Below are 56,040 nucleotides of genomic sequence, written 5' to 3'. Positions count from 1 at the left end.
GGTGCCATGGAGGGCCCCATGAAGGGGGCCGCCGTCGGCCACGCCAAGCAGCGGGTGCGCAACGGCCGTTACATCGGTCTCACCGAGCCTTCCATCATCGCCGCCGAACCGCCGAACCCCATCGTCAACGAGCTGGTGATCCTGCCGGACATCGAGAAGCGGCTGGAAGCCTTCGTGCGTCTGGGTCACGGCATCATCATCTTCCCGGGCGGGGTCGGCACTGCCGAGGAGCTGCTCTACCTGCTCGGCATCATGATGCACCCGGCCAACGATCGCCAACCCATCCCCATCGTGCTGACCGGCCCGAAAGAGAGCGCCGACTACTTCCGCGCCATCGACGACTTCGTCAAGGCGACCCTGGGGGAAGCCGCCACCAGTCTCTACCGGATCATCATCGGCGATGCGCCCGAGGTGGCCCGCGTGATGAAGGAGGCGATGCCGAAGATCCGCGAATACCGCAAGTCGGTGGGAGATGCCTACTCCTTCAACTGGTCCCTGCGGATCGAGCCCGAGTTCCAGCTGCCGTTCGAGCCGGATCACGCCAGCATGGCCAGCCTGGATCTGCATCGCAACCAGCCACCCCAGCTGCTGGCAGCCAACCTGCGCCGCGCCTTCTCAGGCATCGTCGCAGGCAACGTCAAGGAAGGGGGCATCAGGGCCATCGAGAAGAAGGGTCCCTTCAAGCTGCACGGCGACAAGGAGCTGATGCACCTGATGGACAGATTGCTGGAAAGCTTCGTCAAGCAGCAGCGCATGAAGCTGCCGGGCAGCCAGTACGTTCCCTGCTACGAGATAGTCAAATAGTCGGGACATCACAATGCACCGCACCGGAGGGGCCCATGGGCCCCTCTTTCATTGACTGGTCTTCTACGGGGTTAGCAGGAGACGCCACCATTGTTACAATGGCAATCCCCGACGCCCGGAGTGCCCCATGCCACACCTGCTCATCATCGATGCCCTCAACCTCATCCGCCGACTGCACGCGGTGCAGAGCCAGCAGGGACTGACCCCGGCTCAGGCCCTGCTCGCCACCCGTGCCAACCTCATCAACACCTGCAAGAAGCTCCTGGCGGCCAGCGAGCCGACCCACGCCATCGCGGTCTTTGACGGTGAGGTCCACAGCTGGCGCAAGACGCTCTATCCCCCCTACAAGGAGGGCCGCACCCCCATGCCGGATGAGCTGAGAGAAGGGCTTGCCGACCTGCAGGACGCCTTCTGGGAGTGCGGTGTGGATGCCCTGCTCTCCCAGACCGACGAGGCGGACGATCTCATCGCCACCCTGGCAAGCGGCATTGCCCAGCACGGCGCCAGCGCCACCATCATCTCCACCGACAAGGGGTTCTGCCAGCTCATCTGCCCGCAGATCCGGGTGCGGGATTACTTCAACAAACGCTGGCTGGATGCCGCCTTCGTCCAGCAGCAGTACGGCGTTACACCGACCCAGCTTGTGGACTTCTGGGCCCTGACCGGTATCAGCGGCTCCAACATCAAGGGGGTGCCCGGCATTGGCCCCAAGACCGCCACCCAGTTGCTGCAGCAATACGGGGACCTGGCTGCCATGCTGGAGGCCTGTGAGCGGGAGGAGGCCACCAGACCCCTGCTCAAGCTGCGCCAGCACCGGGAAGAGGCCCTGCTGGCCCAACGCCTGGTCCGGCTGCAGCACGATATCCCGCTCGGGTTCAACCTGCGGGAGATCCGCTACCCTCCCGTCCCTGATGCCGGGGCGTGATCCCCAGCACACCATTTCCCAAGACAGGCCGTACCTGTTGACATAAATGGGTAAAATGTAAAGAAACATGGAGGATGTGGTGCAAAAATGGTATAAAGCCGACGAATCCTCCCCCTCTGTTCCCTAGAAGTGGATACGCCTCATGTCAAAAAGAAAGATTACCGTCATCCCGGGCGACGGCATCGGCCCCAGCATCATCGAATCCGCCATCCAGATCCTGACCCACGCGGGTTGTGACTTCGACTACGAATACGCAGACGCCGGTCTGGTAGCCCTGGAAAAACATGGCGAGCTGCTGCCCCAGGCCACCCTCGATCTGATCGAGAAGAACAAGGTCAGCCTGAAAGGCCCGCTCACCACTCCGGTAGGCGGCGGCTTCACCTCCATCAACGTCTCCCTGCGCAAGAAGTTCAATCTCTACGCCAACGTGCGCCCCGTCCTCTCCTTCAAGGGCACCAAGAGCCGTTACGACAACATCGACATCATCACGGTGCGCGAAAACACCGAAGGCATGTACTCCGGTGCCGGCCAGAAGCGCAGCGATGACAACCAGAGCGCCGAGGCGATGAGCATCATCACCCGGGAAGGGGCCGAGCGCATCGTCACCTTCGCCTTCGAGCTCGCGCGCCAGGAAGGACGCAAGAAGGTCACCATCATCCACAAGGCCAACATCCTCAAGTCCACCTCCGGCCTGTTCCTGGAAGTGGCCCGTCAGGTCGCGGCCCGCTACCCGGACATCCAGAACGAGGAGATGATCGTCGACGCCGCCTGCATGAACCTGGTGATGTACCCGGAGCGCTTCGATGTGATGGTCACCACCAACCTGTTCGGCGACATTCTCTCGGATCTCTGTGCCGGTCTGGTGGGGGGGCTGGGCATGGCGCCAGGCGCCAACATCGGTGAAGGGGCCGCCATCTTCGAAGCGGTACACGGCTCTGCGCCGGACATCGCCGGCAAGAACATCGCCAACCCCACCTCGGTGATCCTCGCCTCCATCCAGATGCTGGAGTATCTCGGCATGCAGGACAAGGCGGAGCGCATTCGCGAGGCCGTGCGGACGACCATCGAGTCCGGCGATCGGGTGACCCGTGACCTGGGGGGCACAGCGTCCACCAGCGAATTCACCCAGGCCATCATCGACCGTCTATAAATAGAATCCAACCATATGATTTTAAAAGGGAGCTTCGGCTCCCTTTGTTTTATGCCAACGCCTCCCTACCTCCCTCGCCAGATGAATACTATGTTGATATGAGGGATAAGGAGATCCACCATGCGTGCTACTTTCATCTTGCTGATTGTCAGCAGCAGTGCCACGGCATTAGACAGGCCAGTCGACAATGCCTGGTTGACGCCGCCTCCCCAGCACGAGGCGCCAGCCAAGCAGACCTGGCAATCCACCCTGGATACCAACGATCTGCTCAAACAGCCCAAGCCGCTCTCCCTGGGGGTGGATATCACCACCGACAGCAACGGTAATCGGCAGATCACCCCCTATCAGAAACTGAACCTCACGGCAGAGAAGAGCGTCAGCCTCTCCTTCGAAAAGCAAAAGCCCAGGATCAAGTTCAACGCTGGCGGCATCAACACCTCGGTCAAGCTTCGCGGGGATGGCGTCAAGATGCAGTTCAACCCCAGTGACAAGACCATTCCCCTGCAAATTGAGCTGAAGATCACCGACGACGAGTCCATGATGCGTCTGGACTACCGCTTCTGATGGCCCAGACACAAAAAAACCGGACGTCACCGTCCGGTTTTTTCATGCCCTGTTCCCGATGCTGCTTCAGGACTTGGGAGACAACTTGGAGACCCAGAACTTGTTGTAGACGTGCACCGTGATCTCTTCGCGATCGTGATAGAGCTGTTTGGCCTGAATGATGAAGCCGCTGTCGATCTCGGCCAGCAGTCCGCGCAACACCTCGATGTTGTGCACCGCCTCGGCGTAGCGCTTCTTCATCGGCAGCTTGAGGTTGAACATGGCTTCCTGACAGTCGTTCTCCCTGAACCAGTCGGCCACCATGTGGGTCACTCGCGCCGGTTTGTCCACCATGTCGCACACCAGCCAGTAGGTATTCTTCTTGCTCGGCCGCCACACGAAACCATCGTCACGGATGTGCTTCACCTGACCTGTGTCCATCAGGGATTGGGCCATCATGCCGTTGTCCACCGCCGTCACCATCATGCCGCGACGCACCAGCTGATAGGTCCAGCCACCCGGGCAGGCACCAAGATCCACGGCCTTCAGGCCGGAGCACAGGCGCAAGTCCCACTCTTCCTTCGGCACGAAGACGTAGAACGCCTCTTCCAGCTTGAGGCTGGAGCGGCTCGGGGCATCGGCCGGGAATCGCAGGCGCGGGATCCCCATGTGGAAGGCAGAGTTGTTGAAGGAGTAGGAGTACCCCAGCATCAGGTGGTCGTTGGCCAGGAAGAAGGCGTGGAACACGGGACGGTTCGGGGTCTCCTTCTTGGTCAGGATCTCGTTGCTGCGCAGCGCCTGGCGAAGCGGCACGGTGAACTTGCGGCAGAAGGCGGAGAGCTCCTTCGCCTCGTTGGTGTCGGCCGTCTCCACCCGCAGATCCCCGCAAATGGCGTAGCCACTCGCCGCCTCCAGGATGGGAGAGACCCGATCGCTTATTTCCAGATCTTTCAGCTCGTGGGTCACCACCAGCATCTGGCGAATGAAGATGAGCTCGCGGAACGGCAGCTTGCGCGCCAGCAGATCGGCCTGCTCCTCGTCATACAACTCGAAGATCACATAGCCGCTGTCGTCCTTGACCCGGGCAAAGCCGTAGCACTGCATGTTGCCGGCACGCTCGGTGATCTCTGCCGCCGCCTCTTTCTCAAAACCCGGGCGGCAATAAAGCAGCAGATTATTCATTCTTTCCTCCAAGACGACAGCCGACCCACATCAGAGCCGCCCATCCCAACATAAAACAGAGGCCACCGGCCGGGGTGATGAGCCCCAGCCCCTTGCTGCCAAGCAGCACCATGGCGTAAATACTGCCGGAGAATCCCAGGATCCCCAGCACAAAGACGGCGCCCGCGAAGGTGATCACCTTGCCGCGCACGCCGCACAACCCCAGCACCAGCAGGGCCAGGGCGTGGAAAAACTGGTATTGCACGGCGGTGTTGAACGCCGCCAGCAACGAAGGGGCGATGCCGGTCGCCGCCAGCCCATGAGCGCCGTAGGCCCCGAGCATGGTGGCCGTCAGGCCGAAGAAACCTGCCAGCACCAGCCAATGTCGTTGGATCTGCATCTTCTCTCCTTGCACGCTTCTTCTCTCGACCCGCTCGAGATGGTCAGGAGCGGCCCACCGCCGCGATAAGACCCTTGATCCGCTCCGCACCCAGGCGCAGGTTCTCCTGCTCACTCATGCCGCTCGCCTTTCTCGGTTTGAAACCATGATCCCCGTCGGTCAGCCAGTGGACCGATACGGCGGGTGAGAAGGGGAAATCGGCCAGCTCGGCGCGGGAACCGAAGGTATCGCGCTCCCCCTGCAGCAGCAGCGTGGGCGTCGTGATCTGCTTGAGCACCTCGCCCCGCCATGCGTCGGGCTTGGCCGGGGGGTGGAAAGGATACCCGAGAACGATCAATCCTGCAGCATTCATCTTGTCGCCCCCCTCGCAAAATAGCTCGGCCGCCATCCTTCCCCCCATGGACTTGCCCGCCAGAAACAGCCGGGGATGGGCAAACTGGCGCACCATCTCGCGCCAGTGAGCCAGCAGCACGGGTTGTCTGTCCGGCGGCCTGCGTTTGCCGTCCTGAGCCCGTTTGGTCATGTAGGGGAAGTTGAAGCGCACCACCTCGATCTCCGGCCCCGCCAGCAGTCGCGACAACTCGGCCAGGAAGCTGTGCTCCATGCCCGCCCCCGCGCCGTGGGCCAGCAGAATGCGAACGGGGGCGTCACTCGCCCCCTCTCTTGTCAGGTCAGTCACCAGGTCAACTCCTCAGGCATCGGCAAGGCGGGCACGCCTGCGGGCCTCTTCCTGCTCGACCAGTTCCAGCATCCAGTCGCGAAAAGCCACTATCTTGCCCTGATCGGACTGCTGCTCCTGACACACCAGATAGAAAGCGTTCTTGCTCACCAGCACCTGCTCGAACGGGCAGATGAGACGCCCCGCCTCGATCTCCGGCTGGGCCAGCACGCTGTGGCCGAGCGCCACCCCCTGACCGTGGATCGCCGCCTGGATCACCATGGTGGAGTGGCTGAAGATGGGCCCCTGATTGACATTGGGCGCGTCGATATCGAGCTGGCGGAACCAGGCCTTCCAGTCGCGCCGGGAGGTGTCGTGCAGCAGGGTGTGACGGGTCAGATCGTCCGGGGTGCGCAGGGGCTTGGGGCCGGTCAGCAGCAGGGGGGAGCAGACCGGGATCAGGTACTCGGTGTGCAGCTTGTCCGAGCGCAGCCCCGGCCAGTTGCCGCGGCCGTAGTAGATGGCCACGTCCACGTCGTCGGTGAGGGAGCCCTCGTCCATGTCCACCGCCTTGATCCGCACATCGATGTCCGGGTGGCGTTCGCTGAACTTGACCAGGCGGGGCACCAGCCACTGGATGGCGAAGCTCGGCTGCAGGGAGACGGTGAGCGCCCCCTTGGCGCTGCGGGCCAGCAGCTTGTCAGTCGCCTCGGAGATGGAGGCAAAGATGTCCTTGATATCGAGGAAGTAGCTCTGCCCCTCCTCGGTCAGTAGCAGGGAGCGATTCTTGCGGCGAAACAGCTTGATGCCGAGATACTCCTCCAGCGCCTTGATCTGGTGGCTGATGGCTGCCTGGGTCACGAACAGCTCTTCTGCTGCGCGGGTAAAGCTCAAGTGACGAGCCGCGGCTTCAAACGCTTTCAGTGCATTGAGCGGAGGTAAACGACGAGACATGGAATCGGCCGACGATGAATTTTTCTAATGGGGCGCATTATAAATTGTCGGTTGCGGGTCGACCAGTGAATAAACATAATTCGCCACGCAATTCGTTGTCATATGGCTCACACCTTCTCTTCCATGTTGGTTTACATGTGGTTTTTGTGAGTGAGTCGACAGTGATTGTGGTGTTGTGTTTCTTCCTCTGCGGGAAGAAGGGCTAAATCAGGTCGATTTAACCCAGTCTGTCATCTGAATGTGTTTGGCGCCTCCGGTTGGATGGCGCCTTTTTTCTTATCCTCCCCTACACCCGGAACTGGCCCACCAGTTGCAGCTGCTTGTCCGCCAGTTGCGACAGCTCGCGCCCGTTGTCAGCGGAGGTCGCCGCTTCCGCCCGAATGGTATGGCTCACATCGCGAATGTTGCTGACGTTGCGATTGATCTCGTCCGCCACTCCGCTCTGCTCCTGCGCGGCCCTCGCGATCTGCTCGTTCATCTGGTGGATGGTGCCGACAGCCTGGATGATCTGCTCCAGCACGCTGACCGACTGCTCCACCTTGGTGAGGGTCAGATCCGCCTGGTGATGACCGGTCAGGATCGCCTTCACCACCGCCTCCGTCCCCGACTGCAACTGGCCGATGAGGTTCTGGATCTCGACGATGGCGTTCTGGGTTCGGCCCGCCAGGTTGCGCACCTCGTCGGCGACCACCGCAAAACCGCGCCCCTGCTCACCGGCTCGGGCCGCCTCGATGGCCGCGTTCAGGGCAAGCAGGTTGGTCTGCTCGGCAATCCCCTGGATCACCACCAGGATGTCGTTGATGTTGTCGCTGTTGGCGGAGAGGTGTTCCACCACTGGTTTGGCGTCGCTTATCACCGTCATCAGTCTGGACATGGCCTCCTGGGTCTGCGCCACCACGGACTTGCCCTCCTGAGCCGCCGTGTCGGCCTCATCGGCCGCCGCCACCGCCGCATTGGCATTGCCGGCGACCTGCAGGGCGGTAGCGCTCAACTCTTCAAACGCGGTCGCCACCAGATCCACCTCCTGATACTGGGACTGCATGCCGGCGCTGGTACGGGCTGCCCCTTGCGCCGCCAGGGCCGCACTGGCCCGAGTGCCCGCAACGGTGTCGATCACCTGGCTGATGGTGGATTGCAGTTTGTCCAGGAAGTTGTTGAACCACTTGGCCAGCTCGCCTATCTCGTCATCCCTGCGCAGATCGATGCGCTGGGTGAGATCCCCCTCCCCGCTGGCGATGTCCTTGAGGCGTGCCACCACGGCACGGATGGGCGCCACGATGCGCTGGGCCATCAGCCAGATGCAGAGCAGGGCGAGCGCCGAAATCCCGCCACCTATCGTGAGCTGGGTGGCCACGATGCGCTGGGCCTGATCCTCAAGCTCCCCTTGCAGTTGCAGGGCCGAGGCGAGCACCACGGCGCGGGGCAGCTCGATATAGGTGCCCCACTTGCGATCCGTACCGCGCATGCTGACCGGCACGAAGGTCTGCAACAGTGCGCCATCCGGGCTCCAGCGCGTCACCACATCTCCCTTGGTCAGCCACCCCTTGAGATCCTGCGCCAGCCCTTGCTGCTCCAGCAGATTGCCAAGGGCGACGGGGAACCCTTCCACGCCGGCCACCCGCCCTTCACTGCTGAGCAGAAGCACCTTGCCCTGCCCCTTGTAGAGGGTCCGGCCCATCTCTTCCACCAGGCTCTGCAGGGTCCCCAGGGAGATGTCGACCCCCACCATGCCAAGCAGGGAGCCCTGGTCCAGCAGCGGCACGGTTACCGAGGTCATCAACACCTGCTGGGTCCCCACCTCGTCCACATAGGGTTCGAGCAGACAGAGCGCCTTGCTGCGGATGCTGCAACTGTACCAGTCGTTCTCAAGGCCGCCGTGTCCGGAGGGCTTGTCGTTGGCCAGTATCGCCTCGTCCATCACCTCCAGGGTCACCTTGCCATCGACCCTGGCCCAATAGCTGGAGAAACGCCCCTTGTCGTTGGCCCCGAGCGCCGTCGACCCCTGATAGTTGTCATCCTCCCCGTCGAGCTGGTTGGGTTCGAATACCGCATAGACACCGAGCAGGTTCGCTGACGACTCCGCCGCATCCTGCAACTGCTGGTTGACGGCATTGCGCAGCGCCTCGGAGTGAACGAAGTTGTCGGCCGCGTTCTTGCGCTGGAACAAGATACCCTCGGCAAGCAGGGTCGCCCTGAAGTAAGCCTCATCGAGGTAGCTGGTCACCCGGGCTGCCTGGGTCGCTCCCATGGCCTGCATCCAGTTTTCTGCCGCGTGCTGCCCCTCCAGGGTGGTGGAGGTGAGCACCTGCTCCTGCATGCGGGCCGCGTTGAAAAGAGAAGAAGCCACCAGCGCGACGGCACTGGCCAGCAGACAGCAACCGGCGATCAGGGTGATCCGTCCCTGAACAGAAAGAGAACCCATGCCACTATTTCCTAACGTCTACAGATGTGAACACTATATCGGTTTTGGATACAAAAACTTAACTAAATCAGCAGAAATCCAGGCTTAATTGATTGATTTCACCCGCTCCGGGCAAACCAACGACCAGACCGAGCAGGCGAATGGGCTTTCCTTGAGCCCGTTGCAGTCCCTCGTGCAGCAGATCGTGGAAGCGGGCCGCCTGATAACTCCCCTTGCGATAAACGGTGGTCTGGTGAAAATCGGCAAACTTCAGCTTGATCCCCTGCCCCATCAGCATCTCCGCAGGGCAGGCCTTGGCAAAACGCTGCTCCAGCTCGGGAATGAGCCGGCTAAGCACCTGCCAGCAGGCGTCCTCGTCCAGCACGTCGCTGGCGAGCGTCGTCTCCACACCGATGCTCTTGCGCACCCGCCTGGCCTGCACCGGCTGATCGTCATGCCCCCAGATGCGGCCGGCCAGCATCTCCCCGAGCTTGCCGAAACGGGCGATCAGCTCCTCGTTGCCGAGCTGGCGGGCATCTTCGCACGAATACAGCCCGAGGGACTCCAGCCGCTCTGCCGTCTTGCGGCCGATGCCGGGCAACTTGCCAAGAGGGAGCTGACGCACGAACTCGTCCACCTCCTGGGGGCGGATGACGAACAGGCCGTCAGGCTTGCGCTGCTCCGAGGCGAGCTTGGCCAGAAACTTGTTCGGCGCCACACCGGCCGAGGCAGTCAACCCAAGCTCGGCGCTGATGGCGGCGCGGATCTCCGCCGCCATCATGGTGGCGCTGCCACCGCAGCGGGGACTCTGGGTCACGTCGAGATAGGCTTCATCGAGGGAGAGCGGCTCCACCTGCTCGGTGTAGCGCAGGAAGATGGCGCGCAACTGGCGCGAAGTTTCTTTGTAGACGGCCATCCGCCCGGGGATCAGCACCAATGGCGGACAAAGCTTTCTGGCCAGGGCGCTCGGCATGGCGGAGCGCACCCCAAAGCGGCGCGCCACGTAGTTGCAGGTGGAGATGACCCCGCGTCGGTCGGCGGCGCCACCAATGGCGAGCGGCACCTCCCTGAGGGCCGGGTTGTCCCGCATCTCCACCGCGGCGAAGAAGCAGTCCATGTCGATGTGAATGATCTTGCGCATGGCCGTGTCTGTTGCTGTGTCGACAGCCTCCCGAACAGATCATAGGGATAGACCCTGGGCATCCGGCGAGGAGACATGTCGAACGCCAAAAATACTGTATGGATAACCAGTTGGACGTTCCATGCTACCCCAAGCCTGTCATTTCTGCCAGTCTGCGCGCGGGCGCGGCGGCATAGACTCTCAAGGCCACATCCACACGAGACTCAAGGAGGAGAAGCATGAGCATCATCCGGGCGGGGCTCTGCCTGCTGCTGTTGCCGCTAGCGACCATGGCCAAGGATCACCCGACAGCCGAATGCAGCTGGCTGTACAAGCGCATCGAGATACTGGAAACCGCCATCAGGCAGGGAGATGAACTGGGCACCAGGGAAGAGCTGGCAAAGCGAAAGAAAGAGTTCAAGGCAAAGGCATGCAGCCAATATGACTACTGACCCCATGCCACATATAAAAACGAGCCGACCCAGGGGTCGGCTCGTTTCGTTGCAAGGCTGCCTTCAGAGCGATATCCACCGTTAGATGATGCGGTTGTCCACCAGCATCTTGCGACGGGCCTCTTCTTTGGCCATCTTCTTCTTGCGGTTGTCACAAGGCTCGGGGCAGTCGCACTCCTTCTCGATCCCGATGGAACCCAGGCCGCCACAGGAGCCGGAGATGGACTTGCGCTGGAAAATGTAGCCGATGGCCATGGCCACCACGACCATCAGAAACACCCCGAAGGTGATCAGAAAGATCTGCATGTAGTTACCCCTTACTTCTTGACCAGATATGGTTTGAAGGCATCCGAATAGGCCTCTTCGAACCCGTCATCCGTCTTGGTGATGGTGAAGATGGCCAGCCCCCGTTCCTTGGCATAGGCCAGGCTCTTCTCCGGCCCCATGACCATGAACACGGTCGCCAACCCGTCTGCAGTCATGCAGGAGGGGTGGATGACGGTCACCGACACCAGGCGGTGCTGGATGGGCTTGCCCGTCAGCGGATCCATGGTGTGGGAGAAGCGCTTGCCGTCCAGCTCGTAATAGTTGCGGTACTCGCCCGAGGTGGCCACCCCGTTGTCACCGGGCAGGATCACCTCCTGTACGGAACCGGCATTGACGGTCGGCTTCTCGATGGCGACACGCCAGGGATGCCCCTTGCCGTTGACGCCGTTGATGCGCAGCTCGCCGCCGATCTCCACCAGATAGTTGCGCGCCCCCTGGGACTCCAGGTACTCGGCCACCTTGTCCACGCCAAACCCCTTGGCAATGGCGGAGAGATCCACGTAGAGGTCCGGGATGTCCTTTTGCAGAGTATCGGCATCGGCAGAGGTTATCACATGCAGATTGCCAAGGCCCGTCTTCTGCCGGGTCTGGGCGATCAGCTCGTCGGACGGCACCTTGGTCGGTCTGGCATCCGGCCCAAAGCCCCACAGATTGACCAGCGGACCGACGGTGACATCCAGCGCCCCACGGCTCTCGCGGCCAATGTGAATGGCCTCGGTCACCACCCGCGCGGTATCGCGGGAAACCACCACAGGAGTATTGCTCTTGTGCTGGTTGAAGCGTGACAGCTCGGAATCCGGGCGATAGGTCGACATCTGATCGTTGACCCGCTCCAGCAAGACGTCGACCTCGGCTTGCAGCCTGGCGGCATCCTGAACGGCGCTATCTGCCACCTTGATGGAGTAGTAGGTACCCATGGTGCTGCCGGTGATGTGGATCTCCGGCTTCGATTGGACCGTTTCCTGACCGCACCCAGTCAAGAAAAAGGCTAGCCCGAAGGCTAGCCAGGTCTTTACAACGCTGTGCATGGATTAACCACCGAAGTCATCCAGCAGGATGTTCTCGTCTTCAACACCGAGGTTCTTCAGCATGTTGATGACGGCGGCGTTCATCACGGGAGGCCCGCACATGTAGAACTCGCAATCCTCAGGCGCCTCGTGGTTCTTGAGGTAGTTCTCGAACAACACGTTGTGGATGAAGCCGGTGTAGCCATCCCAGTTGTCTTCCGGTTGCGGATCGGACAGGGCGACGTGCCACTGGAAGTTGTCGTTCTCGGCCTGCAGCATGTCGAAGTCTTCGACATAGAACATCTCGCGCTTGGAACGGGCACCGTACCAGAAGCTCATCTTGCGCTTGGTCTTCAGACGGCGCAGCTGGTCGAAGATGTGGGAGCGCATCGGCGCCATACCCGCACCACCACCGACGAACACCATTTCGGCGTCGGTGTCCTTGGCAAAGAACTCGCCGAACGGACCGGAGATGGTCACCTTGTCACCAGCCTTCAGGCTGAAGATGTAGGAAGACATCTGGCCGGGAGGGGCAGTCCAGTTGCTGGGCGGCGGAGTCGCGATCCGCACGTTCAGCATGATGATGCCGAACTCTTCCGGATAGTTCGCCATGGAGTAGGCACGGATGATCGGCTCGTTGACCTTGGACTCCAGCTCGAAGATCTTGAAGCGATCCCAGTCGCCACGATACTCCTCGGGAATATCGAAGTTCTTGTACTGCACGTGGTGGGCAGGCGCTTCGATCTGGATATAACCACCGGCACGGAACGGCACGCTCTCGCCATCGGGGATCTGCAGCTTGAGCTCCTTGATGAAGGTGGCCTTGTTGTCATTGGAGATGACGGTACAGTCCCACTTCTTCACGCCGAAGATCTCTTCCGGCAGCTCGATGTCCATGTCGGAACGCACGGTGACCTGGCAGGCCAGACGCTCCCCATGACGGGCTTCGCCCTTGCTGATGTGATCCAGCTCGGTCGGCAGGATGTCGCCGCCGCCGGATTTCACACGCACCTTGCACTGACCACAGGAGCCGCCGCCGCCACAGGCGGAGGAGACGAAGATACCACTGCCGGCGAGCACGCCAAGCAGCTTGCCACCCGCCGGGCTGGTCACAGCCTTGGCCGGGTCGCCGTTGATGCTGATTGTCACGTCACCGGCGGTCACCAGCTTGGACTTGGCGAACAGAATGACTGCCACCAAGGCCAGCAGGATCACGGTGAACATGACCACACCCAGAATAATTTCCATCTATATTTCCTTTCCGATTACAGGGAAATACCAGAGAAGGACATGAAGCCCAGCGCCATCAGACCCGCGGTGATGAAGGTGATGCCGAGGCCGCGCAGGCCTTCCGGAACATCGGAATATTTCATCTTCTCGCGGATCCCTGCCATCGCGACGATAGCCAGCATCCAGCCTGCACCCGAACCCACGCCATAGACCACGGACTCAACGAAGTTGTAGTCACGCTGCACCATGAAGGAGACGCCGCCGAAGATGGCGCAGTTCACGGTGATGAGCGGCAGGAAGATACCGAGGGCGTTGTAGAGGGCCGGGAAGTACTTGTCCAGCGCCATCTCCAGGATCTGCACCAGGGCCGCGATCACCCCGATGAAGGTGATGAAGCTCAGGAAGCTCAGATCCAGACCGGATACCAGGGCACCGTCTTTGAGCACGTAGTTGTAGATCAGGTTGTTGGCCGGGACGGCAACGGTCTGAACCACGATAACGGCAATCCCCAGACCCATGGCGGTCTTGACCTTCTTGGACACCGCCAGGAAGGTACACATCCCCAGGAAGAAGGAGAGCGCCAGGTTCTCGATGAAGATCGAGCGAATCAACAGACTGATATAGTGTTCCATACCTTAATCCTTCGCCTCCACCTGCTTGGGATCCTTGGTGCGCACGCCCCAGATGATCAGACCAATGATGAAGAAAGCACTCGGCGGCAGCAGCAGCAGGCCGTTGGGCACATACCAGCCACCATTGTTCACCAGCGGCAGCAGCTCGATGCCGAACCAGGTGCCGGAACCCAGGATCTCGCGCACGGTGGCCACGGTCAGCAGCACGGCGCCATAACCCAGACCGTTGCCGATACCGTCCAGGAAGGAGGGCAGCGGGGCACTCTTCATGGCGTAGGCTTCGGCACGACCCATCACGATACAGTTGGTGATGATGAGGCCGACGAACACCGACAGTTGCTTGGAGATGTCATAGGCATACGCCTTGAGCACCTGGTCAACCACGATAACCAGCGAGGCAATCACCGCCATCTGGGCGATGATCCGCACGCTGTTCGGGATCTGGTTGCGGATCAGGGAGATGAACAGGTTGGAGAAGGCGGTGACCGCAGTAACGGCCAGCGTCATCACGAACGCCGTCTTCATCTGGCTGGTAACGGCCAGCGCGGAACAGACACCCAGCACCTGCAGTGCGATGGGGTTGTTGCCGAGCACAGGCGTCAACAGCAACTTTTTCATTTCGCTCTTGTCAGCCATTGTTGATTTCTCCTGCACGTACTTTGGCCAGGAAGGGACCGAAGCCCTTGGGGCCCATCCAGAAGTCGAAGGTGTGCTGTACACCATTACCGGTCAGGGTTGCACCAGACAGGCCGTCGACTTCATGCTCGGAACCAGCCGGAGCATGGCCCTTGATCACCCGCAGCGCAGGCTGGCCGTTCTGGTCGAACAGCTTCTTGCCGACGAACAGCTCGCGCCAGGCCGGATTCTCGATCTCGCCACCCAGACCCGGGGTTTCACCGTGGTCATAGTAGGTGATGCCCTTGATGGTCTGGCCATCGGCCGCGACTGCTACGAAGGCGTACATGGTGGACCACAGACCCTGGCCGTAGATCGGCAGGATGATGTTGTCGACCTTGCCTTCGGCATCTTTGGCGAAGAACACCGGGATCAGTTTGGAGATTTGACGCAGGCCGGCCTTGTCGTCGGCCGGGGCCAGACGGATGCTCTTGGCCGGGTCCTTGGCGGCAACCTTGGTGTCGAAGTTGTCGGCATCGCCGTCAACGAACTCACCAGTGGTCAGATCCACCAGACGCGCTTCAATCTTGTCGCCATAGAGCTGGGCCAGGTCACGCTTGGCCACGGCGCTGATGTCGACGCCGGCGACGGACAGGATGTTGCTTTGCTTGTCCAGCGCCTTGTTTTCCAGCTGGGCCGGACGCAGACCCACGGCGGCCACGGAGACCACGATGGAGCAGACCAGACACAGACCGGTCACTACGGCGAGAGTGCCGGTAGTAGAGTCTTTATTAAACGCCACGTGCGATCCTCCGCTTGATGTTCGCCTGTGCCACGAAATGGTCAAACAAGGGGGCAAACAGGTTGGCGAACAGAATGGCCAGCATCATGCCTTCCGGGAATGCAGGGTTCACTACCCGGATCAGCACCACCATCACGCCGATCAGGGCGCCATACCACCACTTGCCCTTGTTGGTGAAGGCAGCGGAAACGGGGTCGGTCGCCATGAAGGCCATGCCGAACGCGAAGCCACCCAACACCAGGTGCCAGTGCCACGGCATGCTGAACATGGGGTTGGTATCGGAACCGATGACGTTGAACAGCAGGGAGGTCGCGACCATGCCGACCATGACGCCGGCGATGATGCGCCAGGAGGCGATGCGCATGTAGACGATCATGGCTGCGCCGATGAGGATCATCAGGGTGGAAACTTCACCGATGGAACCGGGCAGGTTGCCAAGGAAGGCGTCCATCCAGCTGATGGCTTCACCGGTGGCACCGTTGATCAGCGCCATCTGGCCGCCCTGGGCCCACTGGCTCAGTGCGGTTGCGCCGGAGAAGCCGTCAACGGCAACCCAGACCGCATCACCGGAGATTTGACCCGGGTAGGCGAAGAACAGGAAGGCACGACCCGCCAGCGCCGGGTTCAGGAAGTTTTTGCCGGTACCACCGAACACTTCCTTGGCCAGCACCACACCGAAGGTGATACCCAGGGCAGCTTGCCACAGGGGCAGCTCGGGCGGCACGATCAGGGCGAACAGGATGGAGGTCACGAAGAAGCCTTCGTTGATCTCGTGCTTGCGCACCATGGCGAACAACACTTCCCAGAAACCACCGACGATGAAGACGGTGATGTAAATCGGGAAGAAGTGAGCAGCACCAATCAGCATCTTGCTGCCGATGCCGGCGACGGCCGGATCCAGCGAGGCACCGAACAGAGTGGCCAGGGCGTATTGCCAGGAATCGGCACCGGCCGCGCTGCCCATGTGGGCGATGGCGGCGATGGACTGGTTGCCGACGTTGTACATGCCCCAGAACATGGCCGGGAACACAGCCAGCCACACCATGATCATCATGCGCTTCAGATCGATCGCATCACGGACGTGGGCGGCATTGCGGGTCACGGAACCCGGGGTATAAAACAGGGTGTACGCCGCTTCGAACAGGGCATAGTACTTTGCGTACTTGCCACCCGGCTCGAAGTGATGTTCCATATTTTCAAGAAGTTGCTTGAAACTCATCGCTTAACCTTCCAGTTCGATCTTGGTCAGGCACTCACGCAAGACGGGGCCGTACTCTGTCTTGCCGGGGCAGACGAAGGTACAGAGCGCCAAATCTTCCTCATCCAGCTCCAGGCATCCGAGCGCCTGCGCACTGTCGGTGTCACCGGAGATCAGATCCCGCAGCAGCAGGGTCGGCAGGATGTCGAGCGGCATCACACGCTCATAGTTGCCGATAGGCACCATGGAGCGATCACTACCGTTGGTGGTGGTAGTGAAGTTGATGAGTTTGCCCTTCATCAGGTGAGAGAGGGTGGTACGGGTGATGGAGAACTTGTTGGCACTGGGTTTGACCCAGCCCATGAACTCTTTCTCACGGCCTTCGCCCAGCACGCTCACCTGGTTGTGGAAGCGACCCAGGTAGTCATGGACCCCTTCGGCCTTGGCACCGCTCAGCAGGGAACCGGAGATGATGCGGTTTTCGTCCGCACGCAGCTCGTTGTTGGTCAGCTGGCTGAGGCTGGCACCCAGACGGGTACGCAGCAGACGCGGCTTGATGACGTTCGGGCCAGCCAGGGAGATCACCTTGTCGGTGAAGATCTGGCCGGTGGTGAACAGCTTGCCGTAAGCGATCACGTCCTGATAATTGATGTGCCACTGCACCTTGTTGGCACCGACCGGATCCAGGAAGTGGATGTGGGTGCCCGGCAGACCGGCGGGATGCGGACCGACGAACACGGCTTCCTTGACCTGGGCCAAGGAGGAGTGCGGCAGGCTGGCTTCGCCCTTGCAGACGTGGACGGTACCATCGGTCAGGCGGGTCAGCACGGCCAGACCGTCGAGGAAGGCCTGGGCCTGTTCCTTGATGATCAGCTCCGCACTGGCGGCCAGCGGGTTGGTGTCCATGGCGGTGACGAAGATGGCGCGCGGGGTGGAACCCACGGCCGGCACCTTGCTGAACGGGCGGGTACGCAGCGCGGTCCATTGGCCTGATGCGACCAGGATCTCCTGCACCTTGCTGCGCTCGAGCTGTGCCAGCTCGGCGGAGGCAAAATGCTCAAAGGTCACCTGCTCGTCGGACCCATCGATGTCGATGACGACGGACTGGAGAACACGCTTGGCACCACGGTTGATCTCAGAAACCACACCGGTGGCAGGGGCCGTGAATTTAACGCCGGGATTCTTCTTATCTTCGAAGAGCTCCTGACCTTTAATGACGCGATCACCTACTTTGACAAACATAGTAGGACGCATCCCCACGAACTCTTCGCCGAGTGTAGCAACACGGGTGATGGCCGGGCCATCGTAGATTACTTGCTCCGGAGCACCCAGCACGGGGATGTCCAGTCCTCTTTTAATTGTAATCATACTCACTTGCACTACCGTTAAGGGAAGACAGGTTGGTTAGCGCCGAGAAATACATCACGACGAGTTGTTGAATGAGCCCGTCAACATCGCGGAAAGCTGTCGAAGAAATAAACAAATCAGCAACATACAGGATCATTCAAAAGCGCCTGAGTTTACCACCTTAGGCGAGTTAGCCGCCACGCCAAATGGGGAAAATCCCCGCCCTATCACAAAATTAACCTTCACTGAATATTTCGCGCACGTCCTTGCAAACCGTGGTTTTAAAGGACTTTTCGCAAAACTAACCATATAGAGGTATTTTCCAGGCGCAAGGAAAAGGATTAGAAAAAATAATGCTACACCCCTCATCCCTGGCGGCACACCATTCGTGATAGCGCTGTTAATGGCCCGAGGAAGGCGCCATCAGAAGGTCCAACGGCTCACGCAAAGGGGGATTTGCTGACGCAACCCGGCGTCTTTGGCGCCTGCTCCCTGGCCTGCCACTCGGATTCGGTATAGGTATGCAGCGCCAATGCATGAATGGCTCCCGCCAGCTCGTCGGCCAGCACCCCGTTCACCTGACGATGGCGACCCAGCAAACGCTGTCCCTCAAACGCCTGACTCACCACGACTACCTTGAAGTGGCTTTCGGAGCCCGGTGCCACCCTGTGCATGTAGCTCTCATTGATCACTTCCAGGTGGCTCGGGGAGAGCGCGGCGGCCAGCTTGGCCTCTATCTGTTGTTGCATGCTCACGGTAAGGACTCCTCGTTGAATATCCGGCCATTGTAGCCAGGGTTGTGCGCCCGATGCATCAGGTACGAAGGATCCGCTCGCTCTCGCCGCACCGGACTGGTGAATTTCTCCGCCGCCGCTAGAATAGCGCCACTTTCACCGCTGCCGGGCAACACGGGGCAGACGGTCGCCATTCATCAATCACACGTTGGACTCTTGCCTATGCAAACCCTGCTCGACACGGCCCACTGCCGCCTGACCCTGTATCGTTACCCACGGCAGAGCCAGGACCCCCTGCAGGCCTGGGATGCGGCGGACGAGTATCTGATAAGCCACCTTGCCGAATCGCAGCAGGTACCTGACGGCCCCGTCATCATCATGAACGACGGCTTCGGCGCCCTGGCCGGCTATCTGCATGCCCACGCCCCCGTCTGCGTGACCGACTCCCACATCAGCGAGCGGGCCACCCTGGCCAATCTGGCGGAAAACGGGCTGGATCCCCACGCCATAACCCTGCAGGATGCCCTGGCCCCCCTGCCCGATGCCCCCGCCCTGGTGGTGATCAAGGTCTCCAAGTATCAGGCGCTGCTGGAGCAGCAACTGCTTGCCCTGCGCGGGGTCGTGACCCCTGCGACCCGCATCATTGCTGCCGGCAAGGCCAAGGACATCCACACCTCCACCCTCAAGCTGTTCGAAAAGTATCTGGGGGAGACCCGCACCTCGCTCGCCTGGAAGAAGGCACGCCTCATTCATTGCACCCCGGCCGCCGAGCGCCCGTCCCTGACCAGTCCCTTCCCGACCGTCTGGCCGCTGGAAGGCACCGACATGCTCATCCACAACCATGCCAACGTGTTCTCGCGCACCAGCCTGGATATCGGCGCCCGCTTCATGCTGGACAACCTGCCCATCCACAGTGCCCGCAGGGTGATCGATCTGGGATGTGGCAATGGCGTGCTCGGGCTCTCCCTGCTCGCGCGGGACAGCGAGGTGGAGGTGACCTTCATCGACGAATCCCGGATGGCGGTGGCGTCCGCACGGCTCAACGTCGAGCACAACCGGCCCGATGCCCTGCCCCGTGCCCACTTCATGGTCAACAACTGTCTCGATGACGTTCCCGTCGGGGCAGCGGACAGGATCCTCTGCAATCCCCCCTTCCATCAGTTGCAGGCGATCACCGATCACATCGCCTGGCAGATGTTCAGCGATGCCCACCGGGTGTTGCCTCAGGGGGGCGAACTCTGGATAGTAGGCAACCGTCATCTGGACTATCACAACAAACTCAAGCGCCTGTTTGGCAACGCACAAGTCGTTGCGTCGAACAGCAAATTCGTTATTTTGAAAGCCATCAAACGCTAAAGATAAAGCTAAAGGAAACCCATGATGAAAAAGTCACTCTTGCTGCTGGCCGCTCTGGTATTGGGCGGTTGTGCTACTCACTGGCCCGAGAGCGCCCTGCTCAACCCGCAAGTCATCCCCTCCAACCAGCAGTACTACTCCGGCAACCGCATCACCATGGAAGGGGTGGACAAGCGTGAAGCCGCCTATGTCTTCTCCATCAAGAAAAAAGAGAAGGCCCCTGTGCTGGTAAACAGCAGTCAGCCTCTCAACAGCCTGCTGGCTGAAAAACTGGCGGAAGGGCTGCGCAGCCAGGGCCTGGAAGTGGGCAACAGCGGCACCACCAACCTGACGCTGGCCATCTCCACTGCCGCCGTCACCGTGGAAGAGAAGACCTTCACCTATGTCACCAAGTCCCGCGTCAGCCTGCAGGTGATTGCCGACTTCCAGGGCAGCAAGCTGACCAAGCAGTTCAACATGTCCTCCAGCAAGGAGGGCCCGGGCGAGCCGAGCATGGCCGATCTGGAATCCACTCTGAACCAGCAGCTGGGCAGCGTGCTGCAGCAGATCATGGCCGACGAGGCGCTGCGCGGTTATCTCAAGGGCCAGCCGAGCTGAGCGAGGACATATAAATGAAGAAACTCTGGTTACTGGTCACCCTGATCGCCCCCCTGGCTTTTGCCGGTCAAAAAGTCCAGATGGAGACCAACCATGGCACCATCGTCGTGGAGCTGGCCCCCAAACAGGCGCCCCAGACCGTGAAGAACTTCCTGCGCTACGTGGCAGACGGCAGCTATGACGGTAGCCTGTTCCACCGGGTGATCCAGAACTTCGTGGTGCAGGGTGGGGGCTACAACCAGCAGTTCCAGCCCCTGCCGACCTTCGATCCCGTGGTCAACGAGTCCAGAGGCGGCCTGCCCAACAAGCGCGGCACCATCGCCATGGCCCGCACCCAGGCGGTCGACAGCGCCACTCGCCAGTTCTATTTCAATCTGGTGGACAACGACAACCTCAACGCCAATGCCGGCGCCGGTTACACCGTGTTCGGCCAGGTCGTGAAGGGGATGGAGGTGCTGGACAAACTGGCCCAGGTCCAGACCGGCTACAGCTCCATCCTGCGTGCCAACGACGTCCCCACCAGCCCCATCATCCTGAAGAAAATGGTGCTGCTCGCGGACAAATAACGCGGCCCGGATCACATTCCACCGCGTCCCTGAACGGGTCACCGGTCTCTTTTTCTATACTCTGCTCCCCGATGTGTGCCACGCATCGGGGAGCAGAACCAGAAGGAGGAGCCGGTGACCTGTCATGATTACATAACCCAACACGCCGGCCCGCTGGCCCAGGCGGTCCGCCATTTTCTGGCACGCAAGATTCCCTATCAGCAGCTGGAGGACTTGAGCTGGCAACTCCTCTCCCATTGGCAGGCGCTCTGTGTGATCCCCATGGACAAAACCCCCGCCAACGCACAGGAAGGAGTGTTCTGGCATCTGCTTCACAGCCTGCACCTGTGGGATGAGCAGCACCTCCTCTGTGATGATGCGCTGCGTCTGCAACTCATGGCCTGCGCCAATTTTCTCGCCGACGAGGGCCCCTGCCCGCACCACTGCATCGGCTCGCGCCCCTGAAACCTGCCGCCCATCCCTCGGCTTGCCTTGGCTACGCCTGCCGAACCTGACAAAATGACCCCCTTTTCCCAGAGGAGTCAGGCAGTTGAACAATCTCCGCCCGCCCAGCCACACACCGGGCCGCGCCACCCGCTGGCGAGATGCCCTCGCCGTCTATCTGGAAGCGCGGGTGCTCATCCTGTTTGCCATGGGATTCTCCTCCGGCCTGCCTTTGCTGCTGGTCTTTGGCACCCTCTCGTTCTGGCTGCGCGAGGCGGATGTCAGCCTGACCGACATCGGCTACATGAGCTGGGTAGCGCTGGCCTACGGTTTCAAGTGGCTGTGGTCGCCTCTAGTGGATCGGCTGCCCCTGCCCCTGCTGTCACGGCTGCTTGGGCGGCGACGCAGCTGGATGCTGTTCTCCCAGGTGCTGATCGCCCTCTCCCTGGTGGGGATGGCCTATTGCGATCCCAAGACCCAGCTCGCCCAGCTGGCCCTCTTCGCCCTGCTGGTGGCCTTCTCCTCTGCCACCCAGGACATCGTCATCGACGCCTATCGCATCGAATCTGCTCCCGAGCGGCTGCAGGCGGCCATGGCCGCTTCCTATATGACGGGGTATCGACTCGCCATGATCATGGCGGGAGCGGGGGCACTGGCGCTGGCGGCCTGGCTCGGCAGCAACAGCGGCTATGACTATCGCGGCTGGCAGCTCACCTATCTGCTGATGGGAGGGCTGATGTCTCTTGGCATCCTCACCACCCTGATGAGTCACGAGCCGCAGATCGATCTCAAGAGTCAGGACGAGCAGCAGATGGCGCACAAGGCCACCCTGCTGGCACGGGGTTGGTCCCCCACGCTGGCCGGGCTGGGGGCCTGGACCTACGAGGCCATCTGGTGTCCCTTCGCCGACTTCTTCCGCCGCTACGGCTCCTCGGCCCTGCTGATCCTGGGGCTTATCGCCTGCTATCGCATCTCGGACGTGGTGATGGGGGTGATGTCCAACAGCTTCTATGTGGATCTGCAGTTCAGCAAGACGGAAGTGGCCACCATCACCAAGGTCTATGGCGTCATCATGACGCTGGTGGGGGCCGCACTCGGAGGCGTGCTGGTGATGCGCTTTGGTACCCTGCGCATCCTGTTCCTCGGCGCCGTGCTGACCGCCAGCACCAACCTGCTGTTCGCTCTCCTCAACGAAGTGGGCCACAACCTGGAGCTGCTGACCCTGATCATCTCGCTGGACAACCTCAGCGCCGGCATAGCGACGGCTGCGTTTGTGACCTATCTCTCAAGTCTTACCAACGTCGCCTTCTCCGCCACCCAGTACGCCCTGTTCAGCTCCATCATGCTGTTGCTGCCCAAGTTGCTGGCGGGGTTTTCCGGTCGCGTGGTGGAGCAGATCGGCTACAGCCACTTCTTCATCGGCACCAGTCTGCTCGGCATTCCGGTGATGATCCTGATCATCATGGTTGCCAAACGAGGCAGCACCTTGTCACCACAAACGCACAAATAGCAAGCGTTTGCGCATTTTAGGGGGTGATTAGATTCACAAATCCTGACAAAGTTCCCTGGTGCTTGTTTATCCGTTGAATTTATTTGGCTAGAATCCCTCCCGCTCCTTGTGGGCAGGCTACGGAAAACCTCAACTAACGCACAAGAGACCAATAAAATGGCCAAATTTACCAAGACTCTGATCGCTGCCGGTCTGCTGGCTGCCTCCGCCACTCCGGCCTTCGCTGCCGACTACAGCGGCGACATCCACAAGAACGACTACAAGTGGATGCAGTTCAACGTGATGCACACCATCGACCAACGTCCTTTCACTGCAGGTGCTGAAGATTACAACGACACCTACTTCGAAATGGAATTCGGTGGTCGCTCCGGCCTGTTTGACCTGTACGGTTACGTCGACGTCTTCGATATCTTCGACTCCCGTCACAGCGACAAGCACAAGGGTCAGAACCTGTTCATGAAGTTTGCGCCGCGTATGTCTCTGGATGCGCTGACTGGTAAAGATCTCTCCTTCGGTCCGGTGCAAGAGGTTTACATCGCCTCTCTGAACAACATCGGCGACAACCAGATGGAAAACATGATCGGTCTGGGTGCTGATGTACAAGTGCCTTGGTTCGGCAAAGTGGGCATGAACCTGTATGCTCGTCACGCCACCGAAAACCAGTTCTTCACCGAAGAAGAGGGTGAGTGGAACGGTTACTGGTTCGCCATGAACTGGTTCAAGCCTTTCTACACCTTCAGCAACGGCAGCTTCGTCTCCTATCAGGGTTACCTGGACTACGCCTTCGACTTGGACACCCACAACCGTGCTGACCGTACCAGCGACAACCTGGCTACCTTCCACGGTATCTACTGGCACTCCGACCGCTACGCCGTCGGTTACGGCCTGAAGTACTTCATGGATGCCTACGGCACCAAAGACGGTTCCACCGCCTACGACGGTACCCCGTGGAAGAGCTCTGGCTTCAGCCACTACTTCTCCGTGACCTACAAGTTCTAATCGAACTCGTCACACGGATACAAAAAACCGGAGCAGCTGCTCCGGTTTTTTTATGCCCTCATGCTGGCAGTGGGGGGAGAGCCGCGCCCTCCCCGTTCGCCATCAGTCGCGGAAGTTCTGGAACTGCATCGGCTGGCCCAGTTCGGCGCCACGCACCAAGGCCATGGTCTCTTGCAGATCGTCGCGCTTCTTGCCGGTGACCCGCACCTCGTCGCCCTGGATGGCAGCCTGCACCTTGATCTTGGAATCCTTGATGAGCTTCACCAGCTTCTTGGCCACTTCCTTGTCGATCCCCTGCTTGAACTTCACGGTCAGGTGGAAACGCTTGCCGGAGTGGACGCTGTCACCCACATCCATGGAACTGTTCTCGATCTGGCGCTTGAGCAGGGCGCCGCGCAGGATCTCGACCATCTGCTTGAGCTGGAAATCGGCATCGGCTTCCAGCTTCACTTCTTCCTTGTTCAATTCGAAGCTGGCTTCCACACCACGAAAATCGAAACGGGTCGCCAGTTCACGGTTGGCGTTATCAACGGCGTTCAACACCTCGTTCATTTTGACTTCAGAGACAATATCGAATGACGGCATAGCCGGGCTCCTCATGCTGTACTTCAGGTTGTGCTGACAGGTGGGCAAATCTACCAGAAAACGGGCAAATTTGCTGATTTCGATGGGATTGCTCTGCTAGAATCCCCTGCGCACAGGAATGGTGAGACCCGTTAGAACCCGTTCAGGAGCAGTCGCGAGAGGTCCGACACTCGGTGAAGTGCAGCCCAGGCCCCCGTATGGTCATGCATACATGAGGCTCCCTGGCTGCGCATGAACCTTGAGCACGACCCGGCAACCAGCTCATGCACCGGTTCCAGGTATTCACCAAGCGACATCTTCCCTTATCCCGGGTTGGCGGTTGACAGGATGGCAGCCCTTCCCATGATCGAGCCTCTTCATGCCAAGCGGATTACGCGACAACAACCTGAAAACACGCCGTCACCCTGTCTCTCCCGAGTGGACCTTGCTGGGCTGCGGCGCCCTGGGCGGCGTCTTCGCCTCCCTGTTGACCCAAAGCGGCCAAGCAACCCGCCTCCTGCTGCGCGAGCGCCATCGTGCCACCTTGCACCCCGGCGTCGACTTTACCTCCCTTGAGGGGCATACCCAGCTCCTGGCCATCGAACGCGCCTTCATCGACAAGCCGGGCTGCATCAAACGCCTGCTGGTGATGACCAAAGCGGGGCAGGTGATATCGGCCCTCACTCCTCTGGTCGGGCAACTGGCGGCAGGAGTGCCCATCGTGCTGCTGCACAACGGCATGGGGATCGCCGATCAGGTGGTTGCACTCTTCCCCGACAATCCGGTGATCGCCGGCGTCACCAGCCATGGCGCCATGCAGAGCGGCCACTTCGTGTTCCGCCACACCGGCAAGGGGGAGACCTGGTTGGGCCCAATCAACGAAGCGGCCCGTGCCCATGCCCACCTCGCCGACGAGCTGGCCAGCGCCCTGGGTCAGGCCGGTTGGGATGAGCAGATCCTGACACGCCAGTGGCAGAAACTCGCCGTCAACTGTGCCATCAATCCCCTCACCGCGCTCTACAAGCTCAAGAACGGCGAATTGGCCGGTCCGCGTTTTGCCGATGCCCTGCAGCAAATCTGCGTGGAAGTGGCTGACGTCATGCGGGCCGAAGGTCAACCCACCGGCGGCGAAGAGCTGCTGCGCCGCGTCATGATGGTGGTGGAGCTCACCGCCGACAATTACTCTTCCATGTATCAGGACATGGAACAGGGCCGCGAGACCGAGATAGAGGCCATCACCGGCTTCCTGCTGGGCAAGGCCGCCCTTCACGGTATCGCGGTGCCGGTCAATCAGGGCCTCTATCAGGCCGTCAAAGAGAAGCGCTGAGCAGAGCAGCTGGCAAGCAAGGAGTGCAAGATGAACGTACTGGTACTGGTGGCCCCCGGGTCGGAAGAGATAGAGACGGTTGCCATCGTCGATACCCTGGTTCGGGGTGGCATCGATGTGGTGCTGGCCTCCTGCTGCCCCACTGGAGCGCGCCAGATCCGAGCCTCTCGCGGGGTGCAACTGGTGGCGGATTGCCATCTCGACGAGCTGACCACCCGTGACTTCGATGCCATGGTCGTGCCGGGCGGTCTGCCCGGCAGCGAAGTGATCCGCGACACCCCCCTCGCCATCGACCTGCTACGGGAGCAGGCAGACCTCGGCCGCTGGCGCGCCGCCATCTGCGCCGCACCCGCCGTGGTACTGCACCATCACGGCTTGCTGGGGGATGCGAGCATCACCTGCCACCCGGGCTTTCAGGCCCGTCTGCCCGCGACACAATTGAGCACGGCAAGGGTAGTGACCGATGAAGCCCATCGCCTGATCACCAGCCAGGGCCCGGGTACCGCTATCGAGTTCGCTCTCGAGATAGTACGGGTACTGCGCGGTGACGAGGCCGCCCGTACGGTGGCCGGTCCCATGGTGTTGCCCCCCTCGCTATCGCCATAACCACATCGGGCACTCCGATGAAAGCGACAGAGCCCCCTTGCTTGGTCTATGTTGGCTGCTCTTGTGCTAGATAAAACAATCCGGGCTTCCACGGCCTGGCACCGACTGTTAACATGCGCCCCTTATGCCTGTTATGTGCTCTGGGGTGGCCGTCACGCCGCCCTGACCCTGCCCTGTGCGGCCTCTGCCGCCTGACTCCGGTTATGCCGACCGGCCGGTTTACCCGACCATCAACAGCCAGTCCAATCCTGTGATCCCCGCCATTCCCCCTGATTTGCGGGCCTGTGGCCATGGATCCTCAACGAGCGAGAAAATCCCCATGCTGGAACGTGCAAGACAAGAGTGGTTCTCCAACATACGGGGCGATCTGCTGTCAGGCATCGTCGTCGCCCTGGCGCTGATCCCGGAGGCCATCGCCTTCTCCATCATTGCGGGCGTCGACCCCAAGGTCGGCCTCTATGCCTCCTTCTGCATCGCCGTGGTCATCGCCTTCGTCGGCGGTCGTCCCGGCATGATTTCCGCCGCCACCGGCGCCATGGCGCTCCTGATGGTGACCCTGGTCAAGGAACATGGCCTGCAGTATCTGCTGGCGGCCACCCTGCTCACCGGCCTCTTCCAGATAGCGGCGGGCTACCTCAGGCTCGGCAGCCTGATGCGATTCGTCTCCCACTCCGTGGTGACCGGCTTCGTCAACGCCCTGGCCATCCTTATCTTCATGGCCCAGCTGCCCGAACTCACCAACGTCACCTGGCAGGTCTACGCCATGACCGCGGCCGGGCTTGGCATCATCTATCTGTTCCCGCTTGTTCCCGTAGTGGGCAAACTGCTCCCCTCCCCCCTGCTGTGCATCGTCATCCTGACGGCGGTGGCCATCACCCTGGGCATCGACATCCGTACCGTGGGCGACATGGGCGAGCTGCCCGATACCCTGCCGGTCTTCCTCTGGCCCGACGTCCCCCTCAATCTTGAGACCCTGGCCATCATCTTCCCCTATTCAGCGGGGCTGGCGGTGGTGGGACTGCTCGAGTCCATGATGACGGCAGCCATCGTCGACGAGATGACCGACACCCCAAGCGATCGCAACCGCGAGTGCAAGGGTCAGGGGATCGCCAACATCGGCGCCGGTCTGCTGGGAGGCATGGCGGGGTGCGCCATGATTGGCCAGTCCGTCATCAACATCAAATCCGGTGGCCGCGGCCGCCTCTCCACCTTCGTGGCGGGGACCCTGCTCATCCTGATGGTGGTCTTCATGGATGAGTGGATCCGTCAGATCCCCATGGCAGCCCTGGTGGCCGTGATGATCATGGTCTCCATCGGCACGTTTTCCTGGGAGTCGGTACGCAACCTGAAGAGCCACCCCCTCTCCACCAACCTGGTGATGGTGACCACCGTCGCCGTGGTGGTCGCGACCCACAACCTAGCACTCGGGGTCTTCGTGGGGGTGCTGCTCGCCTCTCTCTTCTTCGCCCACAAGGTTGCCCGCGTCATGCTGGTCAAGAGCGACAGCGAGCGCAGCGGCGCCGTGCGTACCTATCTGGTGCGGGGCCAGGTCTTCTTTGCCAGCGCCGAGCAGTTCCTGGCCGGTTTCGATTTCAGGGAGGAAGTGGAGAAGGTGGTCATCGACCTGACGCACGCCCACTTCTGGGACATCACCGCCATCACGGCCCTCGACAAGGTGGTCATCAAGTTCCGCCGTGAGGGGAAAGAGGTGGCGGTCATCGGCCTGAACGACGCCAGTGCCACCCTGGTCGATCGCTTTGCCATCCACGACAAACGCCAGGAGGGAGAGCCCCTGCTGGCCGAGCATTGATCCCGGCGCCCCATGAGGGCGCTGCCTGCAAGCCATAATAAAAGCCCATCTCTCACCATGAGATGGGCTTTTTTTATGGGCTGTTGGATCACAGTCAACACACGCGCCTCGGCGCGCCCATCCCGAGCCGATGCGGCAATACGGGGTCATGACCTGCCGTCAGGGTGCAAGAGGGGCCAGGAAAGCAGGAACAGGGTGCCACCCCGCCCGCCGGGTTGGCAGACCGCACTGCCGCCGTGGGCCTCGGCAATGGCCTTGACCACCGCCAGCCCGAGCCCGCTGCCGCCACTCTTGCGCGAGCGTGACGGATCCCCCCGGCGAAACGCCTCGAAGATATGGGCGGCGACCTCCTCGCTGATGCCGGGCCCTTCGTCTTCCACGCTCAGGATGCACTGGGTGCCAGAACGATACAGGCGCACGGTCAGCATGCCCGGCACCGCGTGCTTCTGGGCATTTTCCAGCAGCGCCATCAGGGCCTGACGGATGCGAAGTGCATCGCAACAGACCCAGAGTTCGGCATCGAGCTCCCGCTTGAGGGTGAAACCGCTCGCGGCCAGGGGGGTGGCAAACGCCTCGAGCACCACAGCCAGCTCGTCGGCCAGCCTGATCGCCTCTCGTTGCAGCTCCAGGTGGCCGCTGTCGTTGAGACTGAGCACCCGCAAGTCTTCGATCAAGTGGGTCAATCCCTCCACCTGGCGCAACAAACCTTCAAAGAGCGCACGCTCTGGCGGAAATACCCCTTCGGCCAGCCCCTGCAATCGGCCACGCAAGATGGTCACCGGGGTGCGCAATTCGTGGGCGATGGCGGCATTCCAGAACTCCCGCTCCCGGGTCATGCTTTGCAGTCGCTCGGCCATGGTGTTGAAGTCCCGCACCAGTTGCGCCGTCTCCCCGATCGCCTGTTCATCCAGCGGCACGCGCGCATCGAGTTTGCCCTCTGCCACCTCGCGCAGGCTGTTCGCCACCGAATTGAGCGGGGTCAGGATGCGCCGAGAGAGGCGCACCGCCACGTACAGCGCCATCCCCAATGCAATGAGAATGGTCGAGCCAATCCAGATCATCTCGACCCTCTGGAGGGCATCCAGCTCTCGGAGATGCTGCCAGGCACATAGGTCACGGCAATGGCGTAGAACACATAGGTGCCGACCACCGCGAGGGAGATGATGCCAAGCGCCATCAGCCCCAGAGAGCGGATAATCTGCCTGCGCAGGCCGGGGGCCGATGTCATGCATCGCCCCCGAAGCGATAGCCGACGCCCCAGACACTGGCGGGCCCCCCCTGGATACCGTGCGCCTCGAGCTTCTTGCGCAGCTTGCTGATGTGGCTGTCCACCGTGCGCTCCTGGGTATCCCCCTCCGGCAGGCAGTGGGTCAACAGTTCGGCGCGGCTGAACGCCCGTTTCGGCGCCCGCATCAGGGAAGCGAGCAACTTGAACTCGGTCAGGGTCAGATCCAGCACCAGTTGCCCCTCATCGCGGCAAAGGCTGGCCTCGTGACTCTCCAGATCGATCTGGAAAGGGCCGACCCGCAGCACCCGGGCCGTGGCCTGTTTTGCTGCCTGGCTGCGTCTGAGCACCGCCTGTACCCGGGCCACCACTTCGGCCGGGTTGAAGGGTTTGACCACATAGTCATCCGCCCCCATGCGCAGCCCCATCAGCTTATCGAGGTCCTGATCCAGGGCGGTCAGCATGATCACCGGCGTGTCGCCACGGGCCCGGATCTCGCTGAGCACCTGCCAGCCGTCGAGCTGCGGCATCTGCACATCCAGCAGCAGGAGATCGGGTTTGCATGTCTGGTGCATGGCCAGGGCTACGCGGCCATCGGCGGCATGCAAAGTGCGCAATCCTTGGCGTTGCAGGTAAGCGGCGAGGATCTCGGCGATCTCGGCTTCATCCTCTGCAATCAGTACCAGTGACTGGGCCGCCGGGCTGGCGGAGGCTGGAAGATACGACATGGTCGGCCTCGAAAATGGTGGGTTTGAACTTTATCACCGCCTCCATGGATTCTCCACAAAGCCTCGAATCATTCGCAATAGCCCCTCTCCATAATGCCCGCTCGATGTGCTCTCGCAGCAACACCATGCCGGGGAGACGGTTTAACGAGGTGAGTATGATGTTTGTCAGACAGCGGTATGCGGGCGCTCTGCTTGCCGTCATTGCCGTATTCGGGTTGGCAGGTTGCGATGGGGCGCCGCAAGCGCAAGACGCGCCGGCCCCCCCTCAGGTATCGGTGATGACGCTGGCAGGGCAGGACCTGGTCATCAGCGAGGATCTGCCCGCCCGGGTGGCCGCGGTGCGCAGCGCCGAAATTCGCGCCCAGATAAGCGGCATTGTGCAGCGCCGCCTGTTCGAGCAGGGCGCCGAAATCAACGCAGGCACAGTGCTGTTCCAGATAAACCCGGCCCCCTTCAAGGCGGATGTCGACAGCGCCGCCGCCGCATTGCAGCGGGCCGAGGCCGTGCTGGCCCGTGCCCGCATCCAGATTGACCGCCTGGTGCCGCTGCTGCGCACCGAGGCCATCAGCCGCCAGACCTATGATGACGCCGTCTCCCAGCGGGATCAGGCTGCCGCCGACGTGGCTCAGGCCAGGGCGGCCCTGGCCCGGCACCAGCTGAACCTGCAATTTGCCAGCGTGGAGGCTCCCATCGCCGGACGCATCGATCAGGCGCTGGTGAGCGAAGGGGCCCTGGTGTCCCCCACCGATGCCACCCCCATGGCCAGGATCCAGCAGATCGATCAGGTCTACGTCGATGTGCGCCAACCTGCCTCTGTGCTGGACACCCTGCGCCAGCAGGCTGGTTCGACGGCGCCTGAACTGACGGTGGAGATCCTCGGCAGCAATGGCAAGCCGCTCGGCATGCAGGGGCACATCCTCTTCTCCGGCATCGAGGTGGATGCCGGTACCGGTGACGTACTGCTGCGGGTGCTGGTGGACAACCCGGAGCGGCGCCTGTTGCCCGGCCTCTACGTACAGGCACGTATTCCCCGTGCCCGCTATGCCAACGCTCTGAGCGTGCCCCAGCAGGCGGTGGTGCGCACATCGGGCCAGACCAGCGTGTGGGTGCTGGATGGCCAGGGGCAGGCACAACTGGTTCCGGTCAACACCGCTGAACTGGTGAATAGCCAGTACCGCATCACGTCCGGGCTCAACGCCGGACAGCGGGTGGTGATCGAGGGGATCGACCGCCTGACCCCGGGGACGCAAGTCATTGCCCATCCCTGGCAATCCCCCGCAGTCAGCCAGCAGGCTGACGCCGGTAACCGTTGAATCGGAGACATTTCATGCCGCAGTTTTTCATTCATCGCCCGGTGTTTGCCTGGGTGATCGCCCTCTTCATCGTGCTGGCGGGGGTCATCGCCATCCCCAAGCTGCCCATCTCCCGCTATCCCTCGGTGGCGCCGGTGTCGGTGACCCTCTATGCCACCTATCCGGGCGCCACGCCGCAGACCCTGAATGATGCGGTGGTGAGCCTGATCGAGCGCGAGCTGTCGGGGGTCAAGAACCTGCTCTACTTCGAGTCATCGGTAGATGCCTCCGGCAGCGCGCAGATCACCGCCACCTTCAAGCCGGGCACCGATCAGGAGCTGGCCCAGATGGACGTGCAAAACCGCATCAAGGCGGTCGAGCCTCGCTTGCCACAGGCGGTGCGGCAAACCGGCCTGCAGGTGGAGTCCGCCTCGTCTGGCTTTCTGATGATGGTCGGCATGACTTCACCGGATGGCCGCTTCGATGAGGTCGCGCTGAACGACTACATGGCGCGCAATATCGTGCAGGAGCTGCGCCGCATCGACGGCGTGGGGCGAGTGCAGCTGTTCGGCGCCGAGCAGGCCATGCGCATCTGGGTAGATCCGGGCAAGCTCGCCGCCTACGGGTTGACCATCAGCGAGGTGGCGCAGGCCATCGAGCAGCAGAACGTGCAGATTGCACCGGGGCGCCTCGGCGACGAACCCGCCCAGCCTGGCCAGCGACTGACGGTTCCCCTCACGGTACAGGGGCAGCTGACGACCCCAGAGGCGTTCGCCGCCATCGTACTGCGGGCAGGTGCCGATGGCGCCAAGCTGGTGCTGGGTGATGTCGCCCGGGTCGAGTTGGGGGCGCAATCCTACGCCTTTGCCAACCGGGAGAACGGGGTGGCCGCCACCAGCGCCGCCATTCAGCTCTCCCCGGGTGCCAACGCCGTGCGTACCGCCGATGCGGTGCACACCCGTCTCGCCCAGCTCGCTCCCACCCTGCCGACGGGCATGGCTTACTCCATCCCGTTCGACTCGGCCCCCTTCGTCAAGGTCTCCATCGACAAGGTGATCCACACCCTGCTGGAAGCCATGGTGCTGGTGTTCCTGGTGATGTTTCTCTTCCTGCAGAACCTGCGCTACACCCTGATCCCGGCCATCGTCGCCCCCATAGCGCTGCTCGGCACCTTCGCGGTGATGCTGCTGGCCGGCTTTTCCATCAACTCCCTGACCATGTTCGGCATGGTGCTGGCCATCGGCATCATCGTCGACGACGCCATCGTGGTGGTGGAGAACGTCGAGCGCCTGATGGCCACCCAGGGGCTCTCGCCCAGGGAGGCGACATCGCGGGCCATGAAGGAGATCACCGGGGCGGTGATCGGCATCACCCTGGTGCTCACGGCGGTGTTCATTCCCATGGCCTTCGGCAGCGGCTCCGTGGGGGTCATCTACCAGCAGTTCACCCTGTCGATGGCGGTCTCGATCCTGATTTCCGCCTTCCTCGCCCTGACCCTGACACCCGCACTCTGCGCCACCTTGCTGCGTCCGGTCAGCCCGGATCACCATGAGAAGCGCGGCTTCTTCGGCGCCTTCAACCGGGGCGTCGAGCGGCTCACGGTGGGCTACAGCGTTCGGGTCACCCGGCTGGCCGGGCGCAGCGGACGCGTGATGGTCACCTTCGCCGCCCTCTGCGCCGTGCTAGCCATCGCCGCCACCCAGCTGCCCTCCTCTTTCCTGCCGGACGAGGATCAGGGCTACTTCATGACCTCCATCCAGTTGCCGACCGGTGCCACCAGCGAGCGCACTCTGGCCGTCATCAAGGAGTTCGAGGCCCATGTGGCCTCTCGCGAGGCGCTCGACACCAATCTGGTGGTGCAGGGCTTCAGCTTCTCCGGCGCCGGCCCCAATGCGGCCATGGCCTTCACCATGCTCAAAGAGTGGGACCAGCGTCATGGTGCCACGGCCGCCAAAGAGGCTGAGCTGGCACAGGCCGCCATGGCCAACAGCAAGGAAGGCACTGTGATGAGCCTGCTGCCACCCGCCATCGACGAACTGGGCACCTCTTCGGGTTTCACGCTCTTCCTGCAAGACAGGGCCAACCAGGGGGAGGCCGCGCTGCAGGCCGCCCAGGCGCAACTGCTGGCACTGGCGGCCCAAAGCGAGGTGGTGAGCGATGTCTATCCCGACAGCCTGCCCCCCGGCGAGAGCATTCACCTCGAGATCAACCGGCAGAAGGCCGAGGCCATGGGGCTCTCGTTCACCAGCGTGAGCAGCACCCTGTCGGCGGCGATGGGGTCGCTCTACATCAACGACTTCCCCAACGGCGGGCACATGCAGCAGGTCATCCTGCAGGCCGACGCGTCAGCGCGCATGCAGCTCGATGACGTACTCGCCCTGCGGGTGCGCAATGCCAGCGGTGGCATGGTGCCCCTGCGGGAGGTGGTGACGCCGACCTGGCGCCAGTCGCCGCAACAGATGATGCGTTTTGATGGTTTCCCCGCCGTGCGTCTCTCCGGGAGTGCCGCCACCGGGGTGTCCAGTGGCGCCGCGATGGCGGAAATGGATCGCCTGGTGGCGCAACTGCCGCCAGGCTTCGCCCTGGCCTGGACGGGACAGTCGCTGCAGGAGCGTCAGTCGGCGGCCGAGGCCCCCCTGCTGATGCTGCTGTCGGCGCTGGTGGTCTTCCTGGTGCTGGCCGCGCTCTACGAGAGCTGGTCCATCCCGCTCTCGGTGATGCTGGTAGTCCCCCTGGGCCTGCTCGGCGCCGTGGCGGCGGTGATGCTTCGGGGCATGCCCAACGACGTCTTCTTCAAGGTGGGCATGATCACCATCATCGGTCTGTCGGCCAAGAACGCCATCCTCATCGTGGAGTTTGCGCGCCAGTTGCACGGCGAAGGGCGCTCGCTGCTTGATGCCGCTGTGACTGCCGCCCGCCTGCGTCTGCGCCCCATCCTGATGACGTCGCTGGCCTTTACCCTCGGCGTGGTGCCGCTGATGCTTGCCAGCGGTGCCAGCGCTGAGACCCAGCATGCCATCGGCACCGGCGTGTTCGGCGGCATGATCAGCGGCACCCTGCTGGCTATCTTCTTCGTGCCGGTCTTTTTTGTCTTCGTCATCGGCACCCAGACGCGTATTCAGGCCTGGCGGGCCAGACGAGCCACGCAGCGGAGAGCGTCATGATGTTGCCCCCTGATGTCTGGCGCTCGGCAATGCCGGCAGGGGGCTGCAGGGAGTGGCTCTCAGCCCTCACTTCCAGTGTCATCACGGGCGCTGTGGTGGCGGCCAAGGTGAGAAGGCATGGGCTGGCAGGAGAGCACGGGAGGCGGGATTATCGTCACTGGCGGCAGCAATCTAACGGCCCAGACAATGACAGCGTTCAGACAACAGAGGCCATCGAGACCGTGAAAGAGACAGGCTCGGCGTTCGAGCCAGACATCCACCGGACTGACGGGCAGCCTGGCCGTGCTCGTCCGCATCTTGTTGGCCACCATTGAAGGAACTGACGGGTGGGAGAGCCCCGCTCAGGTTGTCACTCAATGGCACCTGCATGTAGGTGCGCGAATACGAAAAAGCCCAACTGAATAAATCAGTTGGGCTATATAGATGGCGGAGGAGGTGGGATTTGAACCCACGGATGGTCGCCCATCGCCGGTTTTCAAGACCGGTGCATTCAGCCGCTCTGCCACCCCTCCGCAGCAGTGCGACGCATATTACCCATGCCCCCAGCCCTTGTAAATCCCCACTCCGTTTGTTTGCCCATTTATTGGGCTATCTGGCCCACAAAACCGGCAAAACCGCTGCAAACCGTGCTTTTTCAAGCGGATGGCTTGACTTGAAAACAGACTCACCCACTATAGGGGCCACTACCACATCCCCAGCAAGATGGACTTATGAGAATCAAACATGCCCTGTTCGCCGCCCTGACCGGCGCGACCCTGCTTGCGGCGCCCGTGCAGGCGAGCGAGCTGACCAAGAGCGATGTCGAGCAGATCGTGCGCGACTATCTGGTCAAGAATCCGGAGATCCTGGTCGAGATGTCCAACGCCCTGCGTGCCAAGCAGGAGAGCCAGCAGGCCGAGAACGACAAGACGCTGATAGAAGCCCATGCCAAGCAGCTCTTCGCCAACCAGGATCCCGAGAGCGGCAATCCCAAGGGCAGCCTGACGGTGGTGGAGTTCTTCGACTACAACTGCGGCTACTGCAAGCGCGCTCATCCCCTCATTCAGCAACTGCTCTCTGAGGACAAGGAGATCCGCTACATCTACAAGCAGTTCCCCATCCTGAGCGAAACTTCCTACTACGCCGCCCGCGCGGCGCTGGCGGTGAAGCTCGGCCAGCCCGACAAATACCAGGCCTTCCACGACAAGCTGTACGCCCATCAGGGACCCCTCTCCGACGAAGCCCAGGTGAAAGACGTCGCCAGGGCCGCCGGCGTGGACTGGAGCAAGGTCGAGGCGAAGATCAAGGACGGCAGCATCGATCAGAATCTGGGTACCAACCGGGCGCTGGCCGAAGCCATGGCCATTTCCGGTACCCCGGCCTTTATCATCGGCGATCAGATCCTGCGCGGCGCACCGCGGGATCTGGCCAGCCTCAAGGCTATCATCAAGGATGTCCGCGCCGGCAAGAGCATTCAGTAACCCGCGCGTTGTTCATGAAAAAACGCCCCGGCATGCCGGGGCGTTTTGCTATTCAGGCTGCAAACCATCAGGCCTGATGGGCCGTCGCAAGAAGCTGTCAGCAAGGCGAAGAGCAGCGCTGGGACCCGAGTTGATATGAATAAATGAGGCTCCCGAGCAACGCATGACCCGTGATCACGGCTTCGCAGCAGGGCCATAACCGTTCGGATTCTGGCTTTGCCAGCGCCAGGTATCGATCATCATCTGCTCCAGACCCCGCTCAGCCTGCCAGCCCAGCTCGTCACGGGCCAGAGCCGGTTCAGCCCAGCACTCGGCAATATCGCCGGGGCGACGGGGCTTGATCTGGTAGGGAATGGCACGGCCACTGGCTGCCTCGAACGCCTTGACCATCTCCAGCACGGAATAGCCCTGACCGGTGCCGAGGTTATAGGTGAAGACGCCGGTATCACTCTTGATGCGGGCCAACGCTTTGAGGTGACCGATGGCGAGATCCACCACGTGGATATAGTCGCGCACCCCGGTGCCGTCCGGGGTCGGATAGTCGTTGCCAAAGACCCCCAGCTCCTTGAGCTTGCCCACGCCGACCTGACTGATGTAAGGCAGCAGGTTGTTGGGGATGCCGTTGGGATCTTCACCGATGAGGCCGCTCTCGTGAGCCCCCACCGGGTTGAAGTAGCGCAGCAGCACGATGGCCCAGCGAGGATCGGATTTGGAGAGGTCACGCAGGATCTCTTCAACCATCAGCTTGGAGCGGCCATAGGGGTTGGTGGCGCTGGTGGGGAAATCTTCCCGCAGGGGTACCGAGGCCGGATCCCCATAGACGGTGGCCGAGGAGCTGAACACCAGCCGGAACACGCCGGCCCTGGCCATCTCTTCGCACAGCACCAGGGTGCCGGTCACGTTGTTCTGATAGTAGGTGAGCGGGATCTGGCCGGATTCCCCCACCGCCTTGAGGCCGGCGAAGTGGATCACCGACTCAATCTTGTGGGTGGCAAACAGCCGTTGCAGGCAGGCTCTGTCCAGAATGTCCCCTTCCACGAAGGTGACCGGCTTGCCGGTGATCCGCTCGACCCGCTTGAGAGACTCGGGGGAAGCGTTGGAGAGGTTGTCCAGTACTACGACCTGCTGCCCGGTACCAAGCAGCTCGACCAGGGTGTGGGAACCGATGTAACCGGCTCCCCCCGTCACCAGAATTGTCATTTTTTATCCCGTACTTTGCTGAAACTGGGGTTAAGTCTACCCGCACGACCCGCCCGGGAAAAGCTCGGGATACCAATGACGCCCGTCAATACTCCAGGCTCACATCCCCTCTGGCGGTGCAGGAACAGGCCAGCGCCACCCCGTTCTCGAGGTCCTGCGCGCTCAGGGTCATCACGCTCTGGCGCTCGATTTCGCCTTCCGTGGTGCAGCGACAGGCGCCGCACACCCCGGCGCGGCAAGCGGCCATCATGGTCTCCCCCGCCCCCTCCAGTGCCGCCAGCAGGGTCTGGCCAGGCAGTATCTTCACTTTCTTGCCGCTCTTTTTGAGGGTCAGCCAGAAGTGGTCGCTATCGGCCGCAACTGGCGCCGCGCTTGAGGCCACCCCAGGCAGGCCGAACGACTCCTGATGCAACTGCTCGGGGGGCAGCCCGAGCCCGGCCAGCATCTCGCTCACCACCGCCATATAGGGGGCTGGCCCGCACAGATAGACATGGCGGCTCAAGAGATCCGGCGCCAATTCCTTGAGCATCCCCGGTGTGAGCCGGCCAACCCAGGGATGAGCCGTTGGCTCCTCTTCCCCTACTTTCTCCAGCACTAAAGCATGGCGCACACCGGCATGAGCCTCGGCCAGTGAAGCCAGTTCCCTCGCGAAGATCACATCCCCGGGGGTTCTGGCGCTGTGAATAAAGCGGATATCGGCGTCCGGTCGCTTGGCGAGCTCGTCCCGCAGCATGGCCCACATGGGGGTGATGCCGGAGCCGGCGCTGAGCAGCAGCGGCCGCTCGCAGGGGAACGCGGTCAGGTGGAAATCGCCGAAGGGGCCGTCTACCCGGATCTCGTCCCCCACTTGCAGGCTCTGGTGCAGATGGTGAGAGACCAGCCCCACATCCTTGATGGTGACCTGCCAGAAAGGATCCTGCGGGCTGGAGGAGAGGGTGTAGGCGCGGCAGTGAGGCTTGCCGTCAATCATCGTGTGCAGGGTGACGCACTGGCCGGCCAGCACGGAGGGCAGGTCACCAGCCAGGGGTTCAAATTGCCAGCTCGCCACGTCGTGGGTCTCTGCCCGGCGGGCTATACAGCGCAGGCTCAAAGAGGTGGAGGTCATCGCAAGGCTCCTCTTGCTCGGAAATAGCGTTGAAAAAAGGCGAGCCATCAGGCTCGCCAAAGGCTTACAACATGCTGAGCGTGTAAGGCTGTATCTTTGCTCAGGCCGCCAGGATCTCGGCGAGATCCGCGTCTGCCGTGGTGGTTCCTTTCAGGCCGAACTGCTCCTCCAGCACCTTGAGCAGGGCCGGGGTGAGGAAGGCCGGGGCGGTCGGGCCGGTGCGGATGTCCTTCACGCCGAGCGCCAGCAGGGTGAGCAAAATGACGATGGCTTTTTGCTCGAACCAGGAGAGCACCAGGGTCAGGGGCAGATCGTTGACGCCGCACTCGAACGCGTCGGCGAGCGCCAGCGCCAGCTGGATGGCAGAGTAGGCATCGTTGCACTGACCCACGTCCAGCAGGCGCGGAATGCCGCCGATGTTGCCGAAATCGAGCTTGTTGAACTTGTACTTGCCGCAGCCCAGGGTCAGTAGCAGGCTGTCCTGCGGGATCGCCTTGGCAAACTCGGTGTAGTAGGCGCGCTCGGCACGGTCGCCGTCACATCCCCCCACCAGGAAGAAGTGGCTGATTTCGCCAGCCTTGACTTTGTCGATCACTGCGGGAGCGGCCTGCATCAGGGCGTTGCGGGCAAAACCGATGGTAATGAAGTGCTCCAGCTCAACGTGCTTGAAGCCTTCCAGCGCTTGCGCCTTGGCGACCACGGCGGAGAAATCTTCCCCTTCCAGGTGGGTCACGCCCGGCCAGCCGACGATGGAGCGGGTGAAGATGCGATCGCTGTAGTTGCCCACGTTCGGGTCGATGATGCAGTTGGAGGTCATCACCACGGCGCCCGGGAAGTTGGCAAACTCCTTCTGCTGGTTCTGCCAGGCGGAGCCGTAGTTACCCACCAGGTGCGGGTACTGCTTGAAGAAGGGGTAGGCCAGGGCCGGCAGCATCTCGCCGTGGGTGTAGACGTTGATGCCAGTGCCCCTGGTCTGCTCCAGGATGAGCTTGAGATCCACCATGTCGTGGCCGGAGACCAGAATGCACTTGCCCGGTACCGGAGTGACGCGTACCTGGGTCGGCTCGGGGTGGCCGAAGGCGGTGGTTTCACCGAGATCCAGCATCTCCATGATTTTGAAGTTGAGCAGGCCGATCTCCATGGCGCACTTGAACAGCGGATCCAGATCGCAGGGATCCGTGCCTAGCCAGCTCATGATGCGATGGAATTCGGCGGCAACCCCGGCATCCTGCTGATCCAGCACCCGGGCGTGTTCCATGTAGGCGGCGGCGCCCTTGAGGCCGTAGAGGCAGAGCAGGCGCAGCCCCATGATGTCTTCGTTGACCTCGTTCTTGCCCCGGTTGACCGCGGTCTGCGGCGCCTGGGCAAGCTGGGCCAGCAGATCGGCACCCGGCTCGAAGCTGGCCGCGGCGGGCAGTGTGTCGGCCTGCACCGCCAGCGGTGCCAGCTTGGCGGCCAGTTGCTGGCGATAGGCCAGCGCCTGGTTGACGTAGGCGACGATGCGAGCGGAGTCGAAGTTGACGTTGGTGAGGGTGGCAAAGAACGCCTTGGGCACGAAAGCGTCTATTTCGCTGTCGACGATGCCGTGCTCGCGGGCCGCCAGGGCCCAGGCGCTGAGCCCTTGCAGGGTATAGATCAGCACATCTTGCAGGTCGGAAGTTTCCGCCGTCTTGCCGCACATGCCTTGTGCATAGGCGCAGCCGTTGCCTGCCGGGGTACGAATAGTCTGTTCACATTGCACACAAAACATCATGTCTCTCCTAATTGGACATTTCAGTTATCTGTTTTGTGGCGATTCTATTCCCCTCCTGGAAAACTTAATAGGCATTCAATTTACCAATTAACATTTCATTGATGCAGATCAAATAGAAAAAAGCCGCCCAAATCGGGCGGCAAGCGGGTGGGAAATCAAGGAGAGACAACTCGGGTGTGCAACAACAGGGGCAATGATACGGGCCGGAGCATGGGCAGCCGGCCCCAGGTTCATCAGGCCAGATAGGCGCGCAGCATCCAGACCAGTTTTTCCTGCTGCTGCACATAGTCGGAGAGGATGGATGCAGTCCCTTCATCACCGGCATCGGCGGCCTGACCCAGGATGCGGCGCTGGGCAACCAGCAGTTCGCGGAAGCTCGCCAGCAGGGATTCCACGCAGGCACGACCGTCATGCAACCCCTTCTGCTCGGGGATGGCGGACACCTGGATGTAGTCGCTGAAGCTGTGCAGGGGCACCCCATCCAGGGTCAGAATGCGTTCGGCCAGGGCATCGACTTTCAGCAGCAGGTCGTTGTAGATCTCTTCGAATTTCAGGTGCAGCTCGAAGAACTGGTTGCCGCGGATGTTCCAGTGGAAGCCACGGACGTTCATGTAGAGGATCTGGTAGCTGGCCAGCAGCTTGTTGAGCTCGGCGGCCAGGGCTTGTGATTGAACGGTATCAAGACCAATGGGGCTCTTCATGATTCACCTCCAGGTGGTAAGCATTATCGGGAACGGAGTCAGCTTATCCAGAAGCAGACTCAAAGGACAATCATCTGTGCCTTGCCGATCCATAGCCAATGGCTATCGTCGGCAAAAAATGCATCGGCTTTCATTGCTCAAGCCGTTCGATATAGAGGATCACCTCGCCGAGGTGAATGCCGAACTTGCTGATCTTCGCGCGGTTGATCAGGCGATCGTCGTCCAGCAGATACATCCAGTCATCAAAGCTCACCCTCACCACGCTCTCATCCGGCAGTGCCAGATCGAGCTGATAGCGCCAGTTGAGGGCAAAGCCTGCCGTCTTGCCTACCGCCTCCCCCACCACGTCTGAAGCCGTGCCGCGCCAGTGGCCATCCGCCCCCTTGCTCAAAAACCAGGTGCGGGTCTGCCGACGGCCATCATCGAAGTAGAACTGCTCGAACAGCTCCCCCTTGCCCTCTCGCCAGTGCCCCTGCATCTCGACCCGAAAGCGACTGGTCACTTCGCCGCTGCGGTCCGTCACCAGGCCGTGGGCCACCAGCTTGCCATTGAAGAAACGGGCGAGATCCCAGCCCGGCCGGGAGCCGCGATAATCGTCAAGACCCGCGCCGCAACCAGAGAGCCACAGCAGGGGTAGCAACCAGGCAAGACGCCACCAGGAAGAGAACTTCATGGAATACTCCATCAGGATTGGCCGCGCAGGCGGCGGGTCAGGGCGGGATCCCGGCTGTCGTCAGTCAGCCAGATAGCAAGAAACGCGGGGGCGAAGGCTGGATCATCGAGAGAGCCAAGGAGGCGATCTCGCAACCAGAAGTGGCCCGTGCCTTGCTCGTCCACATAAAAAACCAGCTTGTCGCCGGGGGCGACATCCGGCCAGAGCGTGGCCAGTCGAGCCAGCCAGCGTTGGCGCTCACTCTCGCTACCAAGGCCGAGCCGCTGCCACTCGGCGGCGGTCGCCTCCAGCAGATCCTGGCGCTCGATGGCCCTCGCGTAGGTAATGCTGAGGGCCTGCGGGTAGCGCCCCGGCTGATAGCGGCCGCTCTCGCTGTAGAGGGTGGCGTCATAGAGCTTGAACCAGAGCCAGCGCATCTCCCCCTGTCCCACGGTACGCAGCCCCTGCCAGGGGGCGGCAACGCTCTGGGCGGTCGCAAACAGTGGCAGGCTCAAGGCCGCCAGCAGCAGACTAGTTCCACCCCATGTGCCAACGGGCGGGATCCTCCAGTTCATGCCAGTCCATCTCCTGTTCCTGCAGGGTGTTGATATCCTGCATCACCACGCTCGCCAGATGCCCCTGGGCATCGCGCTGGCAGGCCACCACCAGGTAGAAACGCTCGGCCAGCTCGCACTGGCCATCCCTGGTCCACTTGGAAAACAACAAGGTGTCGGTCGAAAAGGTGTTCATCTCGTCTCACCCTCCAGCTTGACCGTTACCCACAGGAGTACGGGTAACCACCACATCCAGATCACCGCCAGCAGCACTGCGCTTGTCCAGATGCCCCAGGGTAAGTTTACTGCCCCCATGGCGGCCCCCGCCATATAAGAGGAGGCGCCCCCTACCATGCCGAACAGCCCCTGTTGCCAGCGCGGCAAGAGGCGAAGCCAGGGAAGGCCGTGGGAGAGGGTCAGGGCGAAACCGCACCAAAGCAGCAACAGCCAGAGCGGAAAACCGGACGGAAAGTGAAACAGGCCGAGGCGCCAGAGCAGGATGTCGAGCAGGCAGCCTGCCAGGGCGACCGGGATGAGGCGCCAGTCCTGCCCACGGCGTGGGGAGAAGATGAAATGGAGCAGCAGCATCCCGAGCAGCGGGCCCGGTTGCTGCCATGTCACCGCCAGCAACCAGTAGAGGTTGAATCCCAGCAGGTGGGCCCACTGCCACATGATCAGCGACCGTGTGCCGGCAAGTCCCCGGACCAGCCATGGGGCCCCGGCTTGGCGGCCTCCAGTTGCACCAGGCTGATGGCCCGCTCCCAGAATCCCCCTTCACAGTAGGCGAAATAGAAGTGCCAGAGCCGGATGAAATCCTGGCTGTAACCGAGCTTGGGCAGCTCTGGGGCCAGCGCCAGGAAGCGTTCGCACCAGTGGGCCAGGGTACGGGCATAGTGGTGGCCGTGATCGTGCAGCCGTACCAGCTGCATGTCGGTCTCCCGCGCCAGCAGACCCGCCATCTGGGAGACGCAGGGCAGGCAGCCTCCCGGGAAGATGTAGCGCTGGATGAAGTCCACCCCGCGCAGATACTGGGCGTGACGCTGATCGGCGATGGTGATGGCCTGGATCAGCAGGCGTCCGCCGGGCTTGAGCAGGCGCGACAACTGGCGGAAATAGTCGGGCAGGAAGGCGTGCCCCACCGCCTCGATCATCTCGATGGAGACCAGCTTGTCATAGCGTCCCTCCAGCTTGCGGTAATCCTCCAGCAGCAAGGTGATGCGATCCCCCAGCCCCTCCCGCTCGATCCACGCCTTGGCATAGTCGTGCTGGGCCCGGGAGATGGTAGTGGTGGTGACCCGGCAGCCGTAGTGACGGGCCGCATAGACGGCAAGACCGCCCCAGCCGGTGCCTATCTCCAGCAGGTGATCATGGGGACCGAGCTCAAGCCGCTCACAGATGGTGCGCAGCTTGGCCTGCTGCCCCTCCTCCAGGGTGGCATCCGGGTGGGGATAGATGGCGCTCGAATACTGCATGTGATCGTCGAGAAAGCCCTGATAGAGGGTGTTGCCAAGGTCATAGTGGGCGGCGATGTTGGCACGCGAACCGGTCAGGGTATTGCGATTGAACCAATGGCGCACCTTGTTGAACGGGAAGCTGAGCCAGCCGAGGCGCCGTTCCAGGGCGTCGAGCAGCGGCAGATTGCGGGCCAGCAAGCGCACCAGTGCCACCGGCTCCGGGCTGGTCCAGAGACCCTCCACCCAGGTCTCTCCTGCGGCGATGCTTCCCCCCAGCAGCAGGCGGCGATAAAACGCCGGATCCTGCACCACCAGCTCGGCATGCAGGTCGCTGCCCGCCTTGCCGAAGCGGTGGCACTCGCTGCCGTCGTGAAGCACCAGTTGACCCTGCTCAAGGCGCGCCAGCAATTTGAGCAGCAGTTGCTTGGCCCCCTTATCGATGAAAGAGGCAGAGAGGGTTGATTGAGCAAGTTCCATTAGCGGCTCTCCGAATGGGTCAAGAGTGGGGTCGTTCGGTTGGGATGAACCCGCACCATGGGCTGCTGACAACACCAGGAAGCGGAATTAAACGGGTGTGTCGGCGTCATGGGCGGCTCTCCGGATGGGTGAAGACGGGGGTGCGTTTGATAAAAAGGCGCAGGGCCTGCCAGTAGATCCCGAGCAGCACCTTCAGGGTCATCCAGGGCCAGCGAGCCAGCAGCGCCGCCAGCCCGCTGCGGCACCAGGGCGCGCGGCGCAGGGCCAGGGTGGCGTCAAACAGCTTGTTCTCACCGGATACGGGGTGGCTCTCGATATGGATCAGCGCCTCCTCTTTCGGTGCCCGGATGCGCCAGTGGTAGCGCATCCCCAGTCCCATGAAGGGGGAGACATGAAAATCCTTGTCATGGGGGGAGAGCGCCGCCAGATCCAGCAGGTAGTAGTGGCGCTCGTTCCAGGGGGTATTGGAGACCTCCGCCAGCAGGTAGCGGGTCTCCCCCGCCCGATCGCAGAAGTAGAAATTGACCGGGCTGAAATAAAACCCGAGGCAGCGCACGTTGCCAAGGAGCAGCACCCGCCCGCCGGGCTCCGCATGCCCCCCAAGGGCCGCCACCTTGTCCCAGACCGCCTGCTTGAGGGGCCCTTCGCTGCCCCGCAGATAGTCCTCGCGGCGAAACGAGAGCAGTCCGGCCCGCTCCACGGCAAACCAGCGCCCCTGCTCAAGCCCGGGCAGTTCGTCCAGATCCAGCCCCAGCATGAAGAGGCTGTAGGAAAAGGCGTGGGGACGCGGCGCGAAGCGGCGATGGCGCACCGAACCTTGCCAGATGGCGCTGATCCCCTCCCCCATTCCCTCGTCCCCCTGCGTCAAGGCCGCGGCGCCGCTCATAGCTCGGCCCCGAAGCGTCTGGCCACGTCCAGGGCGCTGCGCACCCCGTCCTCGTGAAAACCGTTGTACCAATAGGCCCCGCAGAAGTGGGTATGCTGATGGCCACAGATCTCGCCCCGTCGCTGCTGGGCGGCGATGGAGCCCTGATTGAATACCGGATGATGATAGACGAAACGGCGCAACACCTTGCTCTCGTCCACCCGTCCACGGGGATTGAGGCTGACGCAGAAGGGCGCTGGGGAGCTCACCCCCTGCAGGATGTTCATGTTGTAGCTCACCAGGGGGCGCGCCCCGTCATCCTCACCGAGCTGGTAGTTCCAGCTCGCCCACGCCTTGCGGCGCATCGGCAGGCAGGAGGCGTCGGTGTGCAGCCAGACGTCGTTGGCCTGATAGGGCATGTTCCCGAGGATGGCCCTCTCTGCGTCGCTCGCATCCGCCAGCAGGGCCAGGGCCTGATCGCTGTGACAGGCGAAGATCACCTCGTCAAAATGGGCCTCCTGCCCCTGGCTGGTGACCACGACGCCATCCGCCACCCGGCGCACCGCCTCCACCGGGGTAGCGAGGCGGATGCGCGACTGCCAGCCCGCCGTGAGCGGCCCTATGTACTCTCGCGAGCCACCCGGGATCACATACCACTGGGGGCGGTTCGCCACCTCCAGCAGCCCGTGGTTGGCGAAAAACCGCAGGAAGAAGCTCAAGGGGAAGGCACGCATGTCCGCCAGGGTGGAGGACCAGATGGCCGCCCCCATGGGCAGGATGTAGTGGCGGGCGAAATAGTCGCTGAATTTCCCCGCCTGCAGGAAGTCCCCCAGGGTCAGCTCGGGGGTCAGCTCCCGCTGGCGATGCGCGGCCAGCCAGGCCCGCGCCTCCCGGTTGAAGCGCAGTATCTCGGCGACGAAGCGATAGAAGCGCGGGCTCAGCAGATTGCGGCGCCGGGCGAACAGGGTATCGAGGTTGTGGCCGTTGTACTCCATCCCCTCGGGACTCTTGACCGAGAAGCTCATCTCGGCGGGTTGGCGCCCCACCCCGATGCGTTCCAGCAATTTGAGGAAGTTGGGATAGGTACGGTCATTGAAGACGATGAAGCCGGTGTCGATGGCATAGTGGCGCCCAGCCTGTTCCACCTCCACGGTGGCGGTGTGGCCTCCCAGGGTCGGCGCCGCCTCGAACAGGGTGATGTCATGCAGCTTGTGGAGCAGAAAACCGGCGGTGAGACCGGAGATACCGGAGCCGACGATGGCGATCTTTTTCTTCATGAAGGGCGTCCTTTCGAAACGAGTGTGCGGCCAAGGCGCAGCCAGAGCCCCGTCGGCAGAGCGCCGAGCAGGCGCAGCAGCCAGATGAAGCGACGGGGAAAGTGGATCTGGTGGCGACCGGCGGCAAGCCCCGTCATGATGGCGCGGGAAGCCTCTTCCACCGTCACCAGGCAGGGCATGGGAAAATCATTCTTGTCGGTGAGCGGCGTCTGCACGAAGCCCGGGCGGATCAGGGTCACCCCGATGCCCTTGCTGGCCAGATCCAGGCGCAACGTATCCGCCAGATAATCGAGGGCCGCCTTGGAGGCGCCATAGGCCTCCGCCCGTGGCAGGGGCAGCCAGCTCACCGAGGAGCTGACGATGGCAAGCCGTCCACCCGCCCCCAACCGCGGCAGCAAGGCGGCCAGGGCGTTGCCGGTGGCGATGAGGTTGGTCTCGATGACCCGGGCAAACAGGGCGCCGTCAAAGCCTTCTGCCGGATCCATGTATTCACAGTTGCCCGCATTGAGAATGAGCAGGTCGAGGGCGGGCAGACTCGCGGCCACCCCGGCCATGGCGGTGCTGTCGCGCGCATCGAATCGCAAAGGAATGATCCCCAGGTCGGCCAGTGCCTGCAAGCGCACCTCGTCCCGGCCACAACCCCACACCTGCCAGCCGGCGCGCCGATAATCCAGCGCCAGCTGGCGGCCGATGCCCGAGGTGGCCCCGGTGATCAGCACCCGGCCGCTCATGTCCCCAGCCTCCCCTTGATGGCCCGTACCACGGGCCCCAGCAGCGGCAACTGCTCGTAGAGCATGGCCCCGAGATCGAAGTAGTCCCGGTGCAGGCACACCTTGCCCCAGGAGTCGAACGTCAGCCGGGTGGCACCCTCGACCCTGACAGCCCGGCCACCGGCAATCCTGGGGTGGGAGAAGGTCATGACCCAGGCGAGCCAGGCTTCGTTGCCCGACTGCTGCTGACTCGTTATCTCGAAGCTGCACTGGGCAAGGCGCTCATAAAGGGAGGAAAAGTAACGGGTGAGCGCGGCCAGCCCCTCTATCCGGTGCGCAGGATCGATGAAGAGCACCTCATCGGCATAGACCTCCGGCAAGCGGTGCAACTGATGCTTGTCCAATTGCAGGTAGAGGATGACAAAGCGGGCCAGCGCGTCATTCATGCTAGTTTTTCTCCAGTTCGCGGAACATCTCGATGGCCCTCACCCGTGCAACGGCATGATCCACCATGGGGGCCGGATAATCCTGCCGCCCCTTGAGCCGCAACCAGTCGTGGGGCTCGTGGAGATAGGCAGCAGGCACATCCGCCAGCTCAGTGACCCAGGTACGAATGAACTCCCCTTGTGGATCAAATCGTTGCCCCTGGGTGGTGGGGTTAAAGACCCGGAAATAGGGCGCCGCATCGGCCCCTGTCCCCGCCGCCCACTGCCAGCCGCCATTGTTGGCCGCCAGATCCCCGTCGATGAGCCGACTCATGAAGTAGTCCTCCCCAAGCCGCCAGTGGATGTGGAGATCCTTGGTGAGGAAGCTCGCCACTATCATCCGCAGCCGGTTGTGCATCCAGCCGGTGGCGTTGAGGCAGCGCATGGCCGCATCGACCACGGGGTAGCCGGTGCGCCCCTCGCACCAGGCGGCGAAGGCATCCGGATCCCAGCTCCACGGCAGGGCCGCCGTCTCCGGCTTGAAGGGGCGGTTCATGGAGAGGCTCGGGATCAGCACCAGCAAGTGGCGGTAGAACTCGCGCCAGATGAGCTCGTTGAGCCAGACAAAACCGGGTTGGGCCTTCGACTGGGGCCGGTAGCCGAGACGCTGCTGCAGCGCCCCCACGCACTGGCGGGCACTGATGATGCCCGCCGCCAGATAGGGGGAGAGCACGGAGGTGCCGGCCAGCGCCGGAAAGTCCCGGGTCTCGCCGTAATCGAGCACCGCCTGATCCAGAAAAGCGTGCAACCGGCGGCTCGCCTCGGCCTCCCCCACCGGCCAGCGGGTGTCCGCCGTCAGCTCCCCCAGCCCGTCGTCCACCCACACCCGCTCGGCCAGGGGCAGCCACGGCAACGGCTCGCCGCGTGGTGCGGGGGCACGGTGAATGACGAAGCCATCCTCCTCGAGAGCCTTGAGCCAGGCGCGGCTGAAGGGGGTGAAGACCTTGAACATCTCCCCCGACCCGGTCAGCACCCGACCGGGCGGCAGCACGCAGCAGCCGTTGAACCAGTGGCTGGTCATGCCCTGCTCCCCCAGCGCGGCGCTGACAGCGTGGTCGCGGCGCAGCTCGTCGATCTCGATGGCCTGGTTGGCGTAGAGCTGGCTCACCCCGAGCTCCCGGCAGAGCGCCGTCAGCGCCGTCGGCACCTCGGCAAAGGTCTCGACCCGCAGCAGATGAAGCGGAATGCCGAGGGCCGCCAGCTCGCGGCCCATGGCATCCACCTGTGCCAGCATGAAGCGCTGGCGGACCGGGGCCAGCTTGTGCGCCTGCCACTGGGTCGGCGAGACGATGAAGAGTGCGGCGACCGGTTCATCTCCGGCGCAGGCGTGGCGCAGGGCCGGGTTGTCGGCCAGACGCAGATCGTTGCGAAACCAGACCAGCCTCATGACGGTGTTCTCCCGCCCTTGCCCTTCGCCTTGGCAGTGCGGGGCGTCGCACTGACCTCTGCCAGGGTGGCGTGCCAGTTGCGGGCACGCCGCCACGGCTCATCGTAGAGGCGTCCCAGCTCGCCAAAGAAGCGGGTGCCCTCAGGCCATTCGGCGGCCTGGTCCTGCTTGCCGAGCCCGGCCCCCAGCAGGATCAGCCAGGGGGGAGTGGCGCGCCCCTCCAGCAAGGTGGCATGGCGGGGCTCCACCGCCCCCAGCAGTTGCACCTCATATCCCTGACCGATGAGCTCATACGCAGCCCAGACCAGATCCAGCGGCCCCACCTGCCCCCAGCTTGCCAGGGTGACGGGGACGCCCTTCTCCTGCTCGATGAGGTGGCGGGCGAAGCGGGTATGCAGCCAGCCGAGCCACACCTGTTGCAGCAACTCGCCATCGGGGCGCTCGCGCCACAGCCCCAGCAGCCGCTCCACCAGGGGTTGCAGCACCCGGCTGCGCACCAGCTCGAAGGGGTAGCTCGCCAGCAGATCGCCAAGCTCGGCCTCCGCCTTGCGCTGGTTGAAAGCGAGCAGCGCCTGGCTGAACTGCTCCAGGGTCTGCTGCCAGTGATCGCTCACCGGCGCACTCTGGGGCTCGCTCAGCAGCCCCTTCACCTGACCTATGCTCACCCCCCGCTCCAGCCAGCTCAGGATCTCGCCTATCTGGCGGATATCCTGCTCGCTGTAGAGGCGATGGCCCTTCTCGGTTCGGGCCGGTTGCACCAGCCCGTAACGGCGCTGCCAGGCGCGCAGGGTGACGGCGTTGACACCGGTGAGGCGGGAGACCTCGCGAATGGGGTAGACGCCCTCGTCGGGGAGAGGCGCGGCTGCTTGTGATTCATCAGACATGAGAGAGTCCATCAGACGTTGGGAAGAGGCCCCGGTCATCCACCGGGGCCTGCACAGGGTGTTCAGAGCCCGTAGCGTAGCTTGAGCGTGTCGGGATGAAGGTCGAGGTAGGCCTGATCGGCCAAATCCAGCCACACCTTCACAGCCCGTAACGCAATTTCAGCGTGTCGGGATGAGGATTGAGGTACACCTGCTCGGCGAGATAGGGGTTCGGGTACTCGCGCAGGTAGTGGCGGATCAGGGTAAGGGGCACCAGCAACGGGAAGACCCCGGTGCGGTACTTGTCGATGGTGTCGCACAGCTCCTGCTTCTGGGCCGGGGTCAGCACCCGCTTGAAGTAGCCCTGCAGGTGCATCAGCACATTGGTGTGGCTGCGGCGGTTGGCGCGAAGAGTCAGCGCCGCCATCAACCCCTGGATGTAGCTGTCGGCCACCTCCTGCAAGTTGGCCTTGCCAAGGTTGGCGAGCAGGCGCCCCAGCGCCCGGTAGTGGGTGGTGGCGTGGGAGAGCACCAGGTACTTGTAGCGTGAATGGAAGCGGATCAGGGCTGAGGCGGTGATCCCCCGGGCGCAAAGCTGCTGCCAGTCGTGATAGGCGAAGACCCGCAGCACGAAGTTCTCCCGCAGGATGGGGTCGCACAGGCGGCCATCTTCCTCCACCGGCAGCAGGGGGTTGGCCTCCATCAGCGCCTTGGCAAAGAGGCCGACCCCCTCCTTGGCGCTCCCCTCGTTGTTGGCGCCATAGATGCGCACCCGCTCCATGCCGCAGCTGGGGGACTTGGCGCAGAGGATGTAGCCGGAGAGGAAGTCGAGCTGGCGTGCCTTCTGCTCGCTGAAGGCAATCAGCTTGTCGGTGACGTCGAAGCTGCCGTTGCTTGCCTCGGCCCGCACCTCGCCCTGGCGCTTCACCAGCCGGATGGCGGCGCGGGGAGCCCCCAGGCCAATGGCCATCTCGGGGCAGACGGGGTGATAGTCGAAATGGGCGCCCAGATCCCGTTCGCAGAAACTGGAGCGTTTGTGGCCCCCGTCGAAGCGCACTTCCTGACCGAGCAGACAGGCACTGATACCGACCTTGATCTTGTACATGATGAAGCCCCTTGTATAAGCCTTGAGTAAGTTATAGCAGTTATACAAAAAATTGGAAGATGTATAATTATTGCGAACTGATACGGCCAGGGGGCGGCGGGCGGATCAGCCCCCATAAAAAAAACCCATGACCGAAGTCATGGGTAAAGGTGAAGACCCAGCAGGAAGGACGATCAGAAGCTGTATTTCACACCCAGGCTGGAGATGGAGCCTTTTTGCAGATCCCAGTTGCGATAGGTGTAGTCGGCGGTGAGGGCCAGGTTCTGGGTCAGCTTGTAGGCCGCCCCCGCCTTGAAGTCGTGCATGTCGTCGGTCATGTTGGCGTAGCGATAGCCGGTGGAGAGCTCGACGGCGCCGATGTCGTAGCGCAGGCCCACCTCTCCGTAGAGGCTGCCGCTCTTCTTGCGGGCCAGGGTATCCCAACCGGAGTGGTTCACGTCGGAGGCCAGCTCCCGTTCCAGGCTGTAGCCCATCAGGCCGGTTTCACCGTAGAGGTTCAGGCCGGTGCTGAGGGGGGTGTAGACACCCATCCCCAGGCTGGAGATGGCCATGCTGTCGTTGCCGCTGCTGCGGGAGGTGTATTCGCTGCCGATCCGGCCATAGACATTGCTGGTGAAGCTCTTGGAGAGATCCAGGCTCAGGCCGCCGAAGTCGCGGTTCTCCCCATCGTTGCCACCGATGTAGTCAGACTTGGTGTGGGCCCAGGTGGCAGAGCCCTTGGCATAGCTGAAGGCATCTTGCGCCAGGACGGAGGTGGAAGAGAGACCGGCCAGAACCAGAACAGACAGTGCGATCTTTTGCATTTTGTTGACTCCATGGGTTGAGTTAGGCGGACCTAACTGGAATGGAGCCATTGTGACGGGCAAAGGGGGCAACGCCGAGGAGCAAGCTGTTGCCAAACCATGTCAGATGTAAGCGGATATTGCTGGCGGTTACCGGTGCAACACTCTGCGGGGGAGCGAGGGCTCCCCCGCCGTCATCCTAGCGGAACTCCACCTCGTCGATCTGCACCCGCACCAGCGGCTTGCCGGTGAGGCCGGCGGGTCGTGCCAGCTCGATGGCCCGGGAGGCGCGCGCCTCCCCCTTGCGCAGGTAGGAGTCAGGCAGGCGGTTCTCCCCGACCCAGAAGCGCACGGGCTCGGTCGAGAGCTGCACCCCGTCGGCGCTGAACAGGGTCAGGCTGCCGTTGACGCGCACCACGTTGCGACTGCCGGTGTTGCTCACCACGAACTGCAGGCTGAGGGGATTGTCCCCCGCCACCTGGTCCAGCTTCACCGTGATGCCGTCCCGGGTCGCCTGGGAAAGCAAGTCGGGATGGGCCATGGCCTGCTCGGTCAGCACCGGGGCCGCGACACTCGCCGTCACTGCCTGACCGGCTACCGTGGCTGCCGGCTTGACCAGCAGGTATTCCCAGGTGAAATCGTCATTGAGTTGCACCTGGCGACCATCCGGCAAGGTGATCTGGTGCAGGGGAGCCGCCTCGGCCAGCAGAGGGCACAGACAGAGGGCGACCAGCAGTCGGGAGAGGGGTTTCATGGGCAGGCACTCGATAAAGGATGCGAAGGGGGCAGTATAAAGAGTCGTGCCCTCCTTGCCTATGACCCCCCTCACGTTACGCCCCGGCTCAGATGACCAGGGGGTGGGGATCCTCCAGCGTGGCCAGATCCAGGGTCACCAGATCGAACTGGGCACTCCTGAGGGCCTTCTGGATGGTGGGCTGCATGTCGAACACCAGGGCCCGCAGCCGTTCGGGCACCCGGATCCTCGCAAGGGTGGTGACCCTGTCACCCAGGGTATGGAAGAAGACCTGGGCGCCCCCCAGCCCCATGTCCACCAGCATCTGCTCGGCCATGTCGACCATCCGCAGGTGCCGCCTGTCCAGGGAAGTCATATCGACAAAGCGCCGGCTCAGGCAGGCCTCCCCCACGTCTCCCCAGAGCGCCAGTTGCCGCTGGTGAAAGCCGTAGCGAAAATCCCGGTTGGTCATCCCCTGCTCGGCAAAGATCCAGAGGGTGTTGGCGGGCAGGCTGTGGAATCGGCGCAGGTACTCCCGCTTCTCCTCCACCGAGGCCGACATCAGCAGCGGCGGGCCCTCTTCATGTTCGAGCTGCTGGCAGAGGTAGCGCACCGGGTCGGTCACCTCGGCGAGGTGGCCCAGGTGGGCGCTGAAGATCATCTCGTCGGTCTTGAGCACCTGATGGGGGATGCCGTAGTGCCGGCAGTAGCGCTGTGCCCTGGCCACCGACTGGCGGCTGAGGGTGGGGTTGTCCAGGGTGATGGCGCGAAATCGCACCCCGCTGGCCCGGCACAGATCCATGCTGTAGCAGGATTCCAGTCGGCCGGAGAAGGAGACAAGCAGTTCGCTGTAACCGGCCAGGGTGTTGATGAGCCTCTGTTCCCTGGCTTGAAAGGTCTGATCGTATCCCCGATGCAGCGCAACGACATTGGCATCCATAACAACAACTCCGGATGATGAACTGGATACCATTTTGCCCGCCCCAAGCTGAATATACACTTAAAGAGTGCGGGTAAAACTGTACATTATTTGCTCCAAATCAACACTTCCCCCACTTTTTTCGCTGCGAAGCGAAACTGGCTCCCCTCAGGCAGGCAACAACCCCTGATCGATCAGATGCGCCCGGCACCGGGTCGGATCGGTGAAGATCAGCCCCCGCAGACCGAGCGCCTCGGCCGCCGCCACGTTGGCCGGGCTGTCGTCGATAAAGAGGCACTCCCCAGCCTTGAGGTCGAACGACACCAGCAGATAGCGGTAGATGTCGGGCTCGGGCTTGAGCATCCGCACCCGGGCCGACACCACCTTGCCGCTGAAGAAGCGCCAGAAGGACTGATGCTGCTCCAGCCAGTCGATGCTGGCGTGCCCCATGTTGGAGAGGGCATAGAGGGTGTGGCCTGCACCGTGCAATTCTTCGATGAGCGCCACCATGGCGGGATCCGGCACAAGGGAGGACGGCACCGCCTGCAAGATGGCCAGATTCTCCGCCATCGACAGGCCGGTGCGCCCCTGCGCCTGACGGGCCATGGTGTGCAGGGAGAGGGTCCCCCTGTCCACCTCCAGCCAGTCCGGGTGGTTGAACAGCTGCTCCGCGATCGTTGTCGCCCCCTGGGGTCCGCGCACCCCACTCACTATGGCCACCGGATCCCAGCGCACCACCACCCTGCCCAGATCGAAGATCACCGCCATCGTCTCGTCCCCTCTGTGTGTTGTTGCCACGGATGTGGTCACGGCGGTTGCCATAAACAGGGACCAGCACGACGCTCACTCTCCCCCGGCAACCCGAGCCACCACCCTGCCCCGTTCAACGCCCCCGGGCAAGTTTTACTTGCATCGCACCGCCAAATCCCTTAATGGTTATGGCGTTACATTCAGGACACGCCCATGAACACACCATTCTTCTTTGTTTTCTCGTTTACCCGGCCCACATGAGGGAAGGCCCGTCGTCACGTGAACCATTCGCGTAAACAGAAACCAAAGACGAATCGAGCCTCCCCAGCGGAGGCTTTTTTTTGCACCACACACCACAGAATCACTGGATAGGGAACCACCATGGCAACGCTCGACGAGATCAGACACGACATCACCCAGTTGGATCAGGAGCTGCTCGCCCTGCTGGCCAAACGCAAGACCCTCAGCATCGAGGTCGCCCGCGCCAAGCAGGCCAATCCCCGTCCCATCCGCGACCACCAGCGCGAACAGGACTTGCTGGTCGCCCTGATCCAGAAAGGGCGCGCCCTCGGACTGGATGCCCAGTACATCACCCGCATCTACCACACCATCATCGAAGACTCCGTGCTCTCCCAGCAGGCCTACCTGCAGAGCCTGCTCAACCCCCAGCAGCAGGAGCCCATGACCAGCGTTGCCTACCTGGGACCGCGCGGCTCCTACTCGAGCCTGGCCGCCCGCAAGTACCTGGCCCGCTACAAGGATCAGGTGATCGAGGTGAACTGCCAGAACTTCCGCGAGGTGCTGGACACCGTGGAGTCGGGCCGTGCCGCCTTCGGGGTGCTGCCCATCGAGAACACCAGCTCGGGATCCATCAACGAGGTGTACGACGTGATGCAGCACACCACCCTCTCCATCGTGGGTGAGCTCACCTATCCCATCGAGCACTGCATCCTCACCGCCGTGCCCACCGAGATCGAACGCATCAAGACCTTCTACGCCCATCCCCAGGTGTTCCAGCAGTGCTCCCATTACCTCAGCAAGCTGGAAGGGGCGCGCCACGAGATCTGCGACTCCTCCTCCAGCGCCATGATGAAGGTCAAGGAGCTGGCAAGCCCGGAAGCGGCGGCCATCGGCAGCGCCGCAGGCGGCGAGCTCTACGGCCTGGACGTGCTGGCCGAGCAGCTCGCCAACCAGAAGGAGAACTACAGCCGCTTCATCGTGGTGGCGCGCAAGCCCATCGACGTGGCGCCCCAGATCCCGGCCAAGACCACCCTCATCATGTCCACCTCCCAGAAGCCGGGCTCCCTGGTGGAGGCGCTGCTGGTGCTGCGCAGCCACGAGATCAACATGACCAAGCTGGAATCCCGTCCGGTGCAGGGCAACCCCTGGGAGGAGATGTTCTACCTGGATGTCTCCGCCAACCTGCAGACCCCGGCCATGCAGGCCGCCCTGCTGGAGCTGACCAAGATCACCCGCTACATCAAGGTGCTGGGCTGCTACCCGAGCGAAGACGTCAAGCCGACCGCCGTGCCGCCCGTCTTGATGGGAAGCTGATGGGGAGCAGATCCCGCCCCTGCTACACAAAGGCGAGCCCCGGCTCGCCTTTGTGCTCTCTGCGCCCTCCCCGTGAGACGCGGCCCAGTCCCGCCCTTCCCTTCCGGCGTTAAACCGCCCTCCACCCCCTTCCTCGTGGACCCGGGATCCTGGCGCGGCTGTCTTTCCACTCACCATCAGGCCATCTTCCTCCCGTTGCGGCCCCCTTTTGCCGCCTGCAGGGCCTTTCTATCGTTTGACTTTATTTAACGACATGGTGATATCGTTAGATTTTCCTAAACAAAAAAGCCGCCATTCCGGCGTCCGGGCGCCTCTTGTTCTACTTCAGCCCCCTTTTTCCTCGCCACAGGCCGGATCCCGCCCGGCCCATCAACTCCGTTTCTCCTGCCGAAGATCAGCTCCCCCCCAAGACGCCATCCCCGTTTATCCTCCCAAGACGCTATACCGCCCACGCACCAACCCCGGTTACCCTCACCGCAGGCCCTATCCCGTCCAAGGCGCCAACTCCGGTTATCCCCCGCAGATCCGAGCCCCTTCCCGACCAAACAAAAGGTTCATCGCGGCTTTCCGGGGAAGGCCGCCTTGATTTTCAGAAAAAAGTATTCTGAGTCCCTAAATCCATATGCC

Annotated in this window: 55 protein-coding genes, 1 tRNA gene, 1 pseudogene and 1 other annotated feature (1 of these 58 only partly in view); of the genes and pseudogenes, 18 read left to right on the top strand and 39 right to left on the bottom strand. The window is 62.4% G+C overall.

Features of this window, described 5'->3' with window-relative positions; all coding sequences use genetic code 11:
- From ppnN to PG892_RS07285, 4 genes are all read left to right on the top strand, one after another.
- Positions 1–804: the 3' portion of a nucleotide 5'-monophosphate nucleosidase PpnN gene (gene ppnN, locus PG892_RS07300; RefSeq protein ID WP_010673382.1), read on the top strand. The gene continues 552 nt to the left of window position 1, outside the view; the window shows 804 of its 1,356 coding nt (coding positions 553–1,356); the start codon falls outside the window, past its left edge; it ends in the stop codon at positions 802–804.
- Between the two features lie 127 nt (positions 805–931).
- Positions 932–1,729: a flap endonuclease Xni gene (gene xni / locus PG892_RS07295; protein ID WP_069785575.1), complete on the top strand. Its 798-nt coding sequence runs from the start codon at positions 932–934 to the stop codon at positions 1,727–1,729.
- A 142-nt stretch (positions 1,730–1,871) separates the two neighbouring features.
- The gene (locus tag PG892_RS07290) at positions 1,872–2,879 is read left to right on the top strand and encodes an isocitrate dehydrogenase (RefSeq protein ID WP_049636264.1); all 1,008 of its coding nucleotides are present in this window, start codon (positions 1,872–1,874) and stop codon (positions 2,877–2,879) included.
- Between the two features lie 120 nt (positions 2,880–2,999).
- Positions 3,000–3,443 carry a hypothetical protein gene (locus PG892_RS07285; RefSeq protein ID WP_010673379.1) on the top strand — a complete coding sequence of 148 codons (444 nt, stop codon included), beginning with the start codon at positions 3,000–3,002 and terminating at the stop codon, positions 3,441–3,443.
- Positions 3,444–3,509: 66 nt separating this feature from the next.
- Here PG892_RS07285 and rlmM read toward each other — a convergent pair whose 3' ends face one another.
- The 6 genes from rlmM to dinB form a co-directional block, all read right to left on the bottom strand.
- Positions 3,510–4,604, bottom strand: a complete 1,095-nt coding sequence (gene rlmM, locus PG892_RS07280) for a 23S rRNA (cytidine(2498)-2'-O)-methyltransferase RlmM (protein ID WP_042864272.1) — start codon at positions 4,602–4,604, stop codon at positions 3,510–3,512.
- Positions 4,597–4,983, bottom strand: a complete 387-nt coding sequence (locus PG892_RS07275; protein WP_109112117.1) for a DUF423 domain-containing protein — start codon at positions 4,981–4,983, stop codon at positions 4,597–4,599. The genes rlmM and PG892_RS07275 overlap by 8 nt, the downstream gene beginning before the upstream one ends.
- Before the next feature lie 43 nt (positions 4,984–5,026).
- Entirely contained in the window at positions 5,027–5,662 is a 636-nt protein-coding gene (locus tag PG892_RS07270; protein WP_198497806.1) for an alpha/beta fold hydrolase, read from the bottom strand.
- A gap of 12 nt (positions 5,663–5,674) precedes the next feature.
- The gene (locus PG892_RS07265) at positions 5,675–6,595 is read right to left on the bottom strand and encodes a transcriptional regulator GcvA (RefSeq protein ID WP_029313926.1); all 921 of its coding nucleotides are present in this window, start codon (positions 6,593–6,595) and stop codon (positions 5,675–5,677) included.
- A 286-nt stretch (positions 6,596–6,881) separates the two neighbouring features.
- On the bottom strand, positions 6,882–9,017 hold the full coding sequence (locus tag PG892_RS07260) for a methyl-accepting chemotaxis protein (protein WP_270825281.1): 2,136 nt from the start codon (positions 9,015–9,017) through the stop codon (positions 6,882–6,884).
- Between the two features lie 67 nt (positions 9,018–9,084).
- A complete protein-coding gene (gene dinB / locus PG892_RS07255; protein ID WP_119197399.1) occupies positions 9,085–10,137 on the bottom strand; it encodes a DNA polymerase IV in 1,053 nt (350 codons plus the stop codon).
- Positions 10,138–10,355: 218 nt separating this feature from the next.
- Between dinB and PG892_RS07250 the strand changes: the two genes are divergently transcribed.
- The gene (locus PG892_RS07250) at positions 10,356–10,568 is read left to right on the top strand and encodes a hypothetical protein (protein WP_039040708.1); all 213 of its coding nucleotides are present in this window, start codon (positions 10,356–10,358) and stop codon (positions 10,566–10,568) included.
- An 81-nt stretch (positions 10,569–10,649) separates the two neighbouring features.
- On the opposite strand, the gene nqrM is transcribed toward PG892_RS07250, so the two are convergent.
- The 9 genes from nqrM to PG892_RS07205 all read right to left on the bottom strand — a co-directional run bounded on the left by nqrM (position 10,650) and on the right by PG892_RS07205 (position 18,475).
- Positions 10,650–10,874: a (Na+)-NQR maturation NqrM gene (gene nqrM / locus PG892_RS07245; RefSeq protein WP_010673371.1), complete on the bottom strand. Its 225-nt coding sequence runs from the start codon at positions 10,872–10,874 to the stop codon at positions 10,650–10,652.
- 11 nt (positions 10,875–10,885) lie between these two features.
- A complete protein-coding gene (locus PG892_RS07240; protein ID WP_029313924.1) occupies positions 10,886–11,923 on the bottom strand; it encodes an FAD:protein FMN transferase in 1,038 nt (345 codons plus the stop codon).
- 3 nt (positions 11,924–11,926) lie between these two features.
- Positions 11,927–13,150, bottom strand: coding sequence for an NADH:ubiquinone reductase (Na(+)-transporting) subunit F (nqrF, locus tag PG892_RS07235; protein ID WP_010673369.1), 1,224 nt, complete (start codon positions 13,148–13,150; stop codon positions 11,927–11,929).
- Positions 13,151–13,167: 17 nt separating this feature from the next.
- Positions 13,168–13,764, bottom strand: coding sequence for an NADH:ubiquinone reductase (Na(+)-transporting) subunit E (nqrE, locus tag PG892_RS07230; RefSeq protein ID WP_005303538.1), 597 nt, complete (start codon positions 13,762–13,764; stop codon positions 13,168–13,170).
- 3 nt (positions 13,765–13,767) lie between these two features.
- Positions 13,768–14,400: an NADH:ubiquinone reductase (Na(+)-transporting) subunit D gene (locus PG892_RS07225; protein WP_005303545.1), complete on the bottom strand. Its 633-nt coding sequence runs from the start codon at positions 14,398–14,400 to the stop codon at positions 13,768–13,770.
- Positions 14,393–15,181: a Na(+)-translocating NADH-quinone reductase subunit C gene (locus PG892_RS07220; protein WP_052816328.1), complete on the bottom strand. Its 789-nt coding sequence runs from the start codon at positions 15,179–15,181 to the stop codon at positions 14,393–14,395. Before PG892_RS07220 ends, PG892_RS07225 begins: the two co-directional genes overlap by 8 nt.
- Positions 15,171–16,400, bottom strand: coding sequence for an NADH:ubiquinone reductase (Na(+)-transporting) subunit B (locus tag PG892_RS07215; RefSeq protein ID WP_010673367.1), 1,230 nt, complete (start codon positions 16,398–16,400; stop codon positions 15,171–15,173). Before PG892_RS07215 ends, PG892_RS07220 begins: the two co-directional genes overlap by 11 nt.
- Positions 16,401–16,403: 3 nt before the next feature.
- Positions 16,404–17,747, bottom strand: a complete 1,344-nt coding sequence (locus tag PG892_RS07210) for a Na(+)-translocating NADH-quinone reductase subunit A (protein ID WP_029313920.1) — start codon at positions 17,745–17,747, stop codon at positions 16,404–16,406.
- 419 nt (positions 17,748–18,166) lie between these two features.
- Positions 18,167–18,475, bottom strand: coding sequence for a BolA family protein (locus PG892_RS07205; RefSeq protein ID WP_010673364.1), 309 nt, complete (start codon positions 18,473–18,475; stop codon positions 18,167–18,169).
- 207 nt (positions 18,476–18,682) lie between these two features.
- On the opposite strand from PG892_RS07205, the gene PG892_RS07200 reads away from it, so the two are divergent.
- The 6 genes from PG892_RS07200 to PG892_RS07175 all read left to right on the top strand — a co-directional run bounded on the left by PG892_RS07200 (position 18,683) and on the right by PG892_RS07175 (position 23,911).
- A complete protein-coding gene (locus tag PG892_RS07200; protein ID WP_198497808.1) occupies positions 18,683–19,816 on the top strand; it encodes a methyltransferase in 1,134 nt (377 codons plus the stop codon).
- 24 nt (positions 19,817–19,840) lie between these two features.
- Complete coding sequence (locus PG892_RS07195; RefSeq protein WP_039040711.1) at positions 19,841–20,413, top strand: YajG family lipoprotein; 573 nt, start codon at positions 19,841–19,843, stop codon at positions 20,411–20,413.
- A 14-nt stretch (positions 20,414–20,427) separates the two neighbouring features.
- Positions 20,428–20,979, top strand: coding sequence for a peptidylprolyl isomerase (locus PG892_RS07190; RefSeq protein WP_113977709.1), 552 nt, complete (start codon positions 20,428–20,430; stop codon positions 20,977–20,979).
- Positions 20,980–21,093: 114 nt separating this feature from the next.
- Positions 21,094–21,423 (top strand): hypothetical protein, encoded by a 330-nt coding sequence (locus tag PG892_RS07185; protein ID WP_103260660.1) that lies wholly within the window; start codon positions 21,094–21,096, stop codon positions 21,421–21,423.
- Between the two features lie 85 nt (positions 21,424–21,508).
- The gene (locus tag PG892_RS07180) at positions 21,509–22,912 is read left to right on the top strand and encodes an AmpG family muropeptide MFS transporter (RefSeq protein WP_113977707.1); all 1,404 of its coding nucleotides are present in this window, start codon (positions 21,509–21,511) and stop codon (positions 22,910–22,912) included.
- A gap of 156 nt (positions 22,913–23,068) precedes the next feature.
- Positions 23,069–23,911, top strand: a complete 843-nt coding sequence (locus tag PG892_RS07175; RefSeq protein ID WP_041211271.1) for a nucleoside-specific channel-forming Tsx family protein — start codon at positions 23,069–23,071, stop codon at positions 23,909–23,911.
- A 102-nt stretch (positions 23,912–24,013) separates the two neighbouring features.
- On the opposite strand, the gene PG892_RS07170 is transcribed toward PG892_RS07175, so the two are convergent.
- On the bottom strand, positions 24,014–24,496 hold the full coding sequence (locus PG892_RS07170) for a YajQ family cyclic di-GMP-binding protein (protein ID WP_010673357.1): 483 nt from the start codon (positions 24,494–24,496) through the stop codon (positions 24,014–24,016).
- 358 nt (positions 24,497–24,854) lie between these two features.
- Here PG892_RS07170 and PG892_RS07165 point away from each other — a divergent pair, with 358 nt between their 5' ends.
- The 3 genes from PG892_RS07165 to PG892_RS07155 all read left to right on the top strand — a co-directional run bounded on the left by PG892_RS07165 (position 24,855) and on the right by PG892_RS07155 (position 28,218).
- Entirely contained in the window at positions 24,855–25,802 is a 948-nt protein-coding gene (locus PG892_RS07165) for a ketopantoate reductase family protein (RefSeq protein ID WP_128296724.1), read from the top strand.
- A 30-nt stretch (positions 25,803–25,832) separates the two neighbouring features.
- Entirely contained in the window at positions 25,833–26,408 is a 576-nt protein-coding gene (locus PG892_RS07160; RefSeq protein WP_128296725.1) for a DJ-1 family glyoxalase III, read from the top strand.
- A gap of 319 nt (positions 26,409–26,727) precedes the next feature.
- The gene (locus PG892_RS07155; RefSeq protein ID WP_113977703.1) at positions 26,728–28,218 is read left to right on the top strand and encodes a SulP family inorganic anion transporter; all 1,491 of its coding nucleotides are present in this window, start codon (positions 26,728–26,730) and stop codon (positions 28,216–28,218) included.
- 146 nt (positions 28,219–28,364) lie between these two features.
- Here PG892_RS07155 and PG892_RS07150 read toward each other — a convergent pair.
- Positions 28,365–29,446, bottom strand: a pseudogene (locus tag PG892_RS07150) (ATP-binding protein).
- On the bottom strand, positions 29,443–30,171 hold the full coding sequence (locus PG892_RS07145) for a response regulator (protein WP_113978842.1): 729 nt from the start codon (positions 30,169–30,171) through the stop codon (positions 29,443–29,445). The pseudogene PG892_RS07150 and the gene PG892_RS07145 overlap by 4 nt, the downstream one beginning before the upstream one ends.
- Before the next feature lie 155 nt (positions 30,172–30,326).
- On the opposite strand from PG892_RS07145, the gene PG892_RS07140 reads away from it, so the two are divergent.
- Both PG892_RS07140 and PG892_RS07135 read left to right on the top strand, forming a co-directional pair.
- Positions 30,327–31,484, top strand: a complete 1,158-nt coding sequence (locus PG892_RS07140; protein ID WP_161957734.1) for an efflux RND transporter periplasmic adaptor subunit — start codon at positions 30,327–30,329, stop codon at positions 31,482–31,484.
- Between the two features lie 14 nt (positions 31,485–31,498).
- Entirely contained in the window at positions 31,499–34,627 is a 3,129-nt protein-coding gene (locus tag PG892_RS07135; RefSeq protein ID WP_113978845.1) for a multidrug efflux RND transporter permease subunit, read from the top strand.
- Between the two features lie 424 nt (positions 34,628–35,051).
- Here the strand turns inward: PG892_RS07135 and PG892_RS07130 are convergent.
- A tRNA-Ser gene (locus PG892_RS07130) sits at positions 35,052–35,139 on the bottom strand.
- Between the two features lie 198 nt (positions 35,140–35,337).
- On the opposite strand from PG892_RS07130, the gene PG892_RS07125 reads away from it, so the two are divergent.
- The gene (locus PG892_RS07125) at positions 35,338–36,087 is read left to right on the top strand and encodes a DsbA family protein (protein WP_039041345.1); all 750 of its coding nucleotides are present in this window, start codon (positions 35,338–35,340) and stop codon (positions 36,085–36,087) included.
- 174 nt (positions 36,088–36,261) lie between these two features.
- Here PG892_RS07125 and galE read toward each other — a convergent pair whose 3' ends face one another.
- The 20 genes from galE to PG892_RS07025 form a co-directional block, all read right to left on the bottom strand.
- On the bottom strand, positions 36,262–37,287 hold the full coding sequence (gene galE / locus PG892_RS07120) for a UDP-glucose 4-epimerase GalE (protein WP_041211255.1): 1,026 nt from the start codon (positions 37,285–37,287) through the stop codon (positions 36,262–36,264).
- Positions 37,288–37,372: 85 nt separating this feature from the next.
- Positions 37,373–38,392 (bottom strand): hybrid-cluster NAD(P)-dependent oxidoreductase, encoded by a 1,020-nt coding sequence (locus tag PG892_RS07115; RefSeq protein ID WP_180911162.1) that lies wholly within the window; start codon positions 38,390–38,392, stop codon positions 37,373–37,375.
- Between the two features lie 100 nt (positions 38,393–38,492).
- Complete coding sequence (hcp, locus tag PG892_RS07110) at positions 38,493–40,142, bottom strand: hydroxylamine reductase (RefSeq protein ID WP_180911728.1); 1,650 nt, start codon at positions 40,140–40,142, stop codon at positions 38,493–38,495.
- 236 nt (positions 40,143–40,378) lie between these two features.
- A complete protein-coding gene (locus tag PG892_RS07105) occupies positions 40,379–40,846 on the bottom strand; it encodes a Dps family protein (RefSeq protein ID WP_010673329.1) in 468 nt (155 codons plus the stop codon).
- Positions 40,847–40,976: 130 nt separating this feature from the next.
- Complete coding sequence (locus PG892_RS07100) at positions 40,977–41,519, bottom strand: DUF3833 domain-containing protein (RefSeq protein ID WP_103244407.1); 543 nt, start codon at positions 41,517–41,519, stop codon at positions 40,977–40,979.
- 11 nt (positions 41,520–41,530) lie between these two features.
- A complete protein-coding gene (locus PG892_RS07095) occupies positions 41,531–42,073 on the bottom strand; it encodes a chalcone isomerase family protein (RefSeq protein WP_029313899.1) in 543 nt (180 codons plus the stop codon).
- Positions 42,030–42,248, bottom strand: a complete 219-nt coding sequence (locus tag PG892_RS07090) for a TIGR02450 family Trp-rich protein (protein ID WP_010673326.1) — start codon at positions 42,246–42,248, stop codon at positions 42,030–42,032. Before PG892_RS07090 ends, PG892_RS07095 begins: the two co-directional genes overlap by 44 nt.
- The gene (locus PG892_RS07085; protein WP_039041351.1) at positions 42,245–42,724 is read right to left on the bottom strand and encodes a DUF2878 domain-containing protein; all 480 of its coding nucleotides are present in this window, start codon (positions 42,722–42,724) and stop codon (positions 42,245–42,247) included. The genes PG892_RS07090 and PG892_RS07085 overlap by 4 nt, the downstream gene beginning before the upstream one ends.
- A gap of 2 nt (positions 42,725–42,726) precedes the next feature.
- On the bottom strand, positions 42,727–43,983 hold the full coding sequence (locus PG892_RS07080; protein WP_113978854.1) for an SAM-dependent methyltransferase: 1,257 nt from the start codon (positions 43,981–43,983) through the stop codon (positions 42,727–42,729).
- A gap of 106 nt (positions 43,984–44,089) precedes the next feature.
- Complete coding sequence (locus PG892_RS07075; RefSeq protein WP_111896704.1) at positions 44,090–44,869, bottom strand: DUF1365 domain-containing protein; 780 nt, start codon at positions 44,867–44,869, stop codon at positions 44,090–44,092.
- On the bottom strand, positions 44,866–46,125 hold the full coding sequence (locus PG892_RS07070) for an NAD(P)/FAD-dependent oxidoreductase (protein WP_113978855.1): 1,260 nt from the start codon (positions 46,123–46,125) through the stop codon (positions 44,866–44,868). The genes PG892_RS07075 and PG892_RS07070 overlap by 4 nt, the downstream gene beginning before the upstream one ends.
- Positions 46,122–46,856 (bottom strand): SDR family NAD(P)-dependent oxidoreductase, encoded by a 735-nt coding sequence (locus tag PG892_RS07065; RefSeq protein ID WP_113978857.1) that lies wholly within the window; start codon positions 46,854–46,856, stop codon positions 46,122–46,124. Before PG892_RS07065 ends, PG892_RS07070 begins: the two co-directional genes overlap by 4 nt.
- Positions 46,853–47,281: a nuclear transport factor 2 family protein gene (locus PG892_RS07060; protein ID WP_010673320.1), complete on the bottom strand. Its 429-nt coding sequence runs from the start codon at positions 47,279–47,281 to the stop codon at positions 46,853–46,855. Before PG892_RS07060 ends, PG892_RS07065 begins: the two co-directional genes overlap by 4 nt.
- A gap of 1 nt (position 47,282) precedes the next feature.
- Positions 47,283–48,707 carry a deoxyribodipyrimidine photo-lyase gene (gene phrB / locus PG892_RS07055; protein WP_113978859.1) on the bottom strand — a complete coding sequence of 475 codons (1,425 nt, stop codon included), beginning with the start codon at positions 48,705–48,707 and terminating at the stop codon, positions 47,283–47,285.
- Positions 48,704–49,591 (bottom strand): MerR family transcriptional regulator, encoded by an 888-nt coding sequence (locus PG892_RS07050; RefSeq protein WP_111896709.1) that lies wholly within the window; start codon positions 49,589–49,591, stop codon positions 48,704–48,706. The genes phrB and PG892_RS07050 overlap by 4 nt, the downstream gene beginning before the upstream one ends.
- A gap of 139 nt (positions 49,592–49,730) precedes the next feature.
- The gene (locus PG892_RS07045; RefSeq protein ID WP_010673317.1) at positions 49,731–50,675 is read right to left on the bottom strand and encodes a YbgA family protein; all 945 of its coding nucleotides are present in this window, start codon (positions 50,673–50,675) and stop codon (positions 49,731–49,733) included.
- Positions 50,676–50,848: 173 nt separating this feature from the next.
- A complete protein-coding gene (locus PG892_RS07040) occupies positions 50,849–51,478 on the bottom strand; it encodes an outer membrane beta-barrel protein (protein ID WP_113978540.1) in 630 nt (209 codons plus the stop codon).
- A 178-nt stretch (positions 51,479–51,656) separates the two neighbouring features.
- The gene (locus PG892_RS07035) at positions 51,657–52,211 is read right to left on the bottom strand and encodes a DUF3157 family protein (protein WP_113978541.1); all 555 of its coding nucleotides are present in this window, start codon (positions 52,209–52,211) and stop codon (positions 51,657–51,659) included.
- An 88-nt stretch (positions 52,212–52,299) separates the two neighbouring features.
- Positions 52,300–53,130: a hypothetical protein gene (locus PG892_RS07030; protein WP_041211243.1), complete on the bottom strand. Its 831-nt coding sequence runs from the start codon at positions 53,128–53,130 to the stop codon at positions 52,300–52,302.
- 147 nt (positions 53,131–53,277) lie between these two features.
- Positions 53,278–53,877 (bottom strand): HAD family hydrolase, encoded by a 600-nt coding sequence (locus PG892_RS07025; protein WP_113978543.1) that lies wholly within the window; start codon positions 53,875–53,877, stop codon positions 53,278–53,280.
- Between the two features lie 191 nt (positions 53,878–54,068).
- Positions 54,069–54,202: a sequence feature (Phe leader region), on the top strand.
- Between the two features lie 38 nt (positions 54,203–54,240).
- Here PG892_RS07025 and pheA point away from each other — a divergent pair.
- Positions 54,241–55,413 carry a prephenate dehydratase gene (gene pheA / locus PG892_RS07020; protein ID WP_010673312.1) on the top strand — a complete coding sequence of 391 codons (1,173 nt, stop codon included), beginning with the start codon at positions 54,241–54,243 and terminating at the stop codon, positions 55,411–55,413.
- Positions 55,414–56,040 lie beyond the last annotated feature (627 nt).

It is taken from the genome of Aeromonas sp. QDB68 (assembly GCF_027707405.1).
GTDB lineage: Bacteria > Pseudomonadota > Gammaproteobacteria > Enterobacterales > Aeromonadaceae > Aeromonas > Aeromonas caviae.
The sequence above is the reverse complement of the archived record's forward strand: the minus strand, read 5'-3'. Positions and strand labels throughout refer to the sequence as shown.

What these genes read in the sequence shown, in the direction of transcription:
- xni (WP_069785575.1), top strand. Translation starts at nt 932, where the DNA reads ATGCCACACCTGCTCATCATCGATGCCCTCAACCTCATCCGCCGACTG.
- PG892_RS07290 (WP_049636264.1), top strand. Translation starts at nt 1,872, where the DNA reads ATGTCAAAAAGAAAGATTACCGTCATCCCGGGCGACGGCATCGGCCCC.
- PG892_RS07285 (WP_010673379.1), top strand. Translation starts at nt 3,000, where the DNA reads ATGCGTGCTACTTTCATCTTGCTGATTGTCAGCAGCAGTGCCACGGCA.
- rlmM (WP_042864272.1), bottom strand. Translation starts at nt 4,604, where the DNA reads ATGAATAATCTGCTGCTTTATTGCCGCCCGGGTTTTGAGAAAGAGGCG.
- PG892_RS07275 (WP_109112117.1), bottom strand. Translation starts at nt 4,983, where the DNA reads ATGCAGATCCAACGACATTGGCTGGTGCTGGCAGGTTTCTTCGGCCTG.
- PG892_RS07265 (WP_029313926.1), bottom strand. Translation starts at nt 6,595, where the DNA reads ATGTCTCGTCGTTTACCTCCGCTCAATGCACTGAAAGCGTTTGAAGCC.
- PG892_RS07260 (WP_270825281.1), bottom strand. Translation starts at nt 9,017, where the DNA reads ATGGGTTCTCTTTCTGTTCAGGGACGGATCACCCTGATCGCCGGTTGC.
- dinB (WP_119197399.1), bottom strand. Translation starts at nt 10,137, where the DNA reads ATGCGCAAGATCATTCACATCGACATGGACTGCTTCTTCGCCGCGGTG.
- PG892_RS07250 (WP_039040708.1), top strand. Translation starts at nt 10,356, where the DNA reads ATGAGCATCATCCGGGCGGGGCTCTGCCTGCTGCTGTTGCCGCTAGCG.
- nqrM (WP_010673371.1), bottom strand. Translation starts at nt 10,874, where the DNA reads ATGCAGATCTTTCTGATCACCTTCGGGGTGTTTCTGATGGTCGTGGTG.
- PG892_RS07240 (WP_029313924.1), bottom strand. Translation starts at nt 11,923, where the DNA reads ATGCACAGCGTTGTAAAGACCTGGCTAGCCTTCGGGCTAGCCTTTTTC.
- nqrF (WP_010673369.1), bottom strand. Translation starts at nt 13,150, where the DNA reads ATGGAAATTATTCTGGGTGTGGTCATGTTCACCGTGATCCTGCTGGCC.
- nqrE (WP_005303538.1), bottom strand. Translation starts at nt 13,764, where the DNA reads ATGGAACACTATATCAGTCTGTTGATTCGCTCGATCTTCATCGAGAAC.
- PG892_RS07225 (WP_005303545.1), bottom strand. Translation starts at nt 14,400, where the DNA reads ATGGCTGACAAGAGCGAAATGAAAAAGTTGCTGTTGACGCCTGTGCTC.
- PG892_RS07215 (WP_010673367.1), bottom strand. Translation starts at nt 16,400, where the DNA reads ATGAGTTTCAAGCAACTTCTTGAAAATATGGAACATCACTTCGAGCCG.
- PG892_RS07210 (WP_029313920.1), bottom strand. Translation starts at nt 17,747, where the DNA reads ATGATTACAATTAAAAGAGGACTGGACATCCCCGTGCTGGGTGCTCCG.
- PG892_RS07205 (WP_010673364.1), bottom strand. Translation starts at nt 18,475, where the DNA reads ATGCAACAACAGATAGAGGCCAAGCTGGCCGCCGCGCTCTCCCCGAGC.
- PG892_RS07200 (WP_198497808.1), top strand. Translation starts at nt 18,683, where the DNA reads ATGCAAACCCTGCTCGACACGGCCCACTGCCGCCTGACCCTGTATCGT.
- PG892_RS07195 (WP_039040711.1), top strand. Translation starts at nt 19,841, where the DNA reads ATGAAAAAGTCACTCTTGCTGCTGGCCGCTCTGGTATTGGGCGGTTGT.
- PG892_RS07190 (WP_113977709.1), top strand. Translation starts at nt 20,428, where the DNA reads ATGAAGAAACTCTGGTTACTGGTCACCCTGATCGCCCCCCTGGCTTTT.
- PG892_RS07175 (WP_041211271.1), top strand. Translation starts at nt 23,069, where the DNA reads ATGGCCAAATTTACCAAGACTCTGATCGCTGCCGGTCTGCTGGCTGCC.
- PG892_RS07170 (WP_010673357.1), bottom strand. Translation starts at nt 24,496, where the DNA reads ATGCCGTCATTCGATATTGTCTCTGAAGTCAAAATGAACGAGGTGTTG.
- PG892_RS07165 (WP_128296724.1), top strand. Translation starts at nt 24,855, where the DNA reads ATGCCAAGCGGATTACGCGACAACAACCTGAAAACACGCCGTCACCCT.
- PG892_RS07160 (WP_128296725.1), top strand. Translation starts at nt 25,833, where the DNA reads ATGAACGTACTGGTACTGGTGGCCCCCGGGTCGGAAGAGATAGAGACG.
- PG892_RS07155 (WP_113977703.1), top strand. Translation starts at nt 26,728, where the DNA reads ATGCTGGAACGTGCAAGACAAGAGTGGTTCTCCAACATACGGGGCGAT.
- PG892_RS07145 (WP_113978842.1), bottom strand. Translation starts at nt 30,171, where the DNA reads ATGTCGTATCTTCCAGCCTCCGCCAGCCCGGCGGCCCAGTCACTGGTA.
- PG892_RS07140 (WP_161957734.1), top strand. Translation starts at nt 30,327, where the DNA reads ATGATGTTTGTCAGACAGCGGTATGCGGGCGCTCTGCTTGCCGTCATT.
- PG892_RS07135 (WP_113978845.1), top strand. Translation starts at nt 31,499, where the DNA reads ATGCCGCAGTTTTTCATTCATCGCCCGGTGTTTGCCTGGGTGATCGCC.
- PG892_RS07125 (WP_039041345.1), top strand. Translation starts at nt 35,338, where the DNA reads ATGAGAATCAAACATGCCCTGTTCGCCGCCCTGACCGGCGCGACCCTG.
- galE (WP_041211255.1), bottom strand. Translation starts at nt 37,287, where the DNA reads ATGACAATTCTGGTGACGGGGGGAGCCGGTTACATCGGTTCCCACACC.
- PG892_RS07115 (WP_180911162.1), bottom strand. Translation starts at nt 38,392, where the DNA reads ATGACCTCCACCTCTTTGAGCCTGCGCTGTATAGCCCGCCGGGCAGAG.
- hcp (WP_180911728.1), bottom strand. Translation starts at nt 40,142, where the DNA reads ATGTTTTGTGTGCAATGTGAACAGACTATTCGTACCCCGGCAGGCAAC.
- PG892_RS07105 (WP_010673329.1), bottom strand. Translation starts at nt 40,846, where the DNA reads ATGAAGAGCCCCATTGGTCTTGATACCGTTCAATCACAAGCCCTGGCC.
- PG892_RS07100 (WP_103244407.1), bottom strand. Translation starts at nt 41,519, where the DNA reads ATGAAGTTCTCTTCCTGGTGGCGTCTTGCCTGGTTGCTACCCCTGCTG.
- PG892_RS07095 (WP_029313899.1), bottom strand. Translation starts at nt 42,073, where the DNA reads ATGAACTGGAGGATCCCGCCCGTTGGCACATGGGGTGGAACTAGTCTG.
- PG892_RS07090 (WP_010673326.1), bottom strand. Translation starts at nt 42,248, where the DNA reads ATGAACACCTTTTCGACCGACACCTTGTTGTTTTCCAAGTGGACCAGG.
- PG892_RS07085 (WP_039041351.1), bottom strand. Translation starts at nt 42,724, where the DNA reads ATGTGGCAGTGGGCCCACCTGCTGGGATTCAACCTCTACTGGTTGCTG.
- PG892_RS07080 (WP_113978854.1), bottom strand. Translation starts at nt 43,983, where the DNA reads ATGGAACTTGCTCAATCAACCCTCTCTGCCTCTTTCATCGATAAGGGG.
- PG892_RS07075 (WP_111896704.1), bottom strand. Translation starts at nt 44,869, where the DNA reads ATGAGCGGCGCCGCGGCCTTGACGCAGGGGGACGAGGGAATGGGGGAG.
- PG892_RS07070 (WP_113978855.1), bottom strand. Translation starts at nt 46,125, where the DNA reads ATGAAGAAAAAGATCGCCATCGTCGGCTCCGGTATCTCCGGTCTCACC.
- PG892_RS07065 (WP_113978857.1), bottom strand. Translation starts at nt 46,856, where the DNA reads ATGAGCGGCCGGGTGCTGATCACCGGGGCCACCTCGGGCATCGGCCGC.
- PG892_RS07060 (WP_010673320.1), bottom strand. Translation starts at nt 47,281, where the DNA reads ATGAATGACGCGCTGGCCCGCTTTGTCATCCTCTACCTGCAATTGGAC.
- phrB (WP_113978859.1), bottom strand. Translation starts at nt 48,707, where the DNA reads ATGAGGCTGGTCTGGTTTCGCAACGATCTGCGTCTGGCCGACAACCCG.
- PG892_RS07050 (WP_111896709.1), bottom strand. Translation starts at nt 49,591, where the DNA reads ATGTCTGATGAATCACAAGCAGCCGCGCCTCTCCCCGACGAGGGCGTC.
- PG892_RS07045 (WP_010673317.1), bottom strand. Translation starts at nt 50,675, where the DNA reads ATGTACAAGATCAAGGTCGGTATCAGTGCCTGTCTGCTCGGTCAGGAA.
- PG892_RS07040 (WP_113978540.1), bottom strand. Translation starts at nt 51,478, where the DNA reads ATGCAAAAGATCGCACTGTCTGTTCTGGTTCTGGCCGGTCTCTCTTCC.
- PG892_RS07035 (WP_113978541.1), bottom strand. Translation starts at nt 52,211, where the DNA reads ATGAAACCCCTCTCCCGACTGCTGGTCGCCCTCTGTCTGTGCCCTCTG.
- PG892_RS07030 (WP_041211243.1), bottom strand. Translation starts at nt 53,130, where the DNA reads ATGGATGCCAATGTCGTTGCGCTGCATCGGGGATACGATCAGACCTTT.
- PG892_RS07025 (WP_113978543.1), bottom strand. Translation starts at nt 53,877, where the DNA reads ATGGCGGTGATCTTCGATCTGGGCAGGGTGGTGGTGCGCTGGGATCCG.
- pheA (WP_010673312.1), top strand. Translation starts at nt 54,241, where the DNA reads ATGGCAACGCTCGACGAGATCAGACACGACATCACCCAGTTGGATCAG.